The sequence below is a fragment of the Pseudomonas sp. BLCC-B112 genome (genome assembly GCF_028550695.1).
GTDB lineage: Bacteria > Pseudomonadota > Gammaproteobacteria > Pseudomonadales > Pseudomonadaceae > Aquipseudomonas > Aquipseudomonas danubii.
Genome location: NZ_JAQQGK010000012.1, coordinates 1 through 54921 on the forward strand (window position 1 = coordinate 1; position 54921 = coordinate 54921).

General features: G+C 59.3%; 55 protein-coding genes, 8 tRNA genes and 1 pseudogene (1 of these 64 only partly in view). 50 read left to right on the forward strand and 14 right to left on the reverse strand.

The annotated features are described in order from the left end of the window. From PQT43_RS26625 to PQT43_RS26665, 9 genes are all read left to right on the forward strand, one after another. Positions 1-76: transfer RNA gene (locus tag PQT43_RS26625), tRNA-Ala, on the forward strand. A 79-nt stretch (positions 77-155) separates the two neighbouring features. Beyond that, positions 156-231 (forward strand) — tRNA-Glu (locus PQT43_RS26630). 52 nt (positions 232-283) lie between these two features. After that, a tRNA-Ala gene (locus PQT43_RS26635) sits at positions 284-359 on the forward strand. A 78-nt stretch (positions 360-437) separates the two neighbouring features. Then, positions 438-513, forward strand: a tRNA-Glu gene (locus PQT43_RS26640). Between the two features lie 183 nt (positions 514-696). After that, entirely contained in the window at positions 697-1236 is a 540-nt protein-coding gene (locus tag PQT43_RS26645) for a TetR/AcrR family transcriptional regulator (RefSeq protein WP_102882513.1), read from the forward strand. A gap of 29 nt (positions 1237-1265) precedes the next feature. Continuing rightward, complete coding sequence (locus PQT43_RS26650) at positions 1266-2099, forward strand: alpha/beta fold hydrolase (RefSeq protein ID WP_267269689.1); 834 nt, start codon at positions 1266-1268, stop codon at positions 2097-2099. A 47-nt stretch (positions 2100-2146) separates the two neighbouring features. After that, positions 2147-2581, forward strand: coding sequence for an acyl-CoA thioesterase (locus PQT43_RS26655; RefSeq protein ID WP_267269690.1), 435 nt, complete (start codon positions 2147-2149; stop codon positions 2579-2581). A gap of 185 nt (positions 2582-2766) precedes the next feature. Then, entirely contained in the window at positions 2767-3726 is a 960-nt protein-coding gene (locus PQT43_RS26660; RefSeq protein WP_102863678.1) for a tRNA dihydrouridine synthase, read from the forward strand. A gap of 114 nt (positions 3727-3840) precedes the next feature. Continuing rightward, the gene (locus PQT43_RS26665) at positions 3841-4287 is read left to right on the forward strand and encodes an Hsp20 family protein (protein WP_102882511.1); all 447 of its coding nucleotides are present in this window, start codon (positions 3841-3843) and stop codon (positions 4285-4287) included. Between the two features lie 49 nt (positions 4288-4336). Here PQT43_RS26665 and PQT43_RS26670 read toward each other — a convergent pair whose 3' ends face one another. Both PQT43_RS26670 and PQT43_RS26675 read right to left on the reverse strand, forming a co-directional pair. Beyond that, positions 4337-7615: an EAL domain-containing protein gene (locus PQT43_RS26670; RefSeq protein WP_102882510.1), complete on the reverse strand. Its 3279-nt coding sequence runs from the start codon at positions 7613-7615 to the stop codon at positions 4337-4339. A gap of 84 nt (positions 7616-7699) precedes the next feature. Continuing rightward, entirely contained in the window at positions 7700-8590 is an 891-nt protein-coding gene (locus PQT43_RS26675) for a LysR family transcriptional regulator (RefSeq protein WP_272755055.1), read from the reverse strand. Positions 8591-8743: 153 nt separating this feature from the next. Here PQT43_RS26675 and leuC point away from each other — a divergent pair, with 153 nt between their 5' ends. The 7 genes from leuC to PQT43_RS26710 all read left to right on the forward strand — a co-directional run bounded on the left by leuC (position 8744) and on the right by PQT43_RS26710 (position 17962). Then, positions 8744-10162 carry a 3-isopropylmalate dehydratase large subunit gene (leuC, locus tag PQT43_RS26680; RefSeq protein WP_102882509.1) on the forward strand — a complete coding sequence of 473 codons (1419 nt, stop codon included), beginning with the start codon at positions 8744-8746 and terminating at the stop codon, positions 10160-10162. 10 nt (positions 10163-10172) lie between these two features. Further along, positions 10173-10817 (forward strand): 3-isopropylmalate dehydratase small subunit, encoded by a 645-nt coding sequence (gene leuD, locus PQT43_RS26685; RefSeq protein WP_102882508.1) that lies wholly within the window; start codon positions 10173-10175, stop codon positions 10815-10817. A gap of 85 nt (positions 10818-10902) precedes the next feature. Further along, entirely contained in the window at positions 10903-11667 is a 765-nt protein-coding gene (locus PQT43_RS26690) for a class I SAM-dependent methyltransferase (protein ID WP_253084543.1), read from the forward strand. 51 nt (positions 11668-11718) lie between these two features. Next, positions 11719-12801, forward strand: a complete 1083-nt coding sequence (gene leuB / locus PQT43_RS26695) for a 3-isopropylmalate dehydrogenase (RefSeq protein ID WP_272755057.1) — start codon at positions 11719-11721, stop codon at positions 12799-12801. A gap of 54 nt (positions 12802-12855) precedes the next feature. Next, entirely contained in the window at positions 12856-13968 is a 1113-nt protein-coding gene (gene asd, locus PQT43_RS26700; RefSeq protein ID WP_102863663.1) for an aspartate-semialdehyde dehydrogenase, read from the forward strand. Positions 13969-14145: 177 nt separating this feature from the next. Next, on the forward strand, positions 14146-15156 hold the full coding sequence (locus PQT43_RS26705; protein ID WP_253084544.1) for an aspartate-semialdehyde dehydrogenase: 1011 nt from the start codon (positions 14146-14148) through the stop codon (positions 15154-15156). A gap of 205 nt (positions 15157-15361) precedes the next feature. Continuing rightward, positions 15362-17962 carry a FimV/HubP family polar landmark protein gene (locus PQT43_RS26710; protein WP_272755060.1) on the forward strand — a complete coding sequence of 867 codons (2601 nt, stop codon included), beginning with the start codon at positions 15362-15364 and terminating at the stop codon, positions 17960-17962. Between the two features lie 73 nt (positions 17963-18035). On the opposite strand, the gene PQT43_RS26715 is transcribed toward PQT43_RS26710, so the two are convergent. Further along, positions 18036-18695 carry a M24 family metallopeptidase gene (locus PQT43_RS26715; RefSeq protein ID WP_253084546.1) on the reverse strand — a complete coding sequence of 220 codons (660 nt, stop codon included), beginning with the start codon at positions 18693-18695 and terminating at the stop codon, positions 18036-18038. Positions 18696-18913: 218 nt separating this feature from the next. Between PQT43_RS26715 and truA the strand changes: the two genes are divergently transcribed. The 12 genes from truA to PQT43_RS26775 all read left to right on the forward strand — a co-directional run bounded on the left by truA (position 18914) and on the right by PQT43_RS26775 (position 28293). Beyond that, positions 18914-19738 (forward strand): tRNA pseudouridine(38-40) synthase TruA, encoded by an 825-nt coding sequence (gene truA / locus PQT43_RS26720; RefSeq protein WP_102863657.1) that lies wholly within the window; start codon positions 18914-18916, stop codon positions 19736-19738. A 63-nt stretch (positions 19739-19801) separates the two neighbouring features. After that, positions 19802-20434 (forward strand): phosphoribosylanthranilate isomerase, encoded by a 633-nt coding sequence (locus PQT43_RS26725; protein WP_253084547.1) that lies wholly within the window; start codon positions 19802-19804, stop codon positions 20432-20434. Between the two features lie 259 nt (positions 20435-20693). Further along, a complete protein-coding gene (gene accD, locus PQT43_RS26730; RefSeq protein ID WP_060838410.1) occupies positions 20694-21614 on the forward strand; it encodes an acetyl-CoA carboxylase, carboxyltransferase subunit beta in 921 nt (306 codons plus the stop codon). Then, complete coding sequence (gene folC, locus PQT43_RS26735; protein ID WP_253084548.1) at positions 21611-22918, forward strand: bifunctional tetrahydrofolate synthase/dihydrofolate synthase; 1308 nt, start codon at positions 21611-21613, stop codon at positions 22916-22918. Before accD ends, folC begins: the two co-directional genes overlap by 4 nt. Next, entirely contained in the window at positions 22902-23555 is a 654-nt protein-coding gene (locus PQT43_RS26740; protein ID WP_253084549.1) for an SPOR domain-containing protein, read from the forward strand. The genes folC and PQT43_RS26740 overlap by 17 nt, the downstream gene beginning before the upstream one ends. A gap of 98 nt (positions 23556-23653) precedes the next feature. After that, complete coding sequence (locus tag PQT43_RS26745) at positions 23654-24211, forward strand: CvpA family protein (RefSeq protein ID WP_016968003.1); 558 nt, start codon at positions 23654-23656, stop codon at positions 24209-24211. A 41-nt stretch (positions 24212-24252) separates the two neighbouring features. Further along, positions 24253-25758 carry an amidophosphoribosyltransferase gene (gene purF / locus PQT43_RS26750; RefSeq protein ID WP_102863649.1) on the forward strand — a complete coding sequence of 502 codons (1506 nt, stop codon included), beginning with the start codon at positions 24253-24255 and terminating at the stop codon, positions 25756-25758. Between the two features lie 36 nt (positions 25759-25794). Beyond that, positions 25795-27006: an O-succinylhomoserine sulfhydrylase gene (locus PQT43_RS26755; protein ID WP_102882499.1), complete on the forward strand. Its 1212-nt coding sequence runs from the start codon at positions 25795-25797 to the stop codon at positions 27004-27006. Then, positions 27003-27779: an SDR family oxidoreductase gene (locus PQT43_RS26760; RefSeq protein WP_110652595.1), complete on the forward strand. Its 777-nt coding sequence runs from the start codon at positions 27003-27005 to the stop codon at positions 27777-27779. The genes PQT43_RS26755 and PQT43_RS26760 overlap by 4 nt, the downstream gene beginning before the upstream one ends. A 125-nt stretch (positions 27780-27904) precedes the next feature. Further along, a tRNA-Val gene (locus PQT43_RS26765) sits at positions 27905-27980 on the forward strand. A gap of 58 nt (positions 27981-28038) precedes the next feature. Continuing rightward, positions 28039-28115, forward strand: a tRNA-Asp gene (locus tag PQT43_RS26770). Between the two features lie 101 nt (positions 28116-28216). Then, a tRNA-Asp gene (locus PQT43_RS26775) sits at positions 28217-28293 on the forward strand. A gap of 208 nt (positions 28294-28501) precedes the next feature. Here PQT43_RS26775 and PQT43_RS26780 read toward each other — a convergent pair. Then, positions 28502-29785, reverse strand: a complete 1284-nt coding sequence (locus PQT43_RS26780; protein WP_170002263.1) for an NAD(P)/FAD-dependent oxidoreductase — start codon at positions 29783-29785, stop codon at positions 28502-28504. A gap of 187 nt (positions 29786-29972) precedes the next feature. Here PQT43_RS26780 and PQT43_RS26785 point away from each other — a divergent pair. After that, positions 29973-30049, forward strand: a tRNA-Val gene (locus PQT43_RS26785). A 186-nt stretch (positions 30050-30235) separates the two neighbouring features. Here PQT43_RS26785 and PQT43_RS26790 read toward each other — a convergent pair. The 3 genes and pseudogenes from PQT43_RS26790 to PQT43_RS26800 form a co-directional block, all read right to left on the reverse strand. Further along, a pseudogene (locus PQT43_RS26790) lies at positions 30236-30837 on the reverse strand (CatB-related O-acetyltransferase). 218 nt (positions 30838-31055) lie between these two features. Next, the gene (prfH, locus tag PQT43_RS26795) at positions 31056-31673 is read right to left on the reverse strand and encodes a peptide chain release factor H (RefSeq protein WP_272755063.1); all 618 of its coding nucleotides are present in this window, start codon (positions 31671-31673) and stop codon (positions 31056-31058) included. Next, a complete protein-coding gene (locus PQT43_RS26800) occupies positions 31673-32806 on the reverse strand; it encodes an RNA ligase RtcB family protein (protein ID WP_272755065.1) in 1134 nt (377 codons plus the stop codon). Before PQT43_RS26800 ends, prfH begins: the two co-directional genes overlap by 1 nt. A gap of 309 nt (positions 32807-33115) precedes the next feature. On the opposite strand from PQT43_RS26800, the gene PQT43_RS26805 reads away from it, so the two are divergent. The 4 genes from PQT43_RS26805 to PQT43_RS26820 all read left to right on the forward strand — a co-directional run bounded on the left by PQT43_RS26805 (position 33116) and on the right by PQT43_RS26820 (position 36618). Then, entirely contained in the window at positions 33116-33466 is a 351-nt protein-coding gene (locus PQT43_RS26805; protein WP_102882495.1) for a hypothetical protein, read from the forward strand. Between the two features lie 345 nt (positions 33467-33811). After that, on the forward strand, positions 33812-34441 hold the full coding sequence (locus PQT43_RS26810; protein WP_102863640.1) for a lytic polysaccharide monooxygenase auxiliary activity family 9 protein: 630 nt from the start codon (positions 33812-33814) through the stop codon (positions 34439-34441). A gap of 45 nt (positions 34442-34486) precedes the next feature. After that, a complete protein-coding gene (locus PQT43_RS26815; protein WP_416375954.1) occupies positions 34487-35953 on the forward strand; it encodes a carbohydrate-binding protein in 1467 nt (488 codons plus the stop codon). Between the two features lie 233 nt (positions 35954-36186). Beyond that, positions 36187-36618 carry a VOC family protein gene (locus tag PQT43_RS26820; protein ID WP_110596809.1) on the forward strand — a complete coding sequence of 144 codons (432 nt, stop codon included), beginning with the start codon at positions 36187-36189 and terminating at the stop codon, positions 36616-36618. 237 nt (positions 36619-36855) lie between these two features. On the opposite strand, the gene csrA is transcribed toward PQT43_RS26820, so the two are convergent. Continuing rightward, positions 36856-37050, reverse strand: coding sequence for a carbon storage regulator CsrA (gene csrA, locus PQT43_RS26825; RefSeq protein WP_007920550.1), 195 nt, complete (start codon positions 37048-37050; stop codon positions 36856-36858). A 264-nt stretch (positions 37051-37314) separates the two neighbouring features. On the opposite strand from csrA, the gene PQT43_RS26830 reads away from it, so the two are divergent. After that, complete coding sequence (locus PQT43_RS26830) at positions 37315-37671, forward strand: SPOR domain-containing protein (RefSeq protein ID WP_267270029.1); 357 nt, start codon at positions 37315-37317, stop codon at positions 37669-37671. A 54-nt stretch (positions 37672-37725) separates the two neighbouring features. Here the strand turns inward: PQT43_RS26830 and PQT43_RS26835 are convergent, their stop codons facing one another. The 3 genes from PQT43_RS26835 to PQT43_RS26845 form a co-directional block, all read right to left on the reverse strand. Next, entirely contained in the window at positions 37726-38415 is a 690-nt protein-coding gene (locus tag PQT43_RS26835) for an endonuclease I family protein (protein ID WP_272755068.1), read from the reverse strand. A 4-nt stretch (positions 38416-38419) separates the two neighbouring features. Further along, positions 38420-38689, reverse strand: coding sequence for a DUF1654 domain-containing protein (locus PQT43_RS26840; protein WP_102863635.1), 270 nt, complete (start codon positions 38687-38689; stop codon positions 38420-38422). Between the two features lie 204 nt (positions 38690-38893). After that, positions 38894-39982: an asparaginase gene (locus tag PQT43_RS26845; RefSeq protein ID WP_110596810.1), complete on the reverse strand. Its 1089-nt coding sequence runs from the start codon at positions 39980-39982 to the stop codon at positions 38894-38896. A 339-nt stretch (positions 39983-40321) separates the two neighbouring features. Here PQT43_RS26845 and PQT43_RS26850 point away from each other — a divergent pair, with 339 nt between their 5' ends. The 8 genes from PQT43_RS26850 (at position 40322) to PQT43_RS26885 (ending at position 48032) form a co-directional block, all read left to right on the forward strand. Continuing rightward, a complete protein-coding gene (locus PQT43_RS26850; protein ID WP_102882491.1) occupies positions 40322-40771 on the forward strand; it encodes a hypothetical protein in 450 nt (149 codons plus the stop codon). A gap of 282 nt (positions 40772-41053) precedes the next feature. Next, on the forward strand, positions 41054-42010 hold the full coding sequence (locus tag PQT43_RS26855; RefSeq protein WP_102882490.1) for a sugar ABC transporter substrate-binding protein: 957 nt from the start codon (positions 41054-41056) through the stop codon (positions 42008-42010). A 57-nt stretch (positions 42011-42067) separates the two neighbouring features. Continuing rightward, entirely contained in the window at positions 42068-43621 is a 1554-nt protein-coding gene (locus PQT43_RS26860) for a sugar ABC transporter ATP-binding protein (protein WP_267269695.1), read from the forward strand. After that, a complete protein-coding gene (locus tag PQT43_RS26865; protein ID WP_102863626.1) occupies positions 43618-44595 on the forward strand; it encodes an ABC transporter permease in 978 nt (325 codons plus the stop codon). The genes PQT43_RS26860 and PQT43_RS26865 overlap by 4 nt, the downstream gene beginning before the upstream one ends. A 3-nt stretch (positions 44596-44598) precedes the next feature. Continuing rightward, positions 44599-45618 carry a LacI family DNA-binding transcriptional regulator gene (locus PQT43_RS26870; RefSeq protein ID WP_110596813.1) on the forward strand — a complete coding sequence of 340 codons (1020 nt, stop codon included), beginning with the start codon at positions 44599-44601 and terminating at the stop codon, positions 45616-45618. A 24-nt stretch (positions 45619-45642) separates the two neighbouring features. Next, positions 45643-46560, forward strand: coding sequence for a ribokinase (rbsK, locus tag PQT43_RS26875; RefSeq protein WP_102882487.1), 918 nt, complete (start codon positions 45643-45645; stop codon positions 46558-46560). Then, positions 46557-46961, forward strand: a complete 405-nt coding sequence (gene rbsD, locus PQT43_RS26880; protein WP_110596814.1) for a D-ribose pyranase — start codon at positions 46557-46559, stop codon at positions 46959-46961. The genes rbsK and rbsD overlap by 4 nt, the downstream gene beginning before the upstream one ends. 42 nt (positions 46962-47003) lie before the next feature. Further along, positions 47004-48032 carry a nucleoside hydrolase gene (locus PQT43_RS26885; protein ID WP_102863619.1) on the forward strand — a complete coding sequence of 343 codons (1029 nt, stop codon included), beginning with the start codon at positions 47004-47006 and terminating at the stop codon, positions 48030-48032. Between the two features lie 34 nt (positions 48033-48066). Here the strand turns inward: PQT43_RS26885 and PQT43_RS26890 are convergent, their stop codons facing one another. Beyond that, the gene (locus PQT43_RS26890) at positions 48067-48279 is read right to left on the reverse strand and encodes a hypothetical protein (protein ID WP_253084556.1); all 213 of its coding nucleotides are present in this window, start codon (positions 48277-48279) and stop codon (positions 48067-48069) included. Positions 48280-48443: 164 nt separating this feature from the next. Between PQT43_RS26890 and PQT43_RS26895 the strand changes: the two genes are divergently transcribed. Together PQT43_RS26895 and PQT43_RS26900 are read left to right on the forward strand one after the other, a co-directional pair. Beyond that, positions 48444-48749 carry a hypothetical protein gene (locus PQT43_RS26895; protein WP_102863615.1) on the forward strand — a complete coding sequence of 102 codons (306 nt, stop codon included), beginning with the start codon at positions 48444-48446 and terminating at the stop codon, positions 48747-48749. A 162-nt stretch (positions 48750-48911) separates the two neighbouring features. Beyond that, the gene (locus PQT43_RS26900) at positions 48912-49223 is read left to right on the forward strand and encodes an I78 family peptidase inhibitor (RefSeq protein ID WP_102863613.1); all 312 of its coding nucleotides are present in this window, start codon (positions 48912-48914) and stop codon (positions 49221-49223) included. A gap of 70 nt (positions 49224-49293) precedes the next feature. On the opposite strand, the gene PQT43_RS26905 is transcribed toward PQT43_RS26900, so the two are convergent. Further along, entirely contained in the window at positions 49294-49506 is a 213-nt protein-coding gene (locus PQT43_RS26905) for a cold-shock protein (protein WP_003179963.1), read from the reverse strand. A 292-nt stretch (positions 49507-49798) separates the two neighbouring features. After that, the gene (locus PQT43_RS26910; RefSeq protein ID WP_102882483.1) at positions 49799-50098 is read right to left on the reverse strand and encodes a hypothetical protein; all 300 of its coding nucleotides are present in this window, start codon (positions 50096-50098) and stop codon (positions 49799-49801) included. A 386-nt stretch (positions 50099-50484) separates the two neighbouring features. Here PQT43_RS26910 and thrS point away from each other — a divergent pair, with 386 nt between their 5' ends. The 6 genes from thrS to pheT form a co-directional block, all read left to right on the forward strand. Further along, positions 50485-52407: a threonine--tRNA ligase gene (thrS, locus tag PQT43_RS26915; protein ID WP_102863610.1), complete on the forward strand. Its 1923-nt coding sequence runs from the start codon at positions 50485-50487 to the stop codon at positions 52405-52407. After that, the gene (infC, locus tag PQT43_RS26920) at positions 52407-52958 is read left to right on the forward strand and encodes a translation initiation factor IF-3 (protein ID WP_169893379.1); all 552 of its coding nucleotides are present in this window, start codon (positions 52407-52409) and stop codon (positions 52956-52958) included. Before thrS ends, infC begins: the two co-directional genes overlap by 1 nt. A 60-nt stretch (positions 52959-53018) precedes the next feature. Continuing rightward, entirely contained in the window at positions 53019-53213 is a 195-nt protein-coding gene (gene rpmI / locus PQT43_RS26925) for a 50S ribosomal protein L35 (RefSeq protein ID WP_002553160.1), read from the forward strand. 30 nt (positions 53214-53243) lie between these two features. Continuing rightward, entirely contained in the window at positions 53244-53600 is a 357-nt protein-coding gene (rplT, locus tag PQT43_RS26930; protein WP_016963673.1) for a 50S ribosomal protein L20, read from the forward strand. Positions 53601-53710: 110 nt separating this feature from the next. Further along, positions 53711-54727 (forward strand): phenylalanine--tRNA ligase subunit alpha, encoded by a 1017-nt coding sequence (gene pheS, locus PQT43_RS26935; protein WP_011060419.1) that lies wholly within the window; start codon positions 53711-53713, stop codon positions 54725-54727. 35 nt (positions 54728-54762) lie between these two features. Next, positions 54763-54921: the 5' end (the start) of a phenylalanine--tRNA ligase subunit beta gene (gene pheT, locus PQT43_RS26940; RefSeq protein ID WP_253084557.1), read on the forward strand. 2220 nt of this gene lie beyond the right edge of the window; only the first 159 of its 2379 coding nucleotides appear in the window; the start codon lies at positions 54763-54765; the stop codon falls past the right edge of the window.

Sequence of the window (54921 nt, forward strand, 5' to 3'; positions counted from 1 at the left end):
GGGGCTATAGCTCAGCTGGGAGAGCGCTTGCATGGCATGCAAGAGGTCGACGGTTCGATCCCGTCTAGCTCCACCAATTTACAGTTCAAGGCCTGGCCACGCCGGCCTTGAAGCGATCAGTACTCAGCACTGATCAGTTGTATAGAAGGGTTTGCGTCCCCTTCGTCTAGTGGCCTAGGACACCGCCCTTTCACGGCGGTAACAGGGGTTCGAGTCCCCTAGGGGACGCCAGTTTTACACAAGTGATGTTGCAAGATATCGCTGCGCCGCGAGGCGAAAATCCGGGGCTATAGCTCAGCTGGGAGAGCGCTTGCATGGCATGCAAGAGGTCGACGGTTCGATCCCGTCTAGCTCCACCAATTTACAGTTCAAGGCCTGGCCACACGGGTCTTGAATCGATCAGAACTCAGCACTGATCAACTGTTAGAAGGGTATGTGTCCCCTTCGTCTAGTGGCCTAGGACACCGCCCTTTCACGGCGGTAACAGGGGTTCGAGTCCCCTAGGGGACGCCACGTTTACCCGCTATGCGGGATTTTTAAGGGTCATTCAATTATTGAATGGCCCTTTTGTTTTTCTGGCGTCCGGCCAACTTTTACCCTCTTCCTCAGCCTGCACTTCTGACCGGCGGTCACACTGACGACTTGCGGAAAATTATTATGAGAATAATATTTTGTCCGTAATATTCGGAGGCAACGATGAACGATAAAAAAGCTCAAACCCGCGAACGTATTCTCCAGGCTGCCAGTTCGGCGCTGATCCAGCGAGGCCCGGCCGAACCGAGTGTGGGTGAGGTGATGGGGGCTGCCGGGCTGACGGTGGGTGGCTTCTATGCGCACTTCGAGAGCAAGGATGCGCTGATGCTTGAGGCGTTCACCCAACTGCTCGCCCACCGACGTGGCTTGCTCGACGAGATGGACGCAGGCTTGAGTGGTGAGGAGCGAAGGGCGCTGACGGCAGCGTTCTATCTGTCGCGCAAGCACCGCGACTCCACTGAGCAGGCCTGTCCGATTCCGGCATCGGTGGGTGAGCTGGGGCGGCTTCCAGAGAGTTTTCGCAAGGCTTTGAACGAGCATATGGAGCTGATGGTCGCGCAGTTGGCCGCAAGCCCCGAGGACACGGACAAGGCGTTGGCGGATATGGCGTTGATGGTTGGTGGGCTGTCCCTGGCGCGAGCTCTGGGGCCGGGTGAATTGTCCGATCGTCTACTGCGTGCCGCCAAGTCGGCGGTTCTATGACCTGAAGTTTGGTTGCGAGGTGTTGGGCGATGAGCGGATTGAGCTGGATTCGTGGTGTCAATGGCACTCTGGGCTGGGTGGCTCCTCAGTGGGCGGCGAATCGGATGCGCCAGTTGTTCATGACTCCCCGTGAGCTGCCGCCCCGAGAGTGGGAGCTGCCCCTGCTGGAGCGTGCTGAGCGTCTGACCTTGCGCTTTGGCCTCTCTGCCTTGCGTTGGGGGCAGGGGCCGACAGTGTTGCTGATGCATGGCTGGGAAGGGCGACCCACTCAATTTGCCAGCCTGATCGAGGCGCTGGTGGCGGCTGGCTATACCGCAGTGGCGCTGGACGGTCCCGCCCACGGCCGCTCTCCAGGGGAGGAGGCCAATGTGGTGCTCTTTGCCCGGGCGATGTTGGAGGCAGCAGCGGAATTGCCCCCCTTGCGCGCAGTGATTGGTCACTCCATGGGCGGTGCCAGCGCCATGCTCGCTGTGCAGTTGGGACTGCGCACCGAAACCCTGGTCAGTATCGCCGCGCCGGCTCGGATTCTTGGCGTGTTGCGAGGTTTTGCCCGCTACATGCACTTGCCGCCCAGGGCGCGCTCGGCCTTTATCCGTCAAGTGGAGAAGGATGTAGGGATGCGTGCCGCGACTCTGGACGTGGCTCAGTATCAGTTGGAGATGCCTGGCCTGATCATTCATGCCGAAGATGATCGATTTGTACCGGTCAAGGAGTCGGAGTTGATCCACCAGGCCTGGTTCGACAGTCGCTTGCTGCGCTTGAGTGAAGGAGGTCATCAGCGAGTGTTGGCCGATCCCCGAGTGATCGACGCTGTGATCACTCTGGTCACCGGACGCCATCTGCCGGCGCGCCAATCTGCCTGAGCATCCGCTACACTGCCCCGGTCAAAAAATCTGACCGGGAGTTGGGCATGAGTTGGGATCTGGCAACGCCATTCGTTATCGATCTGCAGGTGGTGGCCGAGGATATCGATGGCTTGGGGCACGCCAATAATGCGGTCTACGTGACCTGGCTGGAGCGTTGCGCCTGGCGTCACTCGCAACGTCTGGGGCTGGATCTGGCCGAGTATCGTCGCCTGGATCGGGCGATGGCCGTGGTGCGGCACGAGATCGACTATCTGACCGCGGCTTATGAAGGCGATGAGCTGCAACTGGCCACCTGGATCGTCGATTGGGATCAGCGCCTGAAGATGACTCGACGTTTCCAGCTGGTCCGTCCGAGCGATGGCAGTACCTTGTTGCGGGCCCAGACCACTTTTGTCTGCATCGAGCTGTCCAGCGGCAAGCCCAAGCGTATGCCCGCCGAATTCCTTGAGGGCTACGGCCCAGCCCTGCTGGGCTCGTGATCACCTTGGCTCCTGTGGATGCCGTCTTGCCAGCGAAGGCGTGTTCAAGGGTGCTATCAGGCCCGAGAGCCCATTTGTCGCTAAGCGCAACGCCGCTCGGCCGTTCCTACAAAATTCCTGTTATCGGGTGAAACCCAGTAAACTGGCGGACGTTTTTTCGCCTGATTTTTCGTTGAGTGTGTTTCATGCAAATTGCCTTGGCGCCCATGGAGGGGTTGGTCGACAACATCCTGCGGGATGTGTTGACTCGTGTTGGCGGGATCGACTGGTGTGTCACCGAGTTCATTCGCGTCAATGACCGTCTACTGACGCCTGCCTATTTCCACAAGCTCGCTCCCGAGTTGCTGCAAGGCGCGCACACCGCTGCCGGCGTGCCATTGCGCGTGCAGTTGCTGGGGTCCGATCCGGTGTGCCTGGCTGAAAATGCCGCGCTGGCCTGCGAGCTTGGCAGCGAGGTGATCGACCTGAATTTTGGCTGTCCAGCCAAGACCGTCAACAAGTCCCGGGGTGGGGCGGTGCTGCTTAAGGAGCCCGAACTGCTGAATCAGATTGTCGAGCATGTGCGGCGAGCGGTGCCTGCGCATATCCCGGTCACGGCAAAAATGCGCCTGGGCTTCGATAGTCCGGACGGTTCGCTGGTGTGCGCTACGGCGCTGGCCGAGGGTGGCGCGGAACATATCGTGGTTCACGCACGGACCAAGGTCGATGGCTACAAGCCGCCCGCTCATTGGGAGTGGATTCCTCGGGTGCAGGATGTGGTCAAGGTGCCGGTGTTCGCTAACGGCGATATCTGGAGCGTCGAGGATTGGCGGCGCTGTCGGGAGATCAGTGGCGTGGAGGACATCATGCTCGGTCGTGGGCTGGTCTCGCGTCCGGACCTGGCCCGGCAGATCGCCGCCGCTCGCGCAGGGGAGGAGGTGGTGGAAATGTCCTGGGCCGATCTGCAGCCCATGCTTCAGGACTTCTGGGCCCAGGTGGTGGTGCAACTGACCCCCCGTTCAGCCCCGGGGCGTTTGAAGCAATGGCTGGCCATGCTGACCCGCAACTATCCGGAGGCGGTTGAGCTGTTTACCGCTCTGCGTCGGGAAACCGATCTGGATCAGGTGGGGCGGCTGCTGGGCATGCCCCGCAGCGAAGCGGCGTAAAAAATTCAAAAAAAGCCTCTTGAAATGTCAGGAGCGGTCCCTATCTCTTGGGTACGCGACGCCGAATTCGGGTCGCGGAGATAACCACTCGCTGAAAAATCAGGAGATAGACCCATGAGTACTGCATTTTCCCTGGCTCCACTGTTCCGTTCCTCTGTTGGCTTCGACCGTTTCAACGACCTGTTTGAATCGGCATTGCGCAACGAACCGAGCAGCAGCTATCCACCCTACAACGTTGAAAAACACGCCGACGACCAATACCGCATCGTTATCGCCGCTGCCGGCTTCCAGGATGAAGATCTGGAACTGCAAGTGGAGAAAGGTGTGTTGACCGTGAGCGGTGGCAAGCGCGACGCCAATGAAAGTGTCACCTACCTGCACCAGGGCATTGCCCAGCGTGCATTCAAGCTGTCCTTCCGCCTGGCCGACCATATCGAGGTCAAGGCCGCGGCCCTGAGCAACGGTCTGCTGAACATTGACCTGCTGCGGGTTGTACCGGAAGAGGCGAAGCCAAAGCGCATCCCGATCAACGGTGCGCAGCAGCCGGCTCTGCAACACTAAGACCGCTGTAAAAAAAAGGGCGCCCTGGTGGCGCCCTTTTTCGTGCCTGTCATTTCAGCAGCTTCTTGAATTCGCTCAGGGGTAGCGGCTGGCTGTGCAGGTAGCCCTGGTACAGATGGCATTCCAGCCCCTGGAGGAATTCCAGTTGCTGTGGGGTTTCCACGCCTTCGGCGATGACCTTCAGGTTCAGGCTGCGGGCCATGGCGACGATGGCCCGGATGATTTCCGCATCGTTGGGGTCGTGGGTGGCATCGCGGACAAATGACTGGTCTATCTTCAGGGTGTCCACCGGCAGGCGTTTTAGGTACGTCAGGGAGGAGTAGCCGGTGCCGAAGTCGTCCATGGCAAAACTGACCCCAAGTTTTTTCAGTCGACGCATCTTGTTGATGGTGTCATCCAGGTTCTGGATCACGATGCCTTCGGTGATCTCCAGCTTCAGCAATGATGAGGGCAGGGCATAGGCAGTCAGGCTGTGTTCGATTCGTTCGACGAAGTCGTTCTGGCGAAATTGCCGAGGGCTGATGTTGACGCATAGGCTGAAGTGGTGCGGGTCCACCAGGCCTTGCTCGATCAGTTGGCTGAAGGCCAGGCAGGCTTCATCGAGAATCCAGGTGCCCACTTCAAGGATCAGTCCGCTGTCCTCCAGCACCTTGATGAACTCTGTCGGTGATTGCGCCCCCAGCTCCGGGTGCTGCCAACGCACCAGGGCCTCGGCGCCGACGATGCGGTTGTCGCGGGCATCCACCTGTGGCTGGTAGTGCACGCTGAATTCGCCGCGGGACAGGGCCAGGCGCAGGTCGGTTTCCATGCGCAGGCGTTCGCTGGCGGCCTTCTGCATGGTGTTGTGGTACATCTGCGTGGTGTTGCGCCCGGAGTCCTTGGCGCGGTAAAGGGCAATGTCGGCGCGCTTGAGCAGGTCGGTGGGGGTCGAGCCGTGATCGGGAATCAGCGCCACGCCGATGCTGGGGGTGACCTGCAGGCGCTGGCCGTCGAGGAACATCGGTTCCGAGAGCAGCTCGCGCAGGGTCCCGGCCAGTTGCCGCACTTGCTCGCTGACCTCATTGCGCGAGCCTTCCAGGCCGCTGAGCAGCACCACGAATTCATCGCCGCCCAGGCGCGCGACGGTGTCCTCCATGCGCACGCTGGCTTCCAGTCTGGCGGTGATGATCTTCAGTACGGTATCGCCCACCGGGTGCCCCAGGGAGTCGTTGATGTGCTTGAAGTGGTCCAGGTCGAGGAACAGCAGGGCGCCACGCAGGTTGTGGCGCTTGAGCAGAGCGATCTGCTGGCTCAGGCGGTCCATCAGCAGGGCGCGGTTGGGCAGGTTGGTCAAGGGATCGTGGTAGGCCAGGTGGCGGATCTGCGCCTGGGCATTCTTCAGCAGGCTGACATCCCGGGCCGTCAGCAGCAGGCACGGTGTTTCATTGAGGATGATCGGCTCCACCGAGACCTCTAGGGTGAGGATTTCCCCGCGCTTGTTACGCCCGAGCATTTCCAGGTGATGCACCCGGCCCTTGAGCCTGAGCTCCGCCAGCAGTGTGGCGAGCTGGGCTTCTTCGGCCCAGATGCCGACCTGGTACATGGTGCGGCCGAGCACTTCATCGGTGCGGTAGCCGGTCAGGCGGCAGAAGCCGTCGTTGACCTCCAGGTAGCGGCCGGTGTCGCGCTCGGTGATGGTGATGGCGTCAGGACTGGAGTGGAAGGCCTTGGCGAATTTCTCTTCGCTGGCCTTGAGCGCGGCCTCGGAACGCTGTTGCTGGGTGATATCCCGCAGCGTGGTGACGATGCACGGCTGCTTGTCGACGGTGATCAGGCGGCTGGAAATGATGCAGGTCAGTGCCTGGCCGTTCTTGTGGTTGACCACCACTGCCACGTTGTTCAGCGCCTGTTCGCGAATCACCTGTTCGATCCGCCGCAGACGCGGGGCGGGATCTGCCCAGAAGCCGATCTGCTCGGCGCTGCGGTTGATCACATCTTCCGGGGTCCAGCCGAAGGTCTGGGTGAAGCTTGAATTGATCTCGATGAACTGACCGGTTTCCAGCAGGGTCAGGCAGATGGGGTCCGGGCTGACCTGGAACAGGCTGGCGAACTTCTCTTCCGAAGTGATCAGGCGCTGTTCGCGTTCCACCTGTTCGGTGATGTCCAGCAGCGTTCCGGCCATGCGCAGTGGATTGCCCTGCTCGTCGCGATAGAGGCGAGCGCGGCTTTCCAGGTAACGCGAGCTGCCGTCCGCCAGTTGCACCCGGTAAGTCAGCTGGTAGTTGCCCGCCGGGCCTTCTCGCAGGCTGCGATAGGCATCGCGCATGCTGTCGCGTTCTTCAGTGGGGACGCCCTCGAAGAAGGCCTCGAAGGATTCATGGAAGGGCGCTGGCTCCAGGCCGTGCAATTGTGCGGCCCGGGCCGATCCATAGAGCATGCCGCTGGGAATGTGCCAATCCCAGGTGCCCAGTTGCGCCGAATCCAGGGCCAGGTCGAGGCGTTCCTGGCTGTCTTTGAGGGCTTGTTCGGCTCTTTTGCGTTCGCTGGTATCGAGAAAGGTGCTGAGCAGGTAGGGCTTGCCTTCCAGTTCGATTTTCTGCGCGCTGAGAATGCCGTCGTGGATCTGGCCGTTGCTGGCGCGGAACTGGACTTCGAGGCTGGCGGCCTGGCCCTTTTTCTGCACGGCCTTGATCAGTTGGGCGCGCTGTTCGGGATTAACCCACAGGCCGATCTCCAGGGTAGTGCGGCCTATCACATGTTCGGCGGGCCAGCCGAACTGGCTTTCGAAGTATTGGTTGGCCTCGCTGATCAGGCCATCTTCCAGGCGGGTCAGCAGCACCATGTTGGGGCACAGGTGAAACAGGGTGGCGAAACGTTTTTCCGAGCTGCTGAGGGCTTCCTCCCGCTGGCGTTGGTGGGTGATCTCGCGGATCACCCCGATCATTCGGGGCTTGCCATGCTTGTCCGGTAGCACGCTGCCGTTGATCTCCAGCCAGTGCAGGCTGCCATCGGGCCAGCGAATGCGATGGTGCATCGCGTGTTCCAGGGGCGCTCCCGCCAGCACCGAATGAAAAGCCCGCACGGTTCTGGCCCGGTCTTCAATGGGGAGCAGATCGAGGTATTCGAGGTTTTCCGGCAGGGGTTGGCGTGGATCGAAGCCAAACAGTGCCTGGGTGCCCCGGGACCAGCTGATCTGCCCGCTTTCAATATCCCAATACCAGGCTCCCAGCCGCGCGCCATTGAGAGCGGCGAGCAACTGCGGTGCGCTTTCCCAGCTTTGTTCCGACTCCCTGGGGTCGACAGCATGGATACGCGGCATGGGTGGAATACGGTCAGCGGGTTTTGGCATGGGTGTCAGGCCTTGAGCTGAGTCATTCGTTTGGCGCGGGATACTCATGACAGTTCGGCTTGGCACGGGCAATACCCGGAAGAGCTATGCCGGGTTCCCTGGCCAATCGACTTGTGCATTCAGTAAGGCCATGAAGGCCCGCGCAGCATTCGACAGCGTCCGTTCGGTATGCAGGATATAGCCTAGCTGGCGTCGCAGTTGTATGCCCGGTAAAGGAATGCGCGCCACTTGATCGTCGAGCATGGTGCGGGGCAGGACGCTCCAGGCCAGACCGATGGAAACCATCATCTTTATAGTTTCCAAATAGTTAGTGCTCATAGCGATGTTCGGCGTCAGGCCTTGGGCCTCGAACAAGCGTTGGACAATATGGTGGGTAAAGGTGTTGCCGCCGGGAAAAACTGCCGGATGCAGGGCAATATCCGCCAGGCTGACCTGGCCGTTGCTGACCAGCGGATGTTCCGGGGCGGCGACAAAGTCCAGCGGGTCGTCCCAGACCGCGGTGGCCTTGATCAGGCTGTGGGGCTCGGGTGCCAAGGTGATCACCGCCAGTTCGGCGCGGCCGTGGAGGATTTCCTCGTAGGCCACCTCGGAATCGAGGAATTGGATGTCCAGCGCCACTTGCGGGTAGCGCCGGGTAAAGGCCCGCAGCAGCGGCGGCAGGCGGTGCAGGCCGATGTGATGGCTGGTGGCCAGGGTCAGGCGGCCGCTGACTTCCCCGGTGAGGTTGGTCAGGGCGCGACGGGTGTCGTCCAGCACGTTGATGATCTGATACGCCCGGGGCAGCAGAGCGCGTCCGGCCTCGGTCAGGCCGACCTCGCGGCCCAGGCGGTCGAACAGGCGCACATTGAGCTGCTGCTCCAGGCCGGCGATACGTTTGCTGATAGCGGGCTGGGTCAGGTGCAGGCGTTCACCGGCGCCGGAAAAGCTGCCGGTCTCGGCGATGGCTATAAAAGCATTGAGGTTGGCCAGGTCCATGGTTGTATTCCAGTTGGTTATCCAAAGCATGAAAAATATGAATTTGAGTTATTTAATCTAACGCCATAGCATCAGCCTCACAAGCCAAGGGGTTATTGATCGGCCGACGGTCAGGGCCCGGGGCATAGAAACAAGCTGATGAGGAATGGTCCGATGGCCGGCAAGACGCTCTACGACAAGCTCTGGGATTCGCATTTGGTCAAGCAGCGCGACGATGGTTCGGCGCTGATCTATATCGATCGTCACATCATCCATGAAGTGACCTCGCCGCAAGCGTTCGAAGGCCTGCGTCTGGCCGGACGCAAGCCTTGGCGCATCGATGCCAACATCGCCACCCCGGACCACAACGTACCGACTACGCCTGAGCGCAAGGGCGGGATCGAAGCGATTGCCGATCAGGTCTCCCGGCTGCAGGTGCAGACCCTCGATGACAACTGTGACGAATACGGCATCGTCGAATTCAAGATGAACGATGTGCGTCAGGGCATCGTCCACGTGATCGGTCCGGAACAGGGCGCCACCTTGCCGGGCATGACCGTGGTCTGCGGTGACTCCCACACCTCCACCCATGGCGCCTTTGGTGCCCTGGCCCATGGCATCGGCACTTCCGAGGTGGAGCATGTGCTCGCCACCCAGTGTCTGGTGGCCAAGAAGATGAAGAACATGCTGGTGCGCGTGGAAGGCACCTTGCCCTTTGGCGTGACCGCCAAGGACATCGTCCTCGCAGTGATCGGCAAGATCGGCACCGCCGGTGGCAACGGCCACGCCATCGAGTTCGCCGGCAGCGCGATTCGCGACCTTTCCGTTGAAGGCCGCATGACCATCTGCAACATGTCCATCGAAGCCGGTGCCCGTGTCGGACTGGTGGCGGCGGACGAAAAGACCGTGGCTTATGTCAAGGGTCGTCCGTTTGCACCCAAGGGCGCCGAATGGGACTTGGCGGTCGAGGCCTGGAAAGACCTGGTGTCCGATGCCGATGCCCAGTTCGACACCGTGGTCGAGCTCGACGCCGCGCAAATCAAGCCGCAAGTCAGCTGGGGCACTTCGCCGGAAATGGTTTTGGCCGTGGATCAACGCGTGCCGGACCCGGCCAAGGAAATGGACCTGGTCAAGCGTGACTCCATCGTCCGAGCCTTGAAGTACATGGGTTTGAGCGCCAACCAGGCAATCACCGACATTCAATTGGATCGCGTGTTCATCGGTTCCTGCACCAACTCGCGGATCGAAGACTTGCGTGCCGCGGCGGTGATCGCCAAGGGCCGTAAAGTGGCCTCCACCATCAAGCAGGCGATCGTGGTTCCGGGTTCGGGGCTGGTGAAGGCCCAGGCCGAGTCGGAAGGCCTGGACCAGATCTTCCTCGAAGCCGGCTTCGAATGGCGTGAGCCGGGCTGCTCGATGTGCCTGGCGATGAACCCGGATCGCCTGGAGTCCGGTGAGCATTGCGCGTCGACGTCGAACCGCAACTTCGAAGGGCGCCAGGGTGCTGGTGGGCGTACCCATCTGGTCAGCCCGGCCATGGCCGCCGCCGCCGCTGTCAGCGGTCGTTTCGTCGACGTCCGTGAATTGATCTAAGGAGCGCAGCATGAAAGCTTTCACCCAGCACAATGGTTTGGTCGCGCCTTTGGATCGTGCCAACGTCGACACCGACCAGATCATCCCCAAGCAGTTCCTCAAGTCGATCAAGCGCACCGGCTTCGGTCCGAACCTGTTCGATGAGTGGCGCTACCTCGACGTGGGCCAGCCCTACCAGGACAACTCCAAGCGTCCGTTGAACAAGGATTTCGTCCTTAACGCCGAGCGTTACCAAGGGGCCAGCGTGTTGCTGGCGCGGGAGAACTTCGGCTGCGGCTCGAGTCGTGAGCACGCGCCCTGGGCCCTGGAAGAGTACGGTTTCCGCAGCATCATCGCGCCAAGCTATGCCGACATCTTCTTCAACAACAGCTTCAAGAACGGTTTGTTGCCGATCATCTTGAGCGATGCTGAAGTCGACGAGCTGTTCCAGCAGGTCGAAGCCACGCCGGGTTACCAGTTGCACATCGACCTTGAGGCGCAGACCGTGACCCGTCCCGACGGCAAGGTGTTGAAGTTCGAGATTGATGCCTTCCGCAAGCATTGCCTGCTCAACGGTCTGGACGACATCGGCCTGACCTTGCAGGACGCTGACGCCATTGCCGCCTTTGAGGCCAAGCATCGGGCCAGCCAGCCCTGGTTGTTCCGCGACGCCTGAACGCCGGCAGCCGGCTCCTGCGGATTTGTGTTGCAGGAGCTGGCTGGCCAGCGAACGCCGTTCCCCTGATCAAAAGGACCACAGCATGACCAGCAACGCCCATAGCCAGGTGGTACAGAAGCAATTCGGTGAACAGGCCTCGGCCTACCTGAGCAGTGCCGTACACGCTCAAGGCGCCGAATTCGCGCTGCTACAAGCCGAAGTGGCGGGCCAGGGTGCTGCCCGGGTCCTGGACCTGGGCTGTGGCGCCGGTCATGTCAGCTTCCACGTTGCGCCGCTGGTCAAGGAAGTGGTGGCTTACGACCTCTCCCAGCAGATGCTGGATGTAGTGTCGGGAGCCGCGCAGGAGCGTAATCTGCATAACGTCCGCACCGTTAAGGGCGCGGCCGAGCGCTTGCCGTTCGCCGACGGCGAGTTCGACTTCGTCTTCAGTCGCTACTCGGCTCACCATTGGAGCGACTTGGGCCTGGCCTTGAGAGAAGTACGCCGGGTGCTGAAGCCGGGTGGCGTGGCGGCGTTCATTGATGTCTTGTCGCCGGGCAGTCCACTGCTGGACACTTACCTGCAAAGCGTCGAAGTGCTGCGTGACACCAGTCATGTTCGTGACTATTCGGCTGGGGAGTGGCTGCGCCAGGTCAGCGAGGCGGGGTTGCATACCCGCAGTACCGCTCGTCAGCGCCTGCGCCTGGAGTACAACTCCTGGGTCGAGCGCATGCGTACGCCCCAGGTGCTGCGGGCGGCAATTCGCGAGCTGCAGCAGGCAATGGGCAATGAAGTGCGCGAATATTTTGAGATTGAGGCCGATGGTTCGTTCAGTACAGATGTACTGGTGCTGTGGGCCGAGCGATAGAACTTTTCCGGGCGCGCCTGCGGGTGCGCCGACAGAGCAAATGAGGAACGCATGAGCAAGCAGATTCTGATTCTCCCAGGTGACGGTATTGGTCCGGAAATCATGGCCGAGGCGGTCAAGGTGCTGGAGTTGGCCAATGACAAGTACAGCCTGGGCTTCGAGCTGAGCCACGACGTCATCGGTGGTGCTGCCATCGACAAGCACGGTGTGCCCCTGGCCGATGAGACCCTGGATCGTGCTCGTGCCGCCGATGCTGTGCTGCTGGGTGCTGTGGGTGGTCCGAAGTGGGACAAGATCGAGCGTGATACCCGTCCTGAGCGCGGCTTGCTGAAGATTCGTGCGCAGTTGGGTCTGTTCGGCAACCTGCGCCCGGCGATCCTCTATCCGCAACTGGCCGATGCCTCGAGCCTGAAGCCGGAAATTGTCTCGGGCCTCGATATCCTCATCGTGCGCGAGTTGACCGGCGGCATCTACTTCGGCGCGCCTCGCGGCACCCGTGAGCTGGAAAATGGCGAGCGCCAGTCCTACGACACCCTGCCGTACAGCGAAAGTGAAATCCGTCGTATCGCCCGGGTCGGCTTTGACATGGCGCGGGTGCGTGGCAAGAAGCTCTGCTCGGTGGACAAGGCCAACGTTCTGGCCTCCAGCCAGCTGTGGCGTGAAGTGGTCGAACAAGTGGCTCTGGACTACCCGGATGTCGAGTTGAGCCACATGTATGTGGACAACGCCGCCATGCAACTGGTGCGTGCGCCGAAGCAGTTCGACGTGATCGTCACCGACAACATGTTCGGCGACATTCTCTCCGATGAGGCTTCGATGCTCACCGGTTCCATCGGCATGCTGCCGTCGGCTTCCCTGGATGCCAACAACAAGGGCATGTACGAGCCTTGCCACGGTTCGGCGCCGGACATCGCCGACCAGGGTGTTGCCAACCCGCTGGCGACCATCCTCTCGGTGTCGATGATGCTGCGTTACAGCTTCAACCTGAATGACGCGGCAGATGCCATCGAGCAAGCGGTGAGCCGAGTGCTGGATCAGGGTTTGCGCACCGGTGACATCTGGTCGGCCGGTTGCACCAAAGTCGGTACGCAGGAAATGGGCGATGCAGTAGTCGCCGCGCTGCGGAATCTGTAATCTTTCGGGCCCACCGCACAGACGGTGGCCCACTTTTGTAAAGGTGTAGTTGCGATGAAACGTGTAGGTCTGATCGGTTGGCGCGGTATGGTCGGTTCCGTGCTCATGCAGCGGATGCTTGAAGAGCAGGACTTCGATCTTATTGAACCGGTGTTTTTCACCACTTCCAATGTCGGTGGCCAGGGGCCGTCGGTGGGCAAGGACATTGCTCCACTGAAGGATGCCTACAACATTGAAGAGTTGAAAACCCTCGACGTGATTCTGACCTGCCAGGGTGGCGACTACACCAGCGAAGTCTTCCCCAAGCTGCGTGAAGCCGGCTGGCAGGGTTACTGGATCGACGCCGCTTCCAGCCTGCGCATGCAGGATGATGCGGTGATCATTCTTGACCCGGTGAACCGCAAGGTCATCGACCAGCAACTGGATGCCGGGACCAAGAACTACATCGGTGGCAACTGCACCGTCAGCCTGATGCTGATGGGCCTGGGCGGCTTGTTCGAAGCCGGTCTGGTGGAGTGGATGAGCGCCATGACCTACCAGGCGGCCTCCGGCGCCGGCGCGCAGAACATGCGCGAGCTGATCAAGCAAATGGGCGCGACCCACGCGGCTGTCGCTGATGACCTGGCCAATCCGGCCAGCGCCATCCTCGACATCGACCGTAAAGTGGCTGAAGCCATGCGCAGCGATGCCTATCCGACCGAGAACTTCGGCGTGCCCCTGGCCGGTAGCCTGATCCCGTGGATCGACAAGGAACTGCCTAACGGCCAGAGCCGTGAAGAGTGGAAGGCCCAGGCCGAGACCAACAAGATCCTCGGTCGCTTCAAGAGCCCGATCCCGGTGGATGGCATTTGCGTGCGCATCGGCGCCATGCGCTGCCACAGCCAGGCGCTGACCATCAAGCTCAACAAGGATGTGCCGATCGCCGATATCGAAGGGCTGATCAGCCAGCACAATCCCTGGGTCAAACTGGTGCCGAACCAGCGCGACATCAGCATGCAGGAGCTGAGTCCGACCAAGGTCACCGGCACCCTGAACATCCCGGTTGGCCGTCTGCGCAAGCTGAACATGGGCTCGCAGTTCCTCGGTGCCTTCACCGTGGGCGACCAGTTGCTGTGGGGTGCAGCCGAACCGCTGCGCCGCATGCTGCGGATCTTGCTGGAGCGTTGATTCTCTAAGCGTTTGAAACAGCCCGCCCCTTGCACAAGGCGCGGGCTTTTTCATGCTCATGTAGCGGACTCGCCCGCGAAGAGTGCTTTAGCCCAACCAGCACTTTCCCCCGCGAATTGCCTCGTCACCCCGTGCCGGGTAAAGTGCCGCTCCCCCCGTTCCGCCTGAGGTAGCACCATGACCCCGTCCTTTGATATTGCTGTTATCGGCGCCACCGGCACGGTTGGTGAAACCCTGGTGCAGATTCTCGAAGAGCGTGATTTCCCCGTTGCCAACCTGCACCTACTCGCCAGCAGTGAGTCGGCCGGTCACTCGGTGCCGTTTCGCGGCAAGAATGTTCGTGTGCGAGAAGTCGACGAGTTCGACTTTGGCAAGGTTCAGTTGGCGTTTTTCGCCGCGGGCCCTGCGGTGACCCTGAGCTTCGCTTCTCGTGCCACAGCGGCCAATTGCGCCGTAATCGACCTCTCCGGTGCCTTGCCGTCGGCCCAAGCGCCCAATGTCGTGCCTGAGGCCAATGCCCAGGTGCTGGCTGGTCTAAAGAAGCCGGTGCAACTGAGCAGTCCCAGTGCTGCGGCCACGGCGCTGGCGGTGGCGCTGGCGCCATTGCAGGACGTGCTGGATATCCAGCGGGTCAACCTCACCGCCAGCCTGGCGATTTCCAGCCAGGGGCGTGAGGCCGTCAGCGAACTGGCCCGGCAAACCGCCGAACTGCTGAATGTGCGACCGTTGGAGCCGCGTTTCTTCGATCGCCAAGTAGCCTTCAATCTGCTGGCTCAGGTCGGTACGCCAGATGCCCAGGGACACACGCTGTTGGAAAAGCGTCTGGTGAGAGAGTTGCGGGAGGTGCTGGGGCAGCCTTTATTAAAGATTTCTGTCACTTGCATTCAAGCACCGGTGTTTTTTGGCGATAGCTATAGCGTGACTTTGCAGTCAGGTGCCGACGTCGATCTGGCGGCGGTGAATGCGGCGCTGGAGGCGGCTCCCGGCCTGGAACTGGTGGACGCCGGTGATTATCCCACCGCAGTGGGTGACGCCGTGGGCCAGGACGTAGTCTATGTGGGGCGGGTTCGTGGGGGCGTCGACGATTCGGCGGAACTGAATCTGTGGCTGACTTCGGACAACGTCCGCAAAGGTGCGGCCTTGAACGCTGTGCAGCTGGCTGAATTGTTGATAAAAGACCTGCTGTAAAAGATACTTGGCAACAATTTGCAGAATGAATCTAGCCGGGCGCTATGCTTGGCAAGTTGCTGGAGGTGAGTGGCCGTCAGGTGCTCCCGGGGCATGCAGTAAATAATCCCGCGTGGCGGTCGCTCATGATCCCGCGCAGTGCCTTATGGCAGCCGCTACAAAACCTTCTCGCTGGCCGAGGAATGTTCAAACAAAGGATGAGGCTATGGTTCAAGTTCGCAAACTGGTGTTAGCAATAGCGGCCGCCTCGGCGCTGTCCTCCGGTATGGCGCAGGCGCTTGGGCTCGGGGAGCTGACCCTGAAGTCGAGTCTGAACCAGCCTCTGGTAGCAGAAATCGAATTGCTCGATATCAAGGACCTTACTGCTGCGGAAGTGGTGCCCAGCCTGGCCCCGGCAGAAGAGTTCGCCAAGGCCGGCGTCGATCGTCAGGCCTTTCTCAATGACCTGAGTTTTACTCCTGTTCTCAATCCCGGCGGCAAGAGCGTACTGCGGGTGACCTCGAGTCAGCCGTTGTCGGAGCCGATGGTCAAGTTTCTGGTCCAGGTAATGTGGCCCAACGGTCGTCTGCTGCGCGATTACAGCGTGCTGCTGGACCCTTCGAAGTTTTCCCCGCAAGCCGCTGCTGCTGCACAGGCGGCACCGGTCAGTGGCCCGGCGGTGAATGCCCCGGTCACTCGTGCCAACAAAGTCAGCAAGCCTGAGCAATACACAACTGCGCCTCGTGACACACTGTGGGAAATCGCCGCGAAGAATCGCAATGGCGCGTCGATCCAGCAAACCATGCTGGCGATCCAGGCGCTGAACCCGGACGCCTTTATCGACGGCAACATCAATCGATTGAAAGCTGGCAGGGTCCTGCGCCTGCCTGACGTGGTGCAGAGCACCGCGTTGCCGCAGCCCAAGGCCATTGCCGAAGTGGCTGCGCAGAATGCTGCCTGGCGTCAGGGGCGTCGCGCTGGTGCACGGAGCCAGCTGCAGGTGGATGCGACTCGTCGTGCGGGTGCCGAAAAGGCGCCCAAGCAGGTCAACACCAAGGACAACCTGAGCCTGGTTTCTGCGGACAGCGGCAAGGCTGGTGGCAAGGGCGTCGCGGGTGATAGCAAGGCCCTGAACAACAAGCTGGCGGTGACTCAGGAAAGCCTGGATGCAACCCGTCGCGATAATGCTGAACTCAAGGAACGCATGGCGGATCTGCAGAGTCAGCTGGACAAGCTGCAGCGCCTGATCGAATTGAAGAACAACCAGTTGGCCAAGTTGCAGGCTGAAGGTGCGGCCCCTGTCGCTCAGCCAACAGCGGTGATGCCTGCTGAACTTGTGGCCAAACCTGAGGCGCCTGCGGCGACGCCAGTGGTTGCGCAAGCTCCAGTCAGTGAGCCAGCAGCCAATCCGGCTCCGGATGTGCCAGCGGCCCAGGCTGACGAAGACAAGTATGGCGACCTGCTGACCAATCCAATCCTTCTCGGGCTGGTAGGTGGCGGTGCGATAGTGGCGGTGTTGCTGCTGTTGCTGTTGCTGGCACGTCGTCGCAAGGCTCAGCAGGAAGCGGAAAAGCACCTGCGCATGGCTCGGGCGTTGTCCGAGGAAAATAGCGACTTCGCCGAGGAACTGGATCTTCCTGAAGGTAGCTTCGAAGGTCTTGAAGTCCCGCCACCAAGCGTCAAGCTCGCTCCAGCTCCAGCTCCAGCTCCAGCTCCAGCTCCAGCTCCAGCTCCAGCTCCAGCTCCGGTGGTGGCGCCAGTTCCGGCGGCGCCGGTTGAGCGAGCCACCGATGTGCTGGGGCAGGCGCAGAACCATATCGATGGTGGTCGCCTGAATCAGGCGGCAGCCATTCTTGAAGAGGCGGTCAAGCTCGAGCCGCAGCGCAGTGATCTGCGTCTGAAGCTGATGGAGGTGTATGCGCATCAGGGGGATCGCAGCGCCTTTGTCGCTCAGGAGCGGCAGCTGGTAGCCAATGGCGATAACCACGCTCAGGTCGAGCAGCTCAAGAGCCGTTTCCCGGCGATGGTGGCGGTGGCGGCGACAGCGGGGCTGGCTGCTGCGGCTGTGGCTGCGGAACTGGACGCTCAGTATGTCAAGGAGCTGCTGGATGAGCCTGAGCCCGCTGAGCCCGCGGCGCCTGTGGAAGGTCTGGACGCGGATTTCGATCTGAGCCTGGATGACCTCGAGGCAGCTTCGCCAGCGGTAGTGGCGTCTGAGCCTGAGGTTGAACTGGAGGAATTCCCTCTGGACGACGACCTGAGCTTTGGTTCGGTTCTTGAGCAGCAGACTGCGGCCCAGGAAAGCCTGGATGATCTGGGGGATTTCGACCTTGATCTCGGAGCGGACCTGCCGGCGTCGACCCAGAGTGACGACGACTTCCTGTTGAGCCTGGAAGACGATCTCAAGGATCTGCCGGCTGGCGATGTGCCTACCGTCACCGAGTCGACGCTGGATGACTTGGATCTGTCGGCGGACTTCGATCTGTCCCTGGCTGATGAAATGGATGCCGCGGCAGAGCCCAAGGACGCCTTTGCCTCCGAGCTGGATGATGTCAACGCCGAACTGGATCGTCTGGCCCAGAGTCTGGATCAGCCTGAGCCGGCTACGCCAAGCTTCACGGCTGAAGATGCTGCGGCTGCGCCTGAGGAAGCGGATTTCGACTTCCTCGCCGGCAGCGATGAAGTGGCCACCAAGCTGGATCTGGCTCAGGCCTATATCGATATGGGTGACAACGACGGCGCGCGGGATATTCTGGGCGAAGTGCTCAGCGAGGGTAATGAAGGGCAGAAGAGCGAAGCGCAGGAAATGCTCGCAAGACTGGCCTGAAACAACCCGATGCTTGAGCAGAACGGCAGCCGATAAGGCTGCCGTTTTTGTTGGTGGCGCTTTTGGCGGTCATTCAGACCAGCAGGTCTTCGTAGAAGGCGCCAAAGGGGCGAGTAGGGTGGGCGATCTGGATTTCCAGGATCCACAGGCCCACTTGTGGGCAGTCGGCGAAGTCCCCCAGGTCTCCAGCGCGATAGATCGCGTGGGGGAAGTCGCTGACCCGATGCCCCTTGATCTCCAGGTTGAGCATCCAGCCCATGGCGCGGGCCTGTTCTTCGGCATATTGGTACAGTTCGGCGCCGGCCACTTGATGGGTTTTCCAGTGATCGTGCACCTGATCGAACAAGCTCTTGGCGGCCGCGGCACAGGCGTGCATTTCCTCGTCGCAACCTACGACGTAAGTCGCTCCGCAATCGCCTTCGTGGCGATCCCAGACGACTCCCAGGTCAATGAAGAACAGATCGTTTTCATTCAGTTGGGGGTCGCTGTCGGAGCGTTGCTTGAAGGTCTTAAGGGTGTTGGCGCCAAAACGAATCAGCAGTGGGTGCCAAATACGTTCCATGCCCAGCTCCTGTAATACTTGCAGGCCCATCTCCCTGGCGGTGGATTCGTGCATGCCGGGCTTGATCCGCCTGGCCATTTGCGCGATGGCCTCCCAGGTCATGCGCTTGGCGTGGAGCATGCCTTCCAGGCTGTAGGCCAGGCCCACGGCTTCTTTGTTGGTTGCGATCATTCGTCGGCTCTCGGTCAGGGTGTTTGTTTCTCTACCGCTATGTAGGTTGCTATATAGCGATGACCTGGCGGCTGATGCAATCGTTGTCGACGTGAAGCAATCTGCAACTAAACCGCGGCAGTGCATGGCGTCTGCTCCCGCCAGCCTTATAATGAGCGCCTTTGCGCATATCAGCAGGCTGTAAGTTCTTGGCAAATATAGATAACCCGGCCGCCGAAATGGCGGCCGCAGGCTTTTCCCGCATCGCTCTGGGTGTTGAATACAAGGGGTCGCGCTATCGCGGTTGGCAGCGTCAGGCTTCTGGTGTGCCCAGCGTCCAGGAAACCCTGGAGAAGGCCTTGTCCAGGGTCGCGGACTCTCCCGTGGTGGTGGCTTGTGCGGGGCGTACCGATGCCGGTGTGCATGCCTGTGGTCAGGTGGTGCATTTCGATACCCAGGCCGTGCGCTCGATGAAGGCTTGGGTCATGGGGGCCAATATCAACCTGCCTCATGACATCAGTGTCAGTTGGGCTCGTGAGATGCCGGCGCATTTTCATGCTCGGTTCAAGGCGATTGCCCGGCGCTATCGCTATGTGATCTACAACGATCAGATTCGTCCGGCCCATCTCAATGAGGAGGTCACTTGGAATCACCGGCCGCTGGATATCGAACGGATGGCCCAGGCTGCCGCGTTTCTGGTGGGGACCCATGATTTCAGTGCGTTCCGGGCTGGCCAGTGCCAGGCCAAGTCGCCGATCAAGGAGATTCACCACCTGCGGGTTACCCGGCACGGCAAGATGATTGTCCTGGACATTCGCGCCAGTGCCTTCCTGCATCACATGGTGCGCAATATTGCCGGGGTCTTGATGACCATCGGTGCGGGCGAGCGGCCGGTGGAATGGGCGCGGGAGGTGTTGGAGAGCCGGATTCGCCGCACGGGCGGGGTCACCGCCCATCCTTTCGGCCTGTATCTGGTGCAGGTGGAATACAAGGATGAGTTCCAGTTGCCGGAGAGATACATCGGGCCACATTTCCTCACCGGTTGGTCTGAACTTGACGGCTGACGCCCGGAAAAGCATTTGCTACCATCCGGAACTTTCCGACTTTGCCCCCGAGGTTCAAACGACATGTCAGCTGTTCGCAGCAAGATTTGCGGGATTACCCGCATAGAAGATGCGTTGGCAGCGGTGGCGGCGGGGGCTGATGCCATCGGTCTGGTGTTCTATGCCAAGAGTCCCCGGGCGGTGAGTGTGCAGCAGGCGCGGGCGATCATCGCCGTCTTGCCGCCGTTCGTGACGACGGTCGGGCTGTTCGTCAATGCCAGTCGCTGCGAGTTGGGGGAGATCCTCGATGCCGTTCCGCTGGACCTGCTGCAGTTCCACGGCGATGAGTCGGCAGCGGATTGCGAGGGTTATCACCGTCCCTATATCAAGGCGCTGCGAGTCAAGGCCGGGGATGACGTTGCTGCTGCCTGCCTGGCTTATCCGCGCGCCAGCGGAATTCTGCTGGATACCTATGTCGAGGGTGTGCCGGGGGGAACTGGCGAGGCCTTTGACTGGTCCCTGGTTCCTCAGGGGCTGAGCAAGCCGATCATCCTGGCTGGCGGACTGTCAGCGCAGAACGTCGCCGAGGCCATTGCTCGGGTTCGCCCCTACGCGGTGGATGTCAGTGGCGGTGTGGAGCAGAGCAAAGGCATCAAGGATCCGGCAAAGATTCAGGCATTTATGCAGGCAGTGCGTCGCAGCAACGAGTCGATGTGACGGCTGGCAGTCTGCCGCCGTCCATAACACCACTGTACAAAACAGGCAGGCGCCGCCTTAAGGCGGGGTCGGAGTCGAGTGGCAACCGCTCTATTGCGGGTTGTCGGGATGGCTGAGGGGCGCTTCATTGCAGGCAGGTCGAGCCCGGTGCTGACCGCGGTAGCGAAGTGATCATCGCCGCACACATGAATTTAGCTCAAGGGCATACGCGGGGTTGCGAACCAGAGCGTTCGGGCCGCCGGTACTGGAGAAAGAAAGCATGAGCAACTGGTTAGTAGACAAACTGATCCCTTCGATCATGCGTTCCGAGGTGAAGAAAAGCTCGGTGCCCGAAGGTCTTTGGCACAAGTGTCCGTCCTGCGAGGCGGTGCTTTATCGTCCGGAGCTGGAAAAGACCCTGGATGTTTGCCCCAAGTGCAATCACCACATGCGCATCGGTGCTCGCGCCCGGATCGATATTTTCCTCGACGCCGAAGGTCGTGCCGAGCTGGGTGCTGATCTGGAGCCGGTTGACCGTCTGAAATTTCGTGACGGCAAGAAGTACAAGGACCGTCTGACAGCAGCGCAGAAGCAGACGGGCGAGAAGGACGCTCTGATCTCCATGAGTGGCACTCTGCTGGGCATGCCGGTCGTGGTCTCGGCCTTTGAGTTCTCCTTCATGGGCGGGTCCATGGGCGCCATCGTTGGCGAACGCTTTGTCCGCGCGGCCAACTACGCTCTGGAAAACCGTTGCCCAATGATCTGCTTCTCCGCCTCCGGTGGTGCGCGGATGCAGGAGGCGCTGATCTCCCTGATGCAGATGGCCAAGACTTCCGCCGTGCTGGCGCGCCTGCGTGAAGAAGGCATTCCATTCGTCTCCGTGCTGACCGATCCGGTCTACGGTGGTGTTTCCGCCAGTCTGGCGATGTTGGGTGATGTAATCGTCGCCGAGCCTAAAGCCCTGGTGGGCTTCGCGGGGCCGCGAGTGATCGAGCAGACCGTGCGGGAAAAACTGCCGGAAGGCTTCCAGCGCAGCGAATTCCTCCTGGAGCATGGTGCCATCGACATGATCATCTCCCGTCAGGAGCTGCGTCCGCGCCTGGGTAATCTGCTGGCCCAGCTCATGGGGCTGCCGACGCCTGAATTCGTGGCCGCTCCCGTTGAACCGATCGTGGTTCCGCCGGCTCCAGCAAACCTATGACCCAGCGTACCCTGGGCGATTGGCTCGCCTACCTTGAGCAGTTGCACCCTTCGGCCATCGATATGGGGCTGGAGCGCTCGCAGCAGGTAGTGGCCCGGATGGGGCTGGGCAAGCCGGCGCCTCGGGTCATCACGGTCACTGGTACCAATGGCAAGGGCTCTACTTGTGCCTTTGTCGCTTCCCTGTTGCGGGCTCAGGGCTTGCAGGTTGGGGTCTACAGCTCGCCGCACCTGCTGCGCTACAACGAACGGGTGCAGATCAATGGCGTTGAGGCCACTGATCAGCAACTGTGCGAGGCCTTTGTTGCGGTAGAGGCGGGGCGTGGTGATGTTTCCCTGACCTATTTCGAGATGGGCACCCTGGCGGCCTTCTGGCTGTTCCAGCGCGCGGCCCTGGATGCCGTAGTCCTGGAAGTGGGGCTGGGTGGGCGTCTGGATGCGGTCAATCTGGTGGATGCCGACCTGGCATTGGTCACCAGCATTGGTGTCGATCATATCGAGTACCTGGGGGATTCCCGGGAGTCCGTGGCTTTCGAGAAGGCTGGAATCTTCCGTGCCGGCGCTCCAGCTCTGTGTGGCGACCTGAATCCGCCGCAGCCTTTGCTGGACAAGGCGCGAGAGCTGGGTTGTCCGCTTTTCCTCCGGGGGCGAGATTTCGACCTCGGGCTCACCGAAGAATATTGGCAATGGCGCGGTCTGGATGCCCAGGGCAATCAGGTTGAGTTGCGTGATCTGCCGCTGCTCGATTTGCCCATGGAAAACGCGGCGTTGGCGTTGCAGGCCTACCTGCTTACCGGGTTGCCCTGGCAGCCTGAGCTGATCGGTGTAGCTCTGCAGCGGACCCGGGTGACCGGCCGTCTGGATCGTCGGCAGATCGAGTGGCAGGGCAAGCGTCTGAACCTGCTGCTGGATGTGGGGCACAATCCCCATGCCGCGCAGTATCTGGCCGAGCGCCTGGCGCGTCGACCTGTAGCCGGCAAGCGCCTGGCGGTATTCGGCCTGCTGGCAGACAAGGATCTGTCGGGAGTTGTCGGCAGTTTGCAGGCCTCGGTCCAGCACTGGGCGGTGGCTCCACTGGATTCGCCTCGGGCGCGCCCTGTGGAGGATCTGCAGGCCGCCTTGGAGAACCTTGGTGCTTCGGTAGCGTCTTATGCCAGTGTCGCAGCGGCGTTGGACGCGCAATGTGCGCAAGCGACTGCAGATGACGAAATTCTGCTGTTCGGATCTTTTTATTGTGTTGCCGAGGCGCTTGAGTGGCTCGCCCGGCGCTCCACGGAGGAAGCTGAACATGGCAATGCTGGATAAGGTCTACAAGCAGCGAATGGTTGGAGCGCTGGTGTTGGTGGCTTTGGCGGTGATTTTTCTGCCGATGCTGTTCTCGCGAGAGGATGAGCAGCGCCACGTAACGGTTGAAGCGCCGCCGGCGCCACAGGCCTCGGTCATGCCTCAGGTTCAGGTTGAGCCGGTGGTAGTGCCTGAGCCCCAGGTATTGCCCCAGGAACCGGTGTCTATCGACGAGCCCGTGGTGCAGCAGGTTGCACCGTCGATGCCGATTGCTCCGAGTGCGCCAGCGGTTGCGCCAGCACCTGTAGTGGCCAGCAAGCCGGCGCCAGCGCCTAAGCCTGCCCCTGTGCCGGCCCCGGCCCAGCCGATTGCCGCAGCCAAGCCTGATACCAGTCAGAGTCGGATCGATGCCAATGGTCTGTCCATCAGCTGGTCGGTGCAGTTGGCCAGCCTGTCGAGCCGTGAAAGTGCGGAAAACCTGCAGAAAACCCTGCGCAGCCAGGGCTATAACGCATATATCCGTTCTGCTGAAGGCAAGAATCGGGTGTTTGTCGGGCCGTTGATCGAGCGTGCCGAGGCTGATCGCCTGCGTGACCTGTTGGGTCGTCAGCACAACCTCAAGGGTTTTGTGGTGCGCTTCCAGCCGGAGCGTGGCTGAGGCTATCTGGCTGATTTCAAAAGCACAGTGAATCGCAGCTTACCGACAGCCAAGCGCTCTGTTAAAATGCGCCGCCTTATCCGTCTGTAGGCTGCACTGTGCCATTTACCTGGGTTGACTGGGCGATCGTTGCAATAATCGCCATCTCCGCTTTGATCAGCTTGAGCCGCGGTTTCGTCAAAGAAGCCTTGTCGTTGCTTACCTGGATCATCGCAGGAGTCGTTGCCTGGATGTTTGGTGGCTCACTGTCCGAGTACCTCGGCGGTTATATCGAAACTCCTTCGGCTCGCGTGATCGCGGGCTGCGCAATCATGTTTGTCGCCACCTTGCTGGTGGGGGCAATGGTCAACTATCTCATCGGCGAATTGATTCGTGTCACCGGTCTCTCCGGAACCGATCGATTTCTCGGCATGGCCTTCGGCGCGGCGCGTGGCGCGTTGCTGGTGGTCGTGGCCGTCGGGCTCTTGAGCCTGGGGCCGGTTCAGCAGGATTCCTGGTGGCAACAGTCGCGACTGGTGCCACAATTTCTATTGGTTGCAGACTGGTCCAAGAACCTCATTCTGGGGTGGAGCAGTCAGTGGCTGGCCAGCGGTATCAGCGTACCCGCTGAAATACCGTTCAAGGAGCACCTCTTACCGGCCAAAACGCCTCAGTAAGATGTGTTCAGTTCAGTTTCATTAAGTAGGGGTTGCGTCGCATGTGTGGCATCGTCGGTATCGTCGGTAAGTCGAACGTCAATCAGGCGCTGTATGACGCGCTAACCGTCCTCCAGCACCGCGGCCAGGACGCTGCCGGTATCGTGACCAGCCATGATGGCCGGTTATTCCTGCGCAAGGACAATGGCCTGGTTCGTGATGTGTTCCAGCAGCGGCATATGCAGCGTCTGGTCGGTCATATGGGTATTGGCCATGTGCGTTACCCGACTGCGGGCAGTTCGACTTCGGCCGAGGCTCAGCCGTTCTACGTCAACTCGCCGTACGGCATCACCCTGGCGCACAACGGCAACCTGACCAATGTCGAGCAGTTGGCCAAAGAGATCTATGAGTCCGATCTGCGCCACGTCAACACCAACTCCGACTCCGAAGTGCTGCTCAACGTGTTCGCTCACGAGCTGGCCCAGCGCGGCAAGCTGCAGCCTACCGAGGAAGACGTGTTTGCTGCGGTGACTGACGTGCACAACCGCTGTGTCGGTGGTTACGCAGTGGTGGCCATGATCACCGGTTACGGCATCGTCGGTTTCCGTGATCCACACGGTATCCGTCCGATCGTCTTCGGCCAGCGTCATACCGACGAAGGCGTGGAGTACATGATTGCCTCGGAAAGCGTTTCCCTGGACGTGCTGGGCTTTACCCTGATTCGCGACCTGGCTCCGGGCGAGGCGGTCTACATCACTGAAGAAGGCAAACTCTACACCCGGCAGTGCGCCACCAACCCGCAACTGACTCCGTGCATCTTCGAGCACGTTTATCTGGCTCGTCCTGACTCGATCATTGATGGTGTCTCGGTGTACAAGGCGCGTCTGCGTATGGGCGAGAAGTTGGCCGAGAAGATCCTGCGCGAGCGTCCGGAGCACGATATTGATGTGGTGATCCCGATTCCGGACACCAGTCGTACCGCGGCGTTGGAGTTGGCCAACCATCTGGGCGTCAAGTTCCGCGAAGGTTTCGTCAAGAACCGCTACATCGGTCGCACCTTTATCATGCCGGGCCAGGCGGCGCGGAAGAAGTCCGTGCGTCAGAAACTCAATGCAATTGAGCTGGAATTCCGCGGCAAGAACGTGATGCTGGTGGATGACTCCATCGTCCGTGGCACCACCTGCAAGCAGATCATCCAGATGGCCCGTGAAGCCGGCGCGAAAAACGTCTACTTCTGCTCGGCGGCCCCTGCTGTACGCTATCCGAACGTGTACGGCATCGACATGCCAAGCGCCCACGAGCTGATTGCTCACAATCGTTCGACCCAGGATGTGGCGGACCTGATCGGTGCCGACTGGCTGATCTATCAGGACCTGCCAGACCTGATCGAAGCAGTCGGTGGTGGCAAGATCAAGATCGAGAGCTTCGATTGCGCCGTGTTTGATGGCAAGTACGTCACTGGCGATGTGGATGAGGCCTATCTGAACAAGATCGAGGACGCTCGTAATGATGCCTCCAAGGCCAAGACTCAGGCAGTCAGCGCGATCATCGATCTGTACAACAACTGATCCAGAGCATTTAAGAAGACATTAGGAGTAGGCGGCATGAGTCAGGATTGGGATGCCGGTCGGCTGGACAGCGACCTTGAAGGCGTAGCGTTCGATACCCTGGCGGTGCGCGCCGGCCAACACCGCTCGCCGGAAGGCGAGCACGGTGATCCAATGTTCTTTACCTCCAGCTATGTGTTCCGTACAGCCGCCGATGCGGCTGCGCGGTTCGCCGGCGAGGTTCCTGGTAACGTCTATTCGCGCTATACCAACCCGACGGTGCGCTCGTTCGAAGAACGAATCGCGGCGCTGGAGGGGGCGGAGCAGGCAGTCGCCACGGCTACTGGCATGGCGGCCATTCTTTCGGTGGTGATGAGTCTTTGCAGTGCTGGAGACCATGTGCTGGTGTCACGCAGTGTATTCGGCTCGACCATCAGCTTGTTCGAGAAGTACTTCAAGCGTTTTGGTGTTGAGGTTGATTACGTACCCCTGGCGGATCTGTCTGGCTGGGATGCGGCAATCAAGAGCAACACCAAATTGCTGTTTGTCGAGTCGCCATCCAATCCCTTGGCCGAGTTGGTGGACATCGCTGCACTGGCCGAGGTAGCGCATGCCAAGGGCGCGATGCTGGTGGTCGACAACTGTTTCTGTACCCCTGCGTTGCAGCAGCCGCTGAAGCTTGGCGCGGACGTGGTGGTGCATTCGGCGACCAAGTTCATTGACGGTCAGGGCCGTTGTATGGGCGGTGTGGTGGCCGGCCGCAGCGAACAAATGAAAGAAGTGGTGGGTTTCCTGCGTACTGCAGGGCCGACCCTGAGTCCGTTCAATGCTTGGATTTTCCTCAAGGGGTTGGAGACTCTGAGCTTGCGGATGCGTGCCCACTGCTCCAATGCCCTGGCCCTGGCGCAATGGCTGGAGCAGCAGGACGGTGTCGAGAAGGTGCACTACGCCGGTCTTGCCAGTCATCCGCAGCACGAGCTGGCCAAGCGCCAGCAGCGTGGTTTCGGTGCGGTGGTGAGCTTTGAGGTCAAGGGCGGTAAAGAGGGCGCCTGGCGCTTTATCGATGCCACTCGGCTGATTTCGATCACTGCCAACCTGGGCGACAGCAAAACCACTATTACCCATCCGAGCACCACTTCCCACGGGCGTCTGGCGCCTCAGGAGCGTGAGGCTGCCGGTATTCGTGACAGTCTGATCCGCATTGCGGTGGGGCTGGAGGATGTGGCTGACCTGCAGGCCGACCTGGCTCGCGGTCTGGCAGCCTTGTGATCGAGTTGTCCACGCCTCCGGGTGGCGTTAATGGTCGTGTTGCGCTGGTCACCGGCGCGGCGCGGGGCATTGGCCTGGGGATCGCTGCATGGCTGATCAGTGAAGGCTGGCAAGTGGTGCTGACCGATCTGGATCGGGAGCGCGGTTCCAAGGTTTCCAAGGTGCTGGGTGAGAATGCCTGGTTCATCACCATGGACGTGGCGGATGAGCAGCAGGTGGCGCAAGGGGTTGCCGAGGTGCTGGGGCAGTTCGGGCGCCTGGATGCCCTGGTCTGCAATGCTGCGGTGGCCGATCCGCACAACATCACCTTGGAAAGCCTGGACCTGGCCTACTGGAATCGGGTGCTGGCGGTGAATCTTGGCGGGCCTATGCTGCTGGCCAAGCATTGCGCGCCTTATCTGCGTGCCCATGGCGGTTCTATCGTCAACCTGGCTTCTACTCGTGCTCGGCAATCGGAGCCCGACAGTGAGGCCTATGCGGCGAGCAAGGGTGGTTTGCTGGCCTTGACTCACGCCCTGGCAATTAGCCTGGGGCCGGAAATTCGGGTCAATGCCGTGAGTCCTGGCTGGATCGACGCTCGTGATCCAGCGGTGCGACGCGCCGAGCCGTTGTCTGATGCTGATCACGCCCAGCATCCAGCGGGCAGGGTGGGGGCGGTGGAGGACGTGGCAGCGATGGTGGCTTGGCTGCTGTCGCGCAACTCGGGATTCGTTACTGGTCAAGAGTTCGTGGTGGACGGCGGCATGACCAAGAAAATGATTTATCAGGGATGATGCGGTCTTGGCTTTTGCCTGAGCCTCACAGTGTGTCGCTTGCAGCTGTTTCTGAAAAAAACTTCAAGCCTGCTATTGACTTAGCTTCGGTACCTGCGTAAATTTCGCGGCCTCAGCGAAGCAAAGGGTGATTAGCTCAGCCGGGAGAGCATCTGCCTTACAAGCAGAGGGTCGGCGGTTCGATCCCGTCATCACCCACCATTCCTGAGAGCCTTTCGAGAGAAAGGCGGAAGCTTCCAAGGAAGCCTCCAACCGACGCGCAGCGGTAGTTCAGTCGGTTAGAATACCGGCCTGTCACGCCGGGGGTCGCGGGTTCGAGTCCCGTCCGCTGCGCCATATTTTCCAGATCAGGTTGACCTGGTTTGAGATTGGAAAGTCAAAAAGCTTTTTAGTCAGACGATTTAAACGGTTCACATGGACGCAAGTCCAAGCGATACGCAGCGGTAGTTCAGTCGGTTAGAATACCGGCCTGTCACGCCGGGGGTCGCGGGTTCGAGTCCCGTCCGCTGCGCCATATCAGTTTCAAGGACCACTGAACGCCTTGAAGCAACGAAGAAAGCCAAAGGCTTGATTCGCATAGATAGCAAAGGCCCTGGTCGAAAGACCGGGGTTTTTTGTTTTTGCAATGAGCTTGGTGCAGTTGTGCAATTTGAGTGGAAATGTCCGAGCATAAAAAAACCGCCTGTTGGGCGGTTTTTTTATGGTGGCAGAAAGGCCGTTTATCAGAGGCCGAACTTGTCTCGTAGACTGTAGTACCAGGCTCCTAGTGCAGTGAATGGAGTGCGCAGCAATTGGCCTCCAGGGAAAGGGTAGTGGGGTAGATCGGCGAAGGCGTCAAAACGCTCTGCCTGGCCTCTTAGGGCTTCTGCCAGGACCTTGCCCGCCAGGTGGGTATAGGTCACGCCGTGTCCACTGCAGCCCTGGGAGTAGTAGATGTTGTCTCCCAGACGACCAACCTGTGGCAGGCGCGATAGGGTTAGCAGGAAGTTGCCGGTCCAGGCGTAGTCGATCTTCACGTTTTGCAGCTGCGGGAAGGCCTTGAGCATCTTCGGCCGGATGATCGCTTCGATATTGGCCGGGTCACGGGCGCCATACACTACTCCGCCGCCGAAGATCAGGCGCTTGTCGCCGGAGAGGCGGTAATAGTCCAGCAGGTAGTTGCAGTCCTCGACGCAGTAGTCCTGGGGCAGCAGGCTGGCTGCCAGCTCATCGCCCAAGGGTTCGGTGGTGATCACCTGGGTGCCGCACGGCATGGATTTGGCTGCCAGCTCCGGAATCAGGTTGCCCAGGTAGGCGTTGCCGGCGACGATGATGAACTTGGCGCGGACTTTGCCCTGCGGGGTATGTACCACGGGGCTGACGCCGCGCTCGATGCGTACCGCTGGGGATTGTTCGTAAATGGTCCCGCCCAGGGATTCCACGGCAGCCGCTTCACCCAGGGCCAGGTTCAGCGGGTGGATGTGGCCGCCACTCATATCGAGCATGCCGCCCTTGTACTGGTCGCAGGCCACGACTTCACGAATGCGCCGCTCGTCCAGTAACTCCAGCTGAGTGTGGCCGTAGCGCTCCCACAGACGCTTCTGCGACTCCAGGTGACCCATTTGCTTGCTGGTCAGTGCGGCAAACACGCCCCCGTCTTTCAGATCGCACTGGATCTGATACTTGGCGACGCGCTCGCGGATGATACGGCCGCCCTCGAATGCCATCTGGCCCAGCAGTTGTGCTTGCTTGGGGCCGACAGTGCGTTCGATTACATCGATGTCGCGACTGTAGCTGTTGACGATCTGCCCGCCATTGCGCCCGGATGCGCCAAAGCCGACCTTGGCGGCCTCGAGCACGGTCACCCGGAAGCCGTTTTCCAGAAGAAACAGGGCGCTGGACAGGCCGGTGTAACCTGCGCCTATCACGCAGACGTCGGTTTCAACCTCATCTTGCAATTGTGGGCGTTCCGGGGCCGCATTGGCGGAAGCAGCGTAATAAGACTGTGGGTAGGGAATGTTCGCCATCCTGCGACCTCATGTGTTTAATATATTTTACGAGTGCGTCGATGCTACCTGAGTTGAAAATCCGCTACCAGACAGGAAGAAAAACTTCTTCGTGGCCGCGAAATTAAAAAATTCGCATATTCATAGGCTTAGCTGCAAAAAAGGTGTTGACACCCCTTTGGAATTCCGTAGAATGCCGCCTCACAGCAGGCACGTAGCTCAGTTGGTTAGAGCACCACCTTGACATGGTGGGGGTCGTTGGTTCGAGTCCAATCGCGCCTACCAAACAAAATCCGCTCTGCTGGGCGGTCTAGAAGGGGTTCACCGAAAGGTGAGCCCCTTTTTGCTTTGGGCGTTTTAATTGTATTGCGAGGCGCTCTTCAGAACTTCGGTGCGATCACTGTTTTTCCGCATGGCGCTTCTTGTCCTGATGGCGGCCGGAGTGTGAGCGGGCCGCTTGGGGATGTCGGGTCAGGGCGCTCGAATGAACTCCTGCCAGTGCTGAAACAACGCCGCGATATTGCTACTGGTCATCAGTGGCATTACCGCTTTTAACTGGTCGTCGCTCCAGTGCCTCCACGGCATCGCCAGAAGCCTCTCGATGCTACGTTCGTCGAAGCGTTTACGGATCGTCTTGAAAGGACTGCCGCCGACGATTGCCTAAGGTTCGACATCTCGTGTCACCAGGGCGCGGGTGCCTATCACTGCACCGTCTCCGATGTTGATGCCGGGCATGACAACGGCTTCGGAACCCATCCAGACATCATTGCCGATCACCGTGTCCCCAGCGGCTTCGTAGCCGTTTTGTGCGCCTGTGAACGCAGGCTCTTCGGACATCCAATAGAAGGGAAGGTGCTGATCCGCGCGTTCCTATGCCCTTGGTTGCCGGCCATTATGAATGCCGCCCCTGAGCCCATTGAGCAGAAGCTGCCGATAATCAGTTGGTCTGCGCCTTCATCATGAAGAAGGTCGTTTGCGCAGTCATTGAAGCTGTGATCGTGCTAGTAGCCGGAGTAGTAGCTGTAGCGGCCCACCTGGATATCCGGGTGGGTTACTTGCTGATCAAGGGGGATGCCTTTGAAGGGGCTTTAAAAATAGTTGTTCATCAAGGTTTTTACGCCGTGTCTTCAATTGTCCTGGTCGTTGCCGTCCACGGTTCTTGTTGTGGGTGGCGGTCCTGTTGGCGAGCGGGTTGAGGATTTTTTACGTGCGGTTCCCTGTTTTCGCAGGCGAAGCTCGCCAACTTCTGGTGCAGGGAGCCGTCGTGATGGCCGGCTCCCGTGGCCGGGGGTCAGTCTTGGGTTATGAACGCGTTGCCGTTGAAACTGCGTACCGGGTTGCCGCGCTCCACTCGGTGGTGGGCGTCGCGGCGTTGCAGACGCAGTGCTTCCTCGGATTGCTGTTGCCGATCCGCCAGACGCTGCAGGATCAGCAGGCGAGCAACGCGCTTGTTGTCGTGCTGACTGCGTTCGGACTGCACTTTCACGCTGATTCCAGTTGCCAGGTGCGTGGCACGCACGGCGGAGTCGGTGGTGTTCACGTGTTGTCCGCCCGGACCCGAGGCGCGCATGGCTTCAAAGCGGATTTCGCCGTCCATGCTGTCTTGTGGAGCCTTGAACAGTTGCCCGGCGAAATACCAGTTTTTGCGTTTGTGTCCAGGGCGATACGGGCTTTTGCAGGTCCAGAGCAGGGTGCCTGTCCAGCGTTCAGCCAGTCTTGCAGCCTGTTCGCCATCAAGGCTGATCAGGGCCGACTTGTGGGTGTCCCGAGTTTGGCCGGGTACCTGTTCGACCAGGCTGGTACGTACGCCTTGTGCCTCGGCTTCGCGATACAGGAGGCGCAAAGCCTTGGTCACCGCCAGCTCGCACTCGGCAGGCCCCTGGGCAGAGGACAGCTGTAACAGCAGCATCAGCAGCACCCCCGGCGTTTGTAAGTCAGTACCGGCTTGAGCCGGGCGATGACCTTTACCAGGCCGGCGTCCCGCAGGCTGCCCACTACGCTGTCGATGCTCTTGTAGGCTTCGGGCGCTTCCTCATACATCAATCCGCGGTCCTCGCAGATCACTCGGCTGCCCAGTTGCGTGCGCTTGAGCTGGTCGAAACTGAAGCGGGTCGCCAGCCGGCCCTTGCAGTCGCTGCGCAGCCATTTGCGTCCGGCGCCGTGGGCCAGGGAGAACAGGCTGACAGGCGTCGGAGTGGGCTGTACCAGGTAGCTGTAGTCACCCCGGGAGCCCGGAATGACCACTGGGCCCTGGTCCGATGGTGTGGCGCCCTTGCGATGCAGCCAGCCCTCGACGCCATCGATATTCGCCGGGGACACCAGATTGTGGTTGATGTCCAGCACGGCGTGCCCCCTGGCTCGCAGGTTGTGCAGCAGGCGTTCGGCAATCAGTCGTCGGTTGGCTTCGGCGAAGCGCAGGGCCTCATCATGCTTTTGCAAGTACTGGACGCCGGCGGCGCTGGTCATCTCCAGGCCGTTGTGCCCGTGCTGATCCACATGGCGCCGCAGTATCGCCTCTCCCAGGCCGCGAGAGCCGCTATGCACCAGCAGTAACAAGGCTTTCGGATTCAGTTCCAGAGCCAGCAGGGCTGCGGTGTCGTACACCTGATCGAGCTGTTGCAACTCGGCGAAGTGATTGCCGCCGCCAATGGTGCCCAGTGAGTGCTCGTGACCGGTGAGGGGCAGGCCCAGTTGGGCACGTTCTTCATCCCACTGTTGATCCAGAGGGAGATCGATATTGCCGATTTTCTTTTCCAGCTTGTCGAGATTGAGGCGGCTGCTGGAGAGGTCGGTTTGCCACAGCGCCATGCCGCAGCCGATGTCGTTGCCCACCAGTGCCGGATAAGCCACCTCAGTGGAAAAAAATGCCGCACCTACCGGGTAGCCCCGGCCTGGGTGCAGGTCCGGCATGCCGACGACCTGGCGCATGCCGGGCAGTTGGGCGGTGGTGTGCAGTTGCTGGAGCGCTTTGTCTTCGATCCAGGTGGTGTCGGAGGCGATAAGAGAGACGCCATTCGACAAATGACGGATGCAAGTGTCCATGTCCAATTCCTGATTGGAAAAAAATATTCAGGTAGTGGCAGGACGGAGCGGGGTTAAGCGAAGGCGCTAACGGGTAGCGGATACAGCGTTTAAACCAGGCACGTCCTGCAAGGGGTGATCAGCTGTTGCATGGTGGATCTCCTTGGCAAAAGTGTGGGAAGGGGCGCGAAGGTTAATCCTTTGCCTGAGGCCTTGCAATGGGGTTTGTAAACAAAAGGCAATTGGCATCGCGGCTTTTTTTCTTCTGCTCAAACGCCTTTTCTCCGCCGTGTGAGCGATACTCTCGCGTTTTATGGACGAGGTGGCAGCATGCGGGTTTTGATGGCGGTGATGGTTGCGGTGTTGTTGGCCGGCTGTGCAAGTTCCACCATGGATGATGCCCGGACAAGAACGCCCAACAAGACCCTGACCTCGGCCAAGGCCGATCAACTGGTGGCGCAATGCGTACAGTTCGCCTGGCAGGATGAGGCGGTCTTTGGTGTGGATGCGGCTGCCTACCTGCAAGCTGGCAAGGTAGGCGGATATACGGTGTATACCCGTGCAGCTGAAGTCTTCGTGGATATCAAGGCCGAGCCCTCGGGCACCGCTGTCCACTATTACGCGATCGAGGATAGCTCTGTTTCGAAGCGGCGATTGGCTGCGTTGGCGACCTGTCTGTAAGCCCAGGCAGCGCTTCAGGTGTAGGCGCTCAGCCTTTCTGTCAGCAAACCCGGCAATCGCCGGGTTTTGTTGTTTCTGGGTGCCGTGTTTTCAACGCAAGTTGTATGGCTTGATATTTTCTCTCGGCAGAAAGTATGAGTTTTAGTGTAGAAAAGCGTGTAATACATTGACTCTTTAAAGTGTCAGTTCAAATAAAGAAGTCTAGTATTTAATAGGGCTGGCGCTGAATTGTGTAAATTGTTCTGGATGGTTAGTTTGTGATGTGGTGAAAAAATCGAGAAAAGTGCGCTAAGTTAAAGGTGCTCAACAAGGAGCAAGACTTACTTAATCAATGGAGTGAAAGATATGAACAAGCCACAAGCTCAAGTTAAACATGGTCGCGTTGTTTCGCCTTCCAGTCGTGGTGCGGTTGCAGTAGAGCTGGGATTGCTGGGAACCTGGCAGGTGAATGAAATGGAAGGCGGGAAAAACTTTCCGGCTCTGACCGCCGGGCCTTTCCCGAAACCTTACGACAGCGATGTCGGGAGCGCGGTACCTCCCGCAGATGGCCACATTCTCAGTGGTGGCAAGGTGGATGAGCGCGACTGCATCAACTTCACCAACGAGGAAATGTCGAAGAAAATCAATCGTGCCTTCAGCTGGCCGCTGCTCAATGTGGACCCCGGTCAGGTATTCCGGGTGCAATGGGAGTACACCGCGCCTCACGTCACTCGTGGCTACAGCTGGTTCATCACTAAAGATGGTTGGGATCCGAAGCAACGCATCAGCCGTGCACAACTGGAGCCTCAGGCTTTTTATCAGGATTTTTATACCGAAGTTCCATTCGACAAGTTTGGCTCGGTATTGAAGGCCAAGACTAATCATGAAGTTGTGCTGCCAAAAAACAAGAAAGGCCACCATGTTGTGGTGCTGGTGTGGGTTGTCGCCAATACCGGAAACGGGTTTTATCAGGCCTTCGATCTGGACTTCAAGTAAGTCTCGGTCGTGCAGCCCCCTTTAACAGTTCTGAAGGATTAGAGCGTGAATAAAATCGATTTTGCATTAAACAAGAGTCAAGCTGCCGATGCGGCCTCCATGATGCCGAGTATTGCCGGCAAGAAGATCCTCATGGGCTTCTGGCATAACTGGGCCGCCGGTTCTGCCGACGGTTATCAGCAGGGGCAATTTGCCAATCTGAGCCTGCTGGATGTCCCCAAGGAGTACAACGTGGTGGCGGTGGCCTTCATGAAGGGCAACGGCATTCCCACCTTCAAGCCCTACAACCTCTCGGACACCGAGTTCCGGCGTCAGGTCGGTGTGCTCAACAGCCAGGGGCGCGTCGTGCTGATTTCCCTGGGTGGTGCCGATGCGCATATCGAGTTGCGCAAGGGCGACGAGCAGCCTTTGGCCAACGAAATCATCCGTCTGGTGGAGACTTACGGCTTCGATGGCCTGGATATCGATCTGGAGCAGAGTGCAATCGACTATGCCGACAACAAGAGTGTGTTGCCGGCAGCCTTGAAGCTGGTGAAGGATCACTATGCCGGTCAGGGCAAGCATTTCATCATCAGCATGGCGCCGGAGTTTCCGTACCTGACCAGCAATGGCAAGTACGTGGCTTACCTGCAAGCCCTGGAGGGCTACTACGACTTTGTCGCGCCGCAATACTACAACCAGGGTGGCGATGGACTCTGGGTGCCGGAGGCCAATGGCGGGCAGGGCGCCTGGATTGCCCAGAACAATGATCAGATGAAGGAAGACTTCCTGTTCTACCTGACCGACAGCCTGGCTTCGGGCTCTCGCGGTTACACCCGGATTGCGGCGGACAAGCTGGCAATCGGCTTGCCCAGCAACGTCGATGCCGCGGCCACGGGCTATGTCATCGATCCCGTGGCTGTGAGTAATGCGTTCAAGCGGCTGCAGGATGCTGGTCATGCCATCAAGGGCTTGATGACCTGGTCGGTGAACTGGGATGCCGGAGTCAGTCGGCAAGGCGTGCCGTACAACTGGGAGTTCCGCAACCGTTATGCGCCGTTGATCCATGGCGATGGCGCAGAGCCCGAGCGTCCCGGGGCACCTGGCAACCTGCAGGTGCTGGGAACCACTCGTAGCAGCGTCACCTTGAGCTGGGGCGCCTCCAGTGGTGTGCGTCCGGTGGAGTTCTACACCCTGTATCGCGATGGCAATGCGGTGGGCCAGGCGACTTCCCTGGGCTTTGAAGACAAGGGGCTGAGTGCCGATACCCAGTACAGTTACTTCGTTACGGCCACTGATACTCAGGGTCGTGAATCGTTGCCCAGTCGCAGCCTGAGTGTCAGGACTGCGGGTGGCGCCGTCGATCCGAGCTTTCCTGAGTGGAGTAGCAGTCAACGCTATCTCCGGGAGGACGGAGTGAGCTACGAGGGCAATCACTATCTCTGCCTTCAAGAGCACACTTCAAACCCGTCATGGACGCCCTCCGTGGCTTTCACCCTCTGGAGCAAGGTGTTGCTGGAGCGTCATGGCTGAACAGTGACGTCGTTGTTTTTCTCAACGGCAAGGCGGCCCGCACGGATGTTGTCGATCCGAATGCGGGTCGCCTTTTTTTCCTGAAGGCTGTCCATGGATGATCGGCGGCAGGTGGATGGGCGTGGCGCCTGGTGTGGCATTGGCTCAGTTGTAATCATTGGTAAGCGGGGCTGCACTTGGGATCGGCTTGAGCGTAGTCTCGCGGCTCGATCAATGAGCAATGGACTTTTGCCATGTTTCAAATGAATAACCTGGTTCCGGAAATGCTGGTCACGGACCTGGAGCGCAGTCTGATTTTTTATCGCGATACCCTCGGTTTCAAGGTGGAGTATCAGCGTCCGGAACACTTCTTTGCCTTTCTCTCCCTCAACGGCGCTCAGTTGATGCTGGAGCAGGATGATCAGGAGGAATCAGAGTGGCGCGTCGGCCCCTTGCAGGCGCCTTTTGGCCGAGGCATGAACTTGTCCATCGAGTGCCCGGACATTCGCCAGATGGCTGCCGCTCTGGCGCATGCCGGTATCGTCCTGCGCAGGGAAATCCAGGAGTGCTGGTACCGGCATGACGAGTTGCTGCATGGTGAGTTGAACCTGCTGGTGCTTGATCCGGACGGCTACCTGCTGCGGTTCACTGAGGATTTGGGGTTCAAGCCAGCGGTCAGCGCCTGACCGCCGAGCCCGGGTGCGACGCCTGTATTGCTGAGGCGCCGCGTACCGGGAGGCCGCGGTTGGTATTTGCCAGAAAAGGGCGATAGTCAGTGCTTGACGACAATCCAGTGGGCGGGAATCTGTTATAGCCGCAATCCGGTCAGGGCATGCAGGTGTTCTGTAGGAGAGGTTTAAGGCAAATAGGGCACGCGCCGCGCCAGCTGTTGGGCACAGGCAGGGAGCGGGTGCTCATTGGATTCATGGGGTTTCGCGTTTGTCCGGGGCGGTCAGTCCGGCTTGAATGCGTTGATAGATTTCCTCGCGGTGTACCGCGACGTCTTTTGGCGCGTTGATACCGATGCGGACCTGTTGGCCGCTGACGCCGAGAATGGTGATCGTAATGTCGTCACCGATGTTTATGCTTTCACCGACTTTGCGGGTGAGTATCAGCATGATCTTCTCCTTGATGGCTTTGTAGAGCACCAGATTCAAACAGTGCAGAGGTCGGTCTTAGGTATAGATTAGTGCGAAGTTCCACTGAGTGGGTGCCTCTTTCTGACGCGCAGACGATCTATTAATTCCCAAGGCGCAACTATACAGAGGCAATAAATATCATTCTTCCTGTTTCGGCCTGATTTTGTGACGAGGTCTCTTTTGTCTTGAGTGCTAAAATCACCGCCTCAGACTTTCTAGGGGTAGGTTGTGCGCACAGTAGCGATGATGATGGCGGTGTTGGCGTTGGCCGGTTGCGGTGAAGGCAAGCCAGTCGAGGCGAACAAGAGCACTTTGGCGACGACGCAGGTTCAGCCGGTTCAGGCTTCTAGCGCGCCGCAGTGGGATGTGTGGGTGGGCAGCGAACTGCCCCTGGCGGTCAGTGATCTCACAGGTTGGCTGATCGAGCACGGGATCATGTCCAATGTGGTGACCGTGGAAGGCAAGAAGCGGGTGCTGCTCGGGCCTTTTGCGTCCCAGGCCGAGGCCGAGGCAAAAAAGACCGAAGTGGTCGAGAAACTCATCAAGGCCAAGAAGCGTGACATTGATGTCACGGTTATCGAGCACCAGGCTGCACAGTAAGTAAGTCTGCTCCCGCCTTATCGAGAGGCGCCCATATCAAGGGGCGCCTCTGGGTCAGCCGCAGGCCTTGAGGTTGACGGTTCCGACAAACTCGTTTCCACGCCCCATCACGCAGGCCACGCTCTGATTGCGTTGGCGCTCCCAATCCTGCACCGGATAGGTTTTGTTCCAGGCTTCGAAGAGCTGTCGATCCTGTTTCGACAGGCGCAGACCGTATTGCTTGCTCATGTAGAAGTAGGTGCGGGCGATCATGCCGCGAATCGAGGGGCGGGGCATGACTTTCTTGGCCTTGAAGTCCACCTGGGTCAGGCATGAGCCATATTGCCCGGATTGCTCCGGCAGCCAGCCGAAACTGAAGTTGCTGCGGTCGCCATTCACTTCGCCAATGCTTGGTACCAGGTTATGCAAGTCCGCTTCGGCCCGCTGATAGACCGGGTCGGTACGGGTGCAATTCTTGCGCCCGCCTTGCTGCCAGCATTGGCGCTGATGACCGATCTGCCAGGCCGGCACTATGTGTTCCCATTCGATGCGCTCCGCACGCTTGGCGTTCTTGCGCGGTATATAGCCGCAAGCGGCGAGGTTTATCCGGTTGCCGTTGTACTTGCAGCCGCAGTAGAACTCGGTTGATTGGGGGGCATAGAGTTTCCAGGCGACTTTCTTGGCTTCGCTGAAGGTGCATGGGGCATCGGCTTGGGCGGTGAAGGTGACGAAAAACAGCAGTACGGCAAAACAACGGACACTCATCAACTCAGTCTTCCTTCGGTACGACCCAGAAAATTTGCACGCCACCATCGTCGCGATAGGCGAGGGTGACGTTGTCGTTCTCGGCGATTTCCTCCAGCAGGCGTTCCCACTCGTCCTGGGGCTCATCGGCGAGGCGGAAGATCAGGGCTGCCTTGGCTTTCTGTGCGGTAGGGGAGTTGATGATTTTCTGGATGCGTACACCCAGGCGTTCGTAGGAGCTGAGGGGCGTTTGGGTCGTGGCCACGGAACAATCCTTAATAAGCTGTACGTGCATACAGTATTTAACTGTAAGACATTTCGCAACTGCTTAAGATTCAAGAAGTTCCTCTGACCATGCTTTACGCATTTGTCTCACGGATGAGGGAGATTTTTTACGGGGGAGGGCGCGACGAGGCTGTTAGGCGGGGGGCGGAACCACTCGCCTGGATGGGCGAGTGGTTGAAGCCTGCTCGACCGGAGTCGGTCGAGCGGAGGGCTGTCAGTATTCCCAGAACATGCGTTGCAGTTCTTTGCTGTCCTGAGTCTTGGTCAGAGCGACCATGGCCAGGATGCGGGCTTTTTGCGGGTTCAGGTCGTGAGCCACGACCCAGTCGTTCTTGTCGTCAGGCTGTTCAGCGTTGCGCAGTACGAAGCCGCCAGCATTGACGTGGGAAGAACGAATGATCTGCACGCCGTTCTTGCGCAGCTCTTGCAAGGCTGGCACTACGCGGGAGGACACGGAGCCGTTGCCGGTACCGGCATGGATGATGGCTTTGGCACCACCTTGTGCCAGGGCCTTGTAAGCGGTGTCGCTGACGTTGCCGTAGCCGTAGGCGATTTCTACGTCAGGCAGGCTCTTGATGTTCTTGATGTCGAATTCCGAATCCATGGTGTGACGCTTGGCAGGCAGGCGGAACCAGTAGGATTTGCCTTCCACTACCATGCCCAGTGGGCCCCATGGGCTCTTGAAGGCTTCGGTCTTGATGTTGATCATCTTGCTGACATCGCGACCGGACTGGATTTCATCGTTCATGGTGACCAGCACGCCTTTACCGCGGGCGTTCTTGCTGCCGGCTACGGCTACTGCGTTGTACAGGTTGAGCATGCCGTCAGCCGACATGGCGGTGCCTGGGCGCATGGAGCCGACGACCACGATCGGCTTGTCAGTCTTTTCCACCAGGTTGAGGAAGTAGGCGGTTTCTTCCAGGGTGTCGGTGCCGTGGGTGATGACGATGCCATCGACGTCTTTGCTGTCGGCCAGTTCAGCAACGCGGCGACCCAGTTGCAGCAGGTTTTCGTTGGTGATGCTTTCCGAAGCGATCTGCATGACTTGCTCGCCACGCACATTGGCCAGTTGGCTCAGCTCGGGGATGCCGGCGATCAGTTGTTCGATGCCGACTTTGGCTGCTTGGTAGGTGGCGCTGTTGGCGGCACTGGCGCCGGCGCCGGCGATGGTGCCACCGGTAGCAAGCACCACGACGTTGGCGAGTTTCTGTTGGGTTTCAGCTTCTTTGGCCTGCACAGCTGCAGGCAGAAGCAGGAGGAGGGCCAAAGCGCCCGGAACGAAGGTTTTGAAGGCAGATTTCATTATTTTCTCTCTAGTAGTGAGACGGTGCTGATGCAGGTTCATCTAGAAACACCCCGACCGCAGATCTGTATGCGGTGAGGCAGTGAGGGTTGAGCAGGATCTGTACCAGCGCTACCTTGGTCCGATAAGTATTTTAAGTTACTGATTTATATCAACTTTATTTATTTTTATGACGGCGATGGAGTGGTGTGTGTCCGGGTTTCCGAACGTTTGCGCGGGTAGGCGTTCGGCAATCCGAAAATGCCCGTCAGCGGTTTGGTACAAAGGGGCAGGGGCCGTTATTAAAGAATGTCGCGAGATGGTCGATGACCCGACAGGATCTTTTTTTCAGGAGTTCATATGTCTCTGTCAGTCGGATTTCCTGGCGCAGGAGCGATTTTGATCAATGGCAAGTCACCGGCGACCATTGATGCATTGAGTAACGCCGCTGCCGAGGAGGCGTCCACGGCGCTGGGCACCGATGAGTCGGACACCCTCCGGGTGGGTTCCGGCAAGCAGGCGGAAAAGTCCGAAGCCGCAGACTCGGGTGGAGACAATCAGAGCATCGTCGTCAAGATGCTGCTCAAACGCATGCAAGAGTTGCAGGAGCAGCTCAAGCAGCAGCAACAGCAACTGGCTGCCGCCCAGGCCGCCGACTATCCGACCCCTGAAGCCAAGCAGACCGTGGTGATGGGCCTTCAAGGGCAGATCGCCCAGACCAACGGGGCCCTGGCCGAGGTATCGGGCAATCTGGTCCGTGAGCTGGCCAAGGACTCCTCCTCGGGCGGCCTGGTAAACACCACCGCATGACCCTCAGAGCCTGTTCGACGCTACGGTGCGGACAGGTTTCTCCTCTCCAGCAGTGGGGTTTTGCCCCCTGTCTGTCTGCTTTTTCCAGACACTGACCGGCGTTGACAAACTCTGGCTAGGTTCGCATAGTTCGTTTTACGCAAACGTTTGCGCGGCCTTTGGATAACGACAATCGTCTATCTTTCCAAGGTGCGGCACCGGCCTCCCATCCCTGCTGATGACGGCCTGCTCACCCTGCCGTGCGGACGCTGCTCACAATAATCATAAGATCGGAGTGAATTCATGAAGCTGCCCTTCGCTGGACGTCTACTCGCTGTCGCTGTTCTGGCTGCTGCATCCGCTGCCCTCCCTCTCTCTTCGGCCTATGCCGAGACCTCGCAGAAACCCAAGGTCGCCCTGGTCATGAAGTCCCTGGCCAACGAGTTCTTCCTGACCATGGAAGACGGCGCCAAGGCTTATCAGAAAGAGCATTCCGCCGATTTCGACCTGGTGTCCAACGGCATCAAGGACGAAACCGATACCGCCAACCAGATTCGCATCGTCGAGCAGATGATCGTCTCCAAGGTCAATGCCCTGGTGATTGCACCCGCCGACTCCAAGGCCATGGTGCCGGTGATCAAGAAGGCGGTGGATGCCGGGATCACCGTGATCAATATCGATAACCAACTCGATCCCGGTGTGCTGAAAAGCAAGAACATCAGCGTACCTTTCGTGGGGCCGGACAACCGCAAGGGGGCTCGCCTGGTGGGTGAGTACCTGGCCAAGCAACTGAAGGCCGGCGACGAAGTGGGGATCATCGAAGGGGTTTCCACCACCACCAACGCACAGCAGCGCACCGCTGGCTTCAAGGACGCGATGGACGCCGCGCAGATCAAGGTGGTCTCGCTGCAATCCGGCGACTGGGAAATCAACGCAGGCAACCGTGTGGCCTCGGCGATGCTCAGCGAGTACCCGAATCTCAAGGCATTGCTGGCCGGTAACGACAGCATGGCAGTGGGGGCGGTTTCCGCCGTGCGGGCCGCCGGTAAGGCCGGCAAGGTCCAGGTAGTGGGCTACGACAATATCAACGCCATCAAACCCATGCTCAAGGATGGCCGGGTCCTGGCCACTGCCGACCAGTTCGCTGCCAAGCAGGCGGTGTTCGGCATCGAGACCGCGCTGAAGATCCTCAAGGGCGAGAAAGTCGACAGCGGTGCCAACGGCGTGATCGAAACTCCAGTTGAGCTGGTCACCAAGTAGTCCTTCCGGCGGCACAACGGCGCTCGCCCGTTCGGGCGAGCGCATGGAGAGTTTCTTATGTCAGTTTCCGCTGCGAACGCTGTCCTCTCGGTCAGCGGTATCGGCAAGACCTATGCACAGCCGGTATTGACCGGCATCGACCTGACGCTGATGCGTGGGGAGGTGCTGGCCCTGACTGGTGAGAACGGCGCCGGCAAGAGCACCTTGTCGAAGATCATCGGTGGTCTGGTCAGCCCTACCACCGGCCACATGCAGTTCAACGGCCAGGACTATCGTCCCGGTAGCAGGACCCAGGCGGAAGAGGTGGGGGTTCGCATGGTCATGCAGGAGCTCAACCTACTGCCGACCCTGTCGGTGGCCGAGAATCTGTTTCTCGACAACCTGCCCAGTACCGGTGGCTGGATCAGCCGCAAGCAATTGCGCAAGGCGGCGATCGAGGCCATGGCCCAGGTCGGCCTTGACGCCATCGATCCCGACACGCTGGTGGGTGAATTGGGCATCGGTCACCAGCAGATGGTGGAGATCGCCCGCAACCTGATCGGCGACTGTCATGTGCTGATTCTCGATGAGCCGACGGCCATGCTCACTTCCCGTGAGGTGGAGATGCTCTTCGAGCAGATCACTCGCCTGCAGGCTCGGGGCGTGTCCATCATCTATATCTCCCATCGCCTGGAAGAGCTGGCCCGGGTGGCCCAGCGCATTGCTGTGTTGCGTGACGGTTGCCTGGTGTGTGTCGAGCCCATGGCCAACTACAACAGCGAACAGCTGGTGAACCTGATGGTGGGTCGCGAGCTGGGCGAACACATTGACCTGGGCGAGCGCAAGATCGGTGCGCCGGCGCTGACGGTGAACAACCTCAGTCGCTCGGACAAGGTTTGTGATGTGTCCTTCGAGGTGCGCAGTGGCGAGATCTTCGGTATCTCTGGCCTGATCGGGGCAGGGCGTACCGAGTTGCTGCGGCTGATCTTTGGTGCCGATGTCGCCGACAGCGGCAGCATTGCCTTGGGCACACCAGCCCGGCCGGTGAGTATTCGCTCCCCGGTGGATGCGGTGGCCAACGGCATTGCGTTGATCACTGAGGATCGCAAGGGCGAAGGGCTGCTGCTGACCCAGTCCATCAGCGCCAATATCGCCCTGGGCAACATGCCGGCTATTTCCAGTGGCGGCCTGGTCAATGGCCGGGACGAAGAGCAACTGGCCCGGCGGCAGATCGATGCCATGCGCATTCGCAGTTCCAGTCCGGCGCAATTGGTGTCCGAATTGTCCGGCGGCAACCAGCAGAAAGTGGTGATCGGCCGTTGGCTGGAGCGCGACTGCTCGGTGTTGCTGTTCGACGAGCCCACTCGCGGTATCGATGTCGGCGCCAAGTTCGATATCTATGGCCTGCTGGGGGAGTTGACCCGCCAGGGCAAAGCCCTGGTGGTGGTGTCCAGCGACCTGCGCGAGTTGATGTTGATCTGTGATCGCATCGGCGTGCTCTCTGCCGGGCGTCTGATCGACACCTTCGAGCGTGACAGCTGGACCCAGGACGAATTGCTTGCCGCCGCCTTTGCCGGCTATCAAAAACGAGATGCGTTGCTCAGCGAAGCGACGCCTAGGAATGCATCATGAAAACTGCACCTGCAAGCGGCAAGCGAGGCGGCCATTACTACGGCCTCGGCACCTACCTGGGTCTGGCGGGGGCGTTGTTGGGGATGATCGTCCTGTTCTCCCTGCTCAGCAGCCATTTCCTTTCCTATGACACCTTCAGCACCCTGGCCAACCAGATTCCCGACCTGATGGTGCTGGCGGTGGGTATGACCTTCGTCCTGATCATCGGTGGCATCGATCTGTCTGTGGGGTCGGTGCTGGCCCTGGCGGCCTCGACAGTCAGCGTGGCGATTCTCGGCTGGGGCTGGAGCGTGGTACCTGCGGCATTGCTGGGCATGGCCTGTGCGGCGTTGGCGGGAACCATCACCGGCTCGATCACTGTGGCCTGGCGTATCCCGTCCTTCATTGTGTCCTTGGGTGTGCTGGAAATGGCCCGGGGCGTTGCCTATCAGATGACCGGCTCGCGCACGGCCTATATCGGTGATGCCTTCGCCTGGTTGTCGAATCCGATTGCCTTTGGCATTTCGCCGTCGTTTATCATTGCCCTGCTGATTATCTTCCTGGCCCAGGCGGTGCTGACGCGCACCGTGTTCGGCCGCTACCTGATCGGCATCGGTACCAACGAAGAGGCGGTGCGTCTGGCGGGGATCAATCCCAAACCCTACAAGATCCTGGTGTTCAGCCTGATGGGGTTGTTGGCGGGCATTGCAGCGCTGTTTCAAATTTCTCGCCTGGAAGCGGCAGACCCGAATGCGGGCTCCGGTCTGGAGTTGCAGGTCATCGCTGCGGTGGTGATTGGCGGCACCAGCCTGATGGGCGGACGCGGTTCGGTGATCAGTACCTTCTTCGGCGTCTTGATTATTTCCGTGCTGGCTGCAGGCCTGGCGCAAATCGGCGCATCAGAACCGACCAAGCGCATCATCACCGGCGCGGTCATTGTGATTGCCGTGGTGCTGGACACCTATCGCAGCCAGCGCGCCAATCGGCGGGTTTGATTCATGGCAACAATCAAGGATGTGGCAGCGCTGGCGGGGATTTCCTACACCACGGTGTCCCATGTGCTGAACAAGACGCGACCGGTCAGTGAAGAGGTGCGGGTCAAGGTGGAGGCGGCGATCAAGCGCCTCGACTATGTACCCAGTGCGGTGGCCCGTTCACTCAAGGCCAAGACCACCGCGACCATCGGCCTGCTGGTGCCCAACAGTCTCAACCCCTACTTCGCCGAACTGGCACGAGGGATTGAGGACTACTGCGAACGCAACGGTTACTGCGTGATCCTCTGCAACTCCGACGATAACCCGGACAAGCAGCGCAACTATCTGCGTGTGCTTCTGGAAAAGCGTATCGACGGGCTGATTGTGACGTCCGCTGGTGGCGACAGTGGTCTGGCCCAGGGTCTGGCCGGGGTGCGCACGCCGATGGTGATTGTCGACCGTGGGCTGGAAGGGGTGGACGCCGATCTGGTGCGTATCGACCACCATTACGGTGCCTACCTGGCGACCCGGCACCTTCTGGAGCTGGGGCACCGGGACATCGCCTGTATCGGCGGACCGGCCAACACCAGCGTGGCGCAGATGCGCCTGGCGGGGTTTCGTCAGGCGTTGCAGGAAGCCGGTGTCGAGGTGCCAGCAGGGCGCATCCTGGAAAGTGACTTCAGCAGCACTGGTGGTTATCGGGCTGCGGCGCAGTTGCTTGAGAGTCGCCCGCCAAGCGCCATTTTCGCCGCTAACGACATGATGGGCATCGGTGTGTTGCGGGCCGCGGCGGAGCGCAATATCCGTGTACCCAGTGAGCTCTCGGTGATCGGCTTCGACGACATTCTCATGAGCCGTTATGTCTACCCGGCGCTGACCACGGTGGGTCAGTCGATCCTGCAACTGGGGGAGACCGCGGCAGAGTTGCTGCTGCGCCGGATCGCTGCGCGGGAGTTGCCGGTCGACCAGCGCATCGTTACGCCGAATATTGTCTTGCGGGAATCGACTGCGCCGCTCAGTAGCGCATTTGCCGAGTACCGCTGAATCCAAATGATTGAGTATCGATGTATGCCAGCAAAAGTAGTGGTAGTGGGAAGCCTCAATATGGATCTGGTGACCCGGGCCGAGCGCTTGCCGCGAGGAGGCGAGACGCTGATTGGCAAATCCTTTGCGACGGTTTCCGGTGGCAAGGGAGCCAATCAGGCGGTGGCGGCCGCCAGGCTGGGGGCGCAGGTGTCGATGGTCGGCTGTGTTGGCGATGATGCCTATGGCGAGCAATTGCGCAGTGCCTTGCTCGCCGAGCAGATCGATTGCCAGGCGGTGAGCGTGGTAGAGGGTTCCAGCGGCGTAGCCCTGATCGTGGTGGATGACAGTAGCCAGAATGCAATTGTCATCGTCGCCGGTGGCAACGGCCTGCTCAGCCCCGAGAAGGTTGCGGGGTTTGATCGGGTGTTGCAGGAGGCCGACGTGATCATCTGTCAGTTGGAAGTGCCCCTGGCAACGGTGGGGTACACCCTCAAGCGCGGGCGTGAGCTGGGCAAGACGGTGATTCTCAATCCGGCGCCGGCCAGCGGCCCGCTGCCGGAGCAGTGGTACGGCTCGATCGACTACCTGATTCCCAATGAAAGCGAGGCGTCCGCCCTCAGTGGCGTGGCGGTGGACTCGCTGGAGAGCGCCGAAGCTGCGGCCGGTCGCTTGATCGCCGCCGGTGCCGGCAAGGTCATCATCACCCTGGGGGCGCAAGGTTCGCTGTTTGCCAATGGCCGCAGTTTCGAGCATTTTCCGGCGCCCAAGGTCAAGGCCATAGACACCACGGCCGCGGGGGATACCTTCGTCGGTGGTTTTGCCGCCGCCCTGGCTGCCGGCAAGAGCGAGGCCGAGGCGATCCGCTTTGGTCAGGTCGCTGCGGCGCTGTCGGTGACGCGCGCCGGTGCACAACCTTCCATTCCCACACTGTCCGACGTACAGGCCTTTGTCCCTTCATGAAAAAGACACCTTTGCTCAATATTGCCCTGTCACGCTTGATTGCCTCTTTGGGCCACGGCGACATCGTGGTGATCGGTGATGCCGGTCTGCCGGTGCCTCCTGGCGTCGAATTGATCGATCTGGCCCTGACCCACGGCGTGCCCGATTTTCTCGGCACCCTCAAGGTGCTGCTCAGCGAGATGCAGGTGGAGAGTCACGTGCTGGCCGAGGAAATTCTGCTCAAGCGGCCGCAGCCTTTACTGGGGCTGGATGTGCTGAACCTCAGTGGCGAGCTGGGGGAGCGGAGACTGATGAGTCACGAAGATTTCAAGGTGCTCAGTCGCCAGGCTCGTGCAGTGATTCGCACGGGAGAGTGCCAGCCGTATTGCAACATCGCCCTGGTTGCCGGGGTGACCTTCTAGGCCGCTGTCCGGCTTTTCCTTACCTTGCACAAGGAGTGCGCCATGCACCGCTATGCTCTGCTGTTTCAACACTGGTTCCGGAGTCTGCTGCTCTTGTCTCTACTCACTGCTACCGGCGCTCAGGCGGCGGAAAAAATCGATCTGATCATCGACACCGACCCGGGGGCCGACGATGTGGTGGCTCTGTTGTTCGCCCTGGCATCGCCCGAGGAGCTGCATATTCGTGCCTTGACCACGGTGGCGGGCAACGTGCGCTTGGACAAGACCTCGCGCAATGCACGCCTGGCCCGTGAGTGGGCTGGTCGCGATGAAGTGCCGGTCTACGCCGGGGCGCCAAAACCGCTGCTGCGCACGCCGATCTATGCCGAGAATATCCACGGCAAGGAAGGCATTTCCGGGGTGACTGTGCATGAGCCCAAGGCGCCTCTGGCCAAGGGCAATGCGGTCAACTATCTGATCGATACGTTGCGGGCGGCCAAGCCCCACAGCATCACCATCGCCATGCTGGGGCCGCAGACCAACCTGGCACTGGCATTGATCCAGGCGCCGGATATTACCCAGGGCATCAAGGAAGTGGTGGTCATGGGGGGCGCGCACTTCAATGGCGGCAATATCACCCCAGTGGCCGAGTTCAACCTGTTCGCCGATCCTCAAGCGGCCGAAGTGGTGCTCAAGAGTGGCGTCAAGCTGACCTACCTGCCACTGGACGTCACCCATAAGGTGCTGACCAGCGAGGCGCGACTGCAGAAGATCGCCGCCTTGAACAACAATGCCAGCAAGGTGGTAGGGGATATCCTCAATGAGTACGTCAAAGGCGACATGGAGCACTACGGTATTCCTGGCGGCCCGGTGCATGATGCGACGGTGATCGCCTATCTGCTCAAGCCTGAGCTGTTCAGCGGGCGTCAGGCCAACATGGTTGTCGACAGTCGTGAAGGGCCGACGTTCGGCCAGACCATCGTCGACTGGTACGACGGTCTGAAGCAGGAAAAGAACGTGTTCTGGGTTGAGAACGGTGATGCTCAGGGCTTCTTCGACTTGCTCACCGAGCGTCTGGCTCGGCTCAAGTAAGTAGCGCCCCCCGCAGGCTCCTGCCTGCGGGGTTCTATTCCCGTTCCGGGTCCTGTGCGCCTGGGTGATCAGCAGGGTACTTCTCGAAAACCTGCTCAATGAACGCCCAGGCGGATTGGGTTCCCAGTTCCTTGACCAGCAGGTCTATGCCAATGATCGCCAACTCTTCCGGGCTCCCTGGGCTGTAGGAGCACTGGCCCTGGGGCCATTTGGCTTTGATGTCGGCGTCGATATTCACGGTGGCCATGAAAGTCTCACGAATTCGGATAAGGCGGGCGCCAGGGCCGGGCCTGGGCGGGTGTTTGCTGCGTCGCAGAGTTAACCATGTTGCCGAGCGTTTGGCACTCCGACTTAGGCATCAAGCGGGGGCTATGCGACACTGGCGCTTTTCCTGCGCTCAAGGAAGCTTCTGTGCAAATCGATTTGAATCAGCCTGATGCCCTGACCCTGGAGGCGGTGCGCCAGCTTCTGGCTTCGGCCAGTGACAACGTGCATACCCAGTTGCGTGTCACCAGGACCGGGATTGCCTACATCTCTTCGGGAGTGGTGGGAGGTGTCGACATCGAGGGTTTGTTGTTTCGCCTGGAAACCTGGGCAGCCGGATCCGGCTATGTCGGCAACGTGGCGGCCAGTGATGAGGTTTGGGTAATGCAGATCTTCAATGCACTCAAGCAGAACTGGCCGAAACCGGCGTTCGACTACATCGATATCTATTGAGTGCTGTTCATATTCAGTGACGATTGTCCTGTGAAAGTGTCGCGATGCCTGAGGCAGACTTACTCGCTGTCCGTGACATAGGGCAAAAGGCCATTTTGTTTTGAAACCAAAAGCCAAATCGGCTGTCGCACGATCTCTGCTTAATTTTGAAAAGGAGGCTTCATGCCTTGGAAGCTCGCTTCATTCGGAACCTTGTTGGCCGCTGTTGTCCTCAGTGGATGCAGCACCACCGGGTCGACAAAGGAACCTGTGGCCTCTGAATCCGGGCACACGCGTTGTGAAGCAACAGCTGCCGAATTTGCCGTCGGCAAGAAGGCTTCTCCCGAACTGCTGGAGCAGGCCCGTACTCGCGCAGGAGCGCAATATGCGCGTTTCCTCAAGCCTAATGACATGATTACTCTGGAGTACCGCTCCGACCGCCTGAACCTCAATACCGATGCCGGCCTGGTGGTTACTCGGGTCAACTGTGGTTGAGGCTTAGGTTTTTGGCCCGCGCATAAAAAACCCCGTCACATGGACGGGGTTTTTTTAGCTCGCTGAAAACTTACTCAGGGCGAACTTGTGCAGCTTGCATACCCTTTTGGCCTTTCTCAGCCACGAAGGAAACGGTTTGGCCTTCTTTCAGGCTTTTGAAACCGTCGCTTTCAATAGCTTTGAAGTGTACGAACAGGTCGTCACCGCCACCTTGAGGAGTGATGAAGCCGAAGCCTTTTTCATCGTTGAACCATTTTACGGTGCCGGTTTGGCGATTAGACATGGTGTATCTCCAAGAAACATATATTTTCAGTAGTGCTGTGCTGCTCAGGCCAACTGGGCACACCGAGCTATCATAGTCGAAATGTTCGGCTTGGGAGCCCCCTGTAGGTGCTCTTTGCCCGATGTGTCCGTGTATTTTGCCGTTCGATTTGCCTGTAGGCCCCGGTTTAAGGGGCTTTCGCGGAAAACAAACGGTGATAAAAAAACCCGTAAAAGCTGCGTAAATTGTGAAAAAAACCGCGTTTCAGGCCTGCTGACAGGCCTTGGTGCAGCCTGTTTCGTGCGGTGGTTGGTTATTTGACCACTCGGCAAGCAGCGATGGCGTCCAGGGCTCGGGTTCGCAGTTCTGCACTAGGTTGCTTGGATTTACTCATCAGCTCCTTGATTTCATCGGTGGTGAATTTTTCATTCAGCTTCTCTGCACCGCAGGCGCAATGTTTCTCGGCGCTTTTGGCGTCGATGCTTTGGCTGGCTGCTGCAGTGCAATCCTTCATATAGTCGGCACGAGCTCCGGCAGGCCATGCAGCTTGTGCGCTCAAGGGCAGGAGCAGGGCGAGTGGGGCGGCCAGGGTAAGCAATTGGGTAAGGCGCATGAGTCGAGTTCTCCTGAGGTCGATAGCCAAGACGACGATTCTCTTGGTATTTGAGGTTCGGCGTACATCGCAAGTTCACTTTCTTCAATAAAAGACCGGAAAGTATCTTTTGGGAAACTTGCTGCGCGGTGCTTGCGATTTATCTGTGCTAGCATGCCCGGCTTGGGTGTTTTCAAGCTTTGGGTGTTGCACTTCTCCCTCGCGGTCTATGCCTCATTAATTTTGATTTGAACCCCAGTCACTCTGGTTCGGTTTCCCGGTTGGCCGCAAGGCTCTTGCCACTGTGAGGCAGGCGTTTGTTACAGAACGGCCGGACTGAATCGCGTACTGGCTCATCCCAACCCACGTGACCTTTGGTAGGGGTCACCACTAGGAGAGGAGGCGCCATGCCCACCATTACTCTTCCCGACGGCAGTCAACGTTCATTCGATCATGCGGTATCCGTAGCCGAGGTCGCTGCATCTATTGGCGCAGGTTTGGCTAAGGCCACCCTGGCCGGCAAGGTCAATGGCAAGCTGGTCGACGCCTGCGATGTGATCGACAGCGACGCAACCCTGCAAATCATCACGCCAAAGGACGAAGAGGGGCTTGAGATCATTCGCCACTCTTGCGCTCACTTGGTAGGGCATGCAGTCAAGCAGTTGTATCCGACCGCCAAGATGGTCATCGGCCCGGTCATTGATGAAGGCTTCTATTACGACATCGCCTATGAGCGTCCCTTCACGCCCGAAGACATGGCGGCTATCGAGCAGCGTATGCAGCAGCTGATCGAGAAAGACTACGACGTGATCAAGAAGGTCACCCCGCGAGCCGAAGTGATTGAAGTGTTCAAGTCTCGTGGCGAGGACTACAAGTTGCGCCTGGTGGAGGACATGCCGAATGAACAGGCAATGGGCCTCTACTATCACGAAGAATATGTCGACATGTGCCGCGGTCCGCACGTGCCGAACACGCGCTTCCTGAAGTCGTTCAAATTGACCAAGTTGTCTGGTGCCTACTGGCGCGGCGACGCCAAGAATGAGCAGTTGCAGCGGGTTTACGGTACTGCGTGGGCGGATAAGAAGCAGCTCGCTGCCTATATCCAGCGTATCGAAGAGGCCGAAAAGCGCGACCATCGTAAGATCGGCAAGCGTTTGGGCCTGTTCCATACCCAGGAGGAAGCTCCGGGCATGGTGTTCTGGCACCCCAATGGTTGGACTTTGTACCAGGTGCTCGAGCAGTACATGCGCAAGGTGCAGCGTGAAAACGGCTATCTGGAGATCAAGACTCCGCAAGTGGTCGATCGCAGCCTTTGGGAAAAGTCCGGGCACTGGGCCAACTATTCCGAGAACATGTTCACCACCGAATCGGAAAGCCGCGACTACGCGATCAAACCCATGAACTGCCCGTGCCACGTGCAGGTGTTCAATCAGGGTTTGAAGAGCTACCGCGAACTGCCGATGCGCCTGGCCGAATTCGGTGCTTGCCACCGTAACGAGCCTTCGGGAGCGTTGCACGGCATCATGCGTGTGCGCGGTTTTACCCAGGACGATGCTCACATCTTCTGTACTGAAGATCAGATGCAGGCCGAGTCCGCTGCGTTCATCAAACTGACTATGGATGTCTATGCCGACTTCGGCTTCAAGGACATCGAGATGAAACTTTCCACTCGTCCTGAAAAGCGCGTGGGTTCCGATGAGTTGTGGGATCGTGCGGAAAATGCGCTAGCTGCGGCTTTGGACAGTGCCGGGTTGCCGTATGATCTGCAGCCGGGCGAGGGCGCGTTCTATGGTCCGAAGATCGAGTTCTCGTTGAAAGACTGCCTGGGGCGTGTATGGCAGTGTGGTACCTTGCAGCTGGATTTCAACCTGCCGATCCGTCTGGGTGCTGAATACGTATCCGAAGACAACAGCCGTAAGCATCCGGTGATGCTGCACCGGGCGATTCTCGGCTCCTTCGAGCGTTTTGTCGGGATTCTGATCGAGCATTACGAGGGCGCGTTCCCTGCGTGGCTGGCTCCGACTCAGGCCGTGGTGATGAATATCACTGATAAACAGGCAGATTTTGCCCTTGAAGTAGAAAAAACACTCAATCAAAGCGGATTTCGTGCCAAGTCCGACTTGAGAAATGAAAAGATCGGCTTTAAAATCCGCGAGCATACTTTGCTCAAGGTTCCCTATCTCTTGGTTATTGGAGATCGGGAGGTCGAGATGCAGACTGTCGCTGTGCGTACCCGTGAAGGTGAAGACCTGGGCTCGATGCCTGTGGACCAATTCTCGGCGTTCCTCGCACAAGCGGTTTCCCGGCGTGGTCGCCAAGATTCGGAGTAATTATTATTAAGCGTGATATGAGACAAGATAAACGAGCTGCACCGAAAGCCCCGATCAACGAGAATATCTCGGCACGCGAGGTTCGGTTAATTGGCGCTGACGGCGAGCAGATTGGCATCGTCTCGATTGATGAAGCGCTTCGTATAGCTGAAGAAGCCAAGCTGGATTTGGTGGAGATTTCCGCCGACGCAGTCCCACCTGTTTGCCGGGTGATGGATTACGGCAAATCGATCTTCGAAAAGAAGAAACAGATTGCTGCTGCGAAGAAGAACCAGAAGCAGATTCAGGTTAAAGAAATCAAGTTTCGTCCAGGGACGGAGGAAGGGGATTACCAGGTAAAACTGCGCAACCTGGTACGTTTCCTGAGTGACGGGGACAGGGCCAAGGTATCCTTGCGATTCCGCGGCCGTGAGATGGCCCACCAGGAGCTGGGGATGGAACTCCTCAAGCGGGTTGAAGCTGACCTGCAAGAGTACGGTTCGGTCGAACAGCATCCTAAGATGGAAGGACGCCAGCTGATCATGGTCATCGCCCCGAAAAAGAAGAAGTAATCAACAGGGCACGGCAGGCCTTCTGATTATGTTTATCAACTGAATGCGGAGTATCCGAACATGCCAAAGATGAAAACCAAAAGTGGTGCTGCTAAGCGGTTTCTGAAAACTGCTAACGGTATCAAGCACAAGCACGCTTTCAAGAGCCACATCCTGACCAAAATGTCGACCAAGCGTAAGCGTCAACTGCGCGGTAGCAGCTTGCTGCATCCGTCTGACGTGGCAAAAGTCGAGCGCATGCTGCGCCTTCGTTAATTTTTGGATCAAGAATAGAGGAAGTAACTCATGGCTCGTGTAAAGCGTGGCGTCATTGCCCGTAAACGTCACAAAAAAATTCTGAAACTTGCTAAAGGCTACTACGGCGCACGCTCGCGCGTATTCCGTGTTGCCAAGCAAGCGGTAATCAAGGCAGGCCAATACGCCTACCGCGACCGTCGTCAGAAAAAACGTCAGTTCCGCGCTCTGTGGATCGCTCGTATCAACGCTGGTGCTCGTACTAACGGTCTGTCTTACAGCCGTCTGATCGCTGGCCTGAAAAAGGCGTCCATCGAGATCGACCGTAAGGTTCTGGCTGATCTGGCAGTGAACGAAAAAGCGGCGTTTGCTGCGATTGTCGAGAAAGCTAAAGCCACCTTGGCTTAAGTACCCCCGACAGTCATCCGGGCTCACCTTTCGTGGGCTCTGGTGTTAAACGTCATAAATAGGGGAAGAGCCTTCAAGCTCTTCCCCTATTTTGTATCTGGAGTCTGTACATGGAAAACCTGGATGCGCTGGTTTCTCAAGCACTTGAGGCCGTGCAACACGCTGAAGACATCAATGCCCTGGAACAGATCCGGGTTCACTTCCTTGGCAAGAAGGGCGAACTGACTCAGGTGATGAAGACCCTGGGCAATCTGCCTGCCGAAGAGCGTCCGCAAGTCGGAGCGCTGATCAACGTTGCCAAGGAGCGTGTAACAGAGGTTCTCAATGCGCGCAAAGCGGCTTTCGAGGAGGCGGAGCTCAGCGCCAAACTCGCTGCCGAGTGCATTGACGTAACTCTGCCGGGCCGTGGCCAGACCTCTGGCGGTCTGCACCCGATTACGCGGACCCTGGAACGTATCGAGCAATTCTTTACCCACATTGGCTACGGCATCGCCGAAGGCCCTGAGGTTGAAGACGACTATCACAACTTCGAGGCGCTCAACATCCCAGGCCATCACCCGGCCCGGTCGATGCATGACACCTTCTATTTCAATGCGAACATGCTGTTGCGCACCCATACCTCGCCGGTACAGGTCCGCACCATGGAATCGCAGCAGCCGCCGATTCGCATCGTCTGCCCAGGCCGTGTGTATCGTAGCGACTCCGATATCACTCACTCGCCGATGTTCCATCAGGTCGAAGGCCTGCTGGTGGATCGCGACATCAATTTTGCCGATCTGAAAGGCACCATTGAAGAGTTCCTGCGGGTGTTCTTTGAAAAAGAGCTGGCCGTGCGTTTCCGACCTTCGTACTTCCCGTTCACCGAGCCATCCGCTGAAGTCGATATGGAATGCGTGATGTGCAGCGGTAAAGGTTGCCGCGTCTGCAAGCAGACCGGTTGGCTGGAAGTCATGGGCTGCGGCATGGTTCACCCAAATGTGCTGCGTATGTCCGGGATCGACCCGGAAGAGTTCCAGGGCTTTGCCTTCGGCATGGGCGCCGAGCGTCTGGCCATGCTGCGTTACGGTGTCAATGACTTGCGCCTGTTCTTCGACAACGACTTGCGGTTCCTTGCGCAATTTCGCTAGTCGCGCGTCCGTAACGAATCTATTAGGAGAGCAGGATGAAATTCAGTGAACAATGGCTGCGTGGCTGGGTTAGCCCGCAGGTGAGTCGTGACGAGCTGGTTGCTCGTCTGTCGATGGCCGGTCTTGAGGTTGACAGCGTAACACCAGCCGCCGGTGATTTCAGTGGTGTAGTGGTGGGTGAGGTGCTCAGCACC

Excerpts from the sequence above, each read along its gene's own strand:
- PQT43_RS26645 (WP_102882513.1), top strand. The coding sequence starts at position 697 with ATGAACGATAAAAAAGCTCAAACCCGCGAACGTATTCTCCAGGCTGCC.
- PQT43_RS26650 (WP_267269689.1), top strand. The coding sequence starts at position 1,266 with ATGAGCGGATTGAGCTGGATTCGTGGTGTCAATGGCACTCTGGGCTGG.
- PQT43_RS26655 (WP_267269690.1), top strand. The coding sequence starts at position 2,147 with ATGAGTTGGGATCTGGCAACGCCATTCGTTATCGATCTGCAGGTGGTG.
- PQT43_RS26660 (WP_102863678.1), top strand. The coding sequence starts at position 2,767 with ATGCAAATTGCCTTGGCGCCCATGGAGGGGTTGGTCGACAACATCCTG.
- PQT43_RS26665 (WP_102882511.1), top strand. The coding sequence starts at position 3,841 with ATGAGTACTGCATTTTCCCTGGCTCCACTGTTCCGTTCCTCTGTTGGC.
- PQT43_RS26670 (WP_102882510.1), bottom strand. The coding sequence starts at position 7,615 with ATGCCAAAACCCGCTGACCGTATTCCACCCATGCCGCGTATCCATGCT.
- PQT43_RS26675 (WP_272755055.1), bottom strand. The coding sequence starts at position 8,590 with ATGGACCTGGCCAACCTCAATGCTTTTATAGCCATCGCCGAGACCGGC.
- leuC (WP_102882509.1), top strand. The coding sequence starts at position 8,744 with ATGGCCGGCAAGACGCTCTACGACAAGCTCTGGGATTCGCATTTGGTC.
- leuD (WP_102882508.1), top strand. The coding sequence starts at position 10,173 with ATGAAAGCTTTCACCCAGCACAATGGTTTGGTCGCGCCTTTGGATCGT.
- PQT43_RS26690 (WP_253084543.1), top strand. The coding sequence starts at position 10,903 with ATGACCAGCAACGCCCATAGCCAGGTGGTACAGAAGCAATTCGGTGAA.
- leuB (WP_272755057.1), top strand. The coding sequence starts at position 11,719 with ATGAGCAAGCAGATTCTGATTCTCCCAGGTGACGGTATTGGTCCGGAA.
- asd (WP_102863663.1), top strand. The coding sequence starts at position 12,856 with ATGAAACGTGTAGGTCTGATCGGTTGGCGCGGTATGGTCGGTTCCGTG.
- PQT43_RS26705 (WP_253084544.1), top strand. The coding sequence starts at position 14,146 with ATGACCCCGTCCTTTGATATTGCTGTTATCGGCGCCACCGGCACGGTT.
- PQT43_RS26710 (WP_272755060.1), top strand. The coding sequence starts at position 15,362 with ATGGTTCAAGTTCGCAAACTGGTGTTAGCAATAGCGGCCGCCTCGGCG.
- PQT43_RS26715 (WP_253084546.1), bottom strand. The coding sequence starts at position 18,695 with ATGATCGCAACCAACAAAGAAGCCGTGGGCCTGGCCTACAGCCTGGAA.
- truA (WP_102863657.1), top strand. The coding sequence starts at position 18,914 with ATGGCGGCCGCAGGCTTTTCCCGCATCGCTCTGGGTGTTGAATACAAG.
- PQT43_RS26725 (WP_253084547.1), top strand. The coding sequence starts at position 19,802 with ATGTCAGCTGTTCGCAGCAAGATTTGCGGGATTACCCGCATAGAAGAT.
- accD (WP_060838410.1), top strand. The coding sequence starts at position 20,694 with ATGAGCAACTGGTTAGTAGACAAACTGATCCCTTCGATCATGCGTTCC.
- folC (WP_253084548.1), top strand. The coding sequence starts at position 21,611 with ATGACCCAGCGTACCCTGGGCGATTGGCTCGCCTACCTTGAGCAGTTG.
- PQT43_RS26740 (WP_253084549.1), top strand. The coding sequence starts at position 22,902 with ATGGCAATGCTGGATAAGGTCTACAAGCAGCGAATGGTTGGAGCGCTG.
- purF (WP_102863649.1), top strand. The coding sequence starts at position 24,253 with ATGTGTGGCATCGTCGGTATCGTCGGTAAGTCGAACGTCAATCAGGCG.
- PQT43_RS26755 (WP_102882499.1), top strand. The coding sequence starts at position 25,795 with ATGAGTCAGGATTGGGATGCCGGTCGGCTGGACAGCGACCTTGAAGGC.
- PQT43_RS26780 (WP_170002263.1), bottom strand. The coding sequence starts at position 29,785 with ATGGCGAACATTCCCTACCCACAGTCTTATTACGCTGCTTCCGCCAAT.
- prfH (WP_272755063.1), bottom strand. The coding sequence starts at position 31,673 with ATGCTGCTGTTACAGCTGTCCTCTGCCCAGGGGCCTGCCGAGTGCGAG.
- PQT43_RS26800 (WP_272755065.1), bottom strand. The coding sequence starts at position 32,806 with ATGGACACTTGCATCCGTCATTTGTCGAATGGCGTCTCTCTTATCGCC.
- PQT43_RS26805 (WP_102882495.1), top strand. The coding sequence starts at position 33,116 with ATGCGGGTTTTGATGGCGGTGATGGTTGCGGTGTTGTTGGCCGGCTGT.
- PQT43_RS26810 (WP_102863640.1), top strand. The coding sequence starts at position 33,812 with ATGAACAAGCCACAAGCTCAAGTTAAACATGGTCGCGTTGTTTCGCCT.
- PQT43_RS26820 (WP_110596809.1), top strand. The coding sequence starts at position 36,187 with ATGTTTCAAATGAATAACCTGGTTCCGGAAATGCTGGTCACGGACCTG.
- csrA (WP_007920550.1), bottom strand. The coding sequence starts at position 37,050 with ATGCTGATACTCACCCGCAAAGTCGGTGAAAGCATAAACATCGGTGAC.
- PQT43_RS26830 (WP_267270029.1), top strand. The coding sequence starts at position 37,315 with ATGATGATGGCGGTGTTGGCGTTGGCCGGTTGCGGTGAAGGCAAGCCA.
- PQT43_RS26835 (WP_272755068.1), bottom strand. The coding sequence starts at position 38,415 with ATGAGTGTCCGTTGTTTTGCCGTACTGCTGTTTTTCGTCACCTTCACC.
- PQT43_RS26840 (WP_102863635.1), bottom strand. The coding sequence starts at position 38,689 with ATGCACGTACAGCTTATTAAGGATTGTTCCGTGGCCACGACCCAAACG.
- PQT43_RS26845 (WP_110596810.1), bottom strand. The coding sequence starts at position 39,982 with ATGAAATCTGCCTTCAAAACCTTCGTTCCGGGCGCTTTGGCCCTCCTC.
- PQT43_RS26850 (WP_102882491.1), top strand. The coding sequence starts at position 40,322 with ATGTCTCTGTCAGTCGGATTTCCTGGCGCAGGAGCGATTTTGATCAAT.
- PQT43_RS26855 (WP_102882490.1), top strand. The coding sequence starts at position 41,054 with ATGAAGCTGCCCTTCGCTGGACGTCTACTCGCTGTCGCTGTTCTGGCT.
- PQT43_RS26860 (WP_267269695.1), top strand. The coding sequence starts at position 42,068 with ATGTCAGTTTCCGCTGCGAACGCTGTCCTCTCGGTCAGCGGTATCGGC.
- PQT43_RS26865 (WP_102863626.1), top strand. The coding sequence starts at position 43,618 with ATGAAAACTGCACCTGCAAGCGGCAAGCGAGGCGGCCATTACTACGGC.
- PQT43_RS26870 (WP_110596813.1), top strand. The coding sequence starts at position 44,599 with ATGGCAACAATCAAGGATGTGGCAGCGCTGGCGGGGATTTCCTACACC.
- rbsK (WP_102882487.1), top strand. The coding sequence starts at position 45,643 with ATGCCAGCAAAAGTAGTGGTAGTGGGAAGCCTCAATATGGATCTGGTG.
- rbsD (WP_110596814.1), top strand. The coding sequence starts at position 46,557 with ATGAAAAAGACACCTTTGCTCAATATTGCCCTGTCACGCTTGATTGCC.
- PQT43_RS26885 (WP_102863619.1), top strand. The coding sequence starts at position 47,004 with ATGCACCGCTATGCTCTGCTGTTTCAACACTGGTTCCGGAGTCTGCTG.
- PQT43_RS26890 (WP_253084556.1), bottom strand. The coding sequence starts at position 48,279 with ATGGCCACCGTGAATATCGACGCCGACATCAAAGCCAAATGGCCCCAG.
- PQT43_RS26900 (WP_102863613.1), top strand. The coding sequence starts at position 48,912 with ATGCCTTGGAAGCTCGCTTCATTCGGAACCTTGTTGGCCGCTGTTGTC.
- PQT43_RS26905 (WP_003179963.1), bottom strand. The coding sequence starts at position 49,506 with ATGTCTAATCGCCAAACCGGCACCGTAAAATGGTTCAACGATGAAAAA.
- PQT43_RS26910 (WP_102882483.1), bottom strand. The coding sequence starts at position 50,098 with ATGCGCCTTACCCAATTGCTTACCCTGGCCGCCCCACTCGCCCTGCTC.
- thrS (WP_102863610.1), top strand. The coding sequence starts at position 50,485 with ATGCCCACCATTACTCTTCCCGACGGCAGTCAACGTTCATTCGATCAT.
- rpmI (WP_002553160.1), top strand. The coding sequence starts at position 53,019 with ATGCCAAAGATGAAAACCAAAAGTGGTGCTGCTAAGCGGTTTCTGAAA.
- rplT (WP_016963673.1), top strand. The coding sequence starts at position 53,244 with ATGGCTCGTGTAAAGCGTGGCGTCATTGCCCGTAAACGTCACAAAAAA.
- pheS (WP_011060419.1), top strand. The coding sequence starts at position 53,711 with ATGGAAAACCTGGATGCGCTGGTTTCTCAAGCACTTGAGGCCGTGCAA.